The following is a 57,671-nucleotide window of genomic DNA, read 5'->3' as shown; positions in this document are numbered from 1 at the left end:
GATCGCGATCGGGTGTGGCGTCAGGGACATCGGCCGCAGCGCCGGAAGCCGCGTCGCGCATGCGTTGCTGACCGAATTGTCCAAGGTGCTGCCGCGGCTCGGGAGCGCGGGCGACTTGACGGCCGTTCTTGCCGCGCTGTGCCAACTCGCCGACGCAGGACCCGAATCTGTCGGTCTCGCCATCGGCCGGCTGGAGCAGCTGCTGGCACACGCCGGTGCCGAGGATTTTTCAGCCTGGATTTCCGCCGGCCTGCGCGCGACCGGCGGCCGTGCGGTGCGGCGGCGGGCTTATTTCGCGCTCGATGACGCGCTCTCGGCACGGTTGTTTACGCTCGGTCGGACAGGCGATGATTTCGCGCGGTTGGAAAAGCGGCTCGCCGCGACCATGCTAGCCTTGTGGAACAAGAAGGTGCGCTTTCGCAAGCTCGCGATTGCCCCGACGCCGGTGCCGCGACGGACCTCGCTCGCAGCCGGCCTCATTGGCTTGCCGGCGACGTTTCCCGGCTTCGAGGGCGAGCAGGCGGATGCGATCTATCTCGCGGCTGCTGCGCATGCCGGGGCGCATCTCGCTCATTCCGTCGTCCGCTTTCCCGTCGGCCGGCTGAAGGCGCTGCAGCTCGCGCTGGTCTCGCTGGTCGAGGATGCCAGGGTCGAGGCGCTGGCGCTCCGCGACATGCCCGGCTTGCGCCGACTTTGGTTGCCTTTTCACACCGTGACGCCGTCCGTGCAAGCAACCGCAGCGGGACTGATGATGCGGCTGGCACGCGCGCTGATCGATCCGGACTATCGGGATTCCGACGCGTGGGTCGGTAAGGGACGAACGCTGTTTGCCGCCGCCTCGGACCGCTGGGCCGATCCCGCGATCAGCCGCGAGATCGGCGGACTGCTCGGCAACGACATCGGACAGATGCGGCTGCAGTTCAACGCCAAGAACTACGTCGTCGAACCCGCCTATCGCGACGACAATCTGGCGCTGTGGGATTTCGGCGACCAACCCGACGCTCCGGCCGAGACGATCGAACTCGCGGTCGATTCTGTGCGGATCGAACGGCGCGACGATGCGGACGGACATTCCTCCGATGACAACGCGAGGCCGGACGAGACGCTGCGCGCGCGAGCGAGCGCGATGACGCTGCTGGATGGCCTTCCGGTCGCAACCTATCCGGAATGGGACTATGCTGCGGGCATCGAGCGGATCGACTGGACGACCATCCTGGAAGCGGACGCCGCCGCTTTCGCAACGCCTTTCGATCCGCCGGTGGATACCGACGCGATGCGCAGGGTCACGAAACTGACTCGCGATGCCTCGATCGGCCGACGCCTTCGCCACAAGGGCCAACCCGACGGTGAAGTGATCGACATCGATGCTGCGATCGCACTGACGATCGAGCGGCGTGCCGGATATGTCAGCGAGCCAAGGGTCTACCAGCGCGATGCGCCGGGGCCGCGCGATCTCGCCATTCTGCTGCTGATGGACCTGTCGCAATCGACCGCCGATCGCGATCGCGCTGGCCGAACCATTCTCGATGTCGAGTGCAAGGCGGCTGCGATCATGGCGGCGGCGGTGGAGGCCGCCCATGACGCGATCGCGGTGCACGGCTTCAATTCGGACGGCCGCGAACGCGTGCGCTATCTGCGCATCAAGAGTTTTGACGAGCCGATGGACGCGGTGGTGCGTGCGCGCCTCGCCGGACTTGGCAGCAGCCATTCGACGCGGCTCGGCGCGGCATTGCGCCACGCGGGCAGCTACCTCGCGCAGCGCCGTGCGTTCCGGAAGGTATTGGTGGTACTGACCGACGGCGAGCCTTCGGATATCGATGTACCGGACCCGCGGTATCTGACCGAAGACGCCCGTCGGGCCGCCCAGCAGCTGCGGCGGCGCGGGATCGATATTTTCGCGTTCGGCATGGGCGGCGGCGACTTTCAGCAGCTCGACCGTATTTTCGGCGAGCGCTATTCGCTTCGCGTGCGACGTATCGAGGTGCTGCCGCAGCGGGTGATGCAGCTCTACACGGAACTGAAGAAATAGATGGCGCCGCGCGATCAGTCTGCGCCTGCGGGCTCCGCAAAGGCGAGCAGCTGTCGCGCCAGCGCAGCGCCGACCGTCGCGACGACCGCCATCGCAAGCGCCCAGCTGACGAACAACTGGTGGCCGATCAACGCGCCGCTCAGGAGCGGAGCGCTGATACTGGCGCCCGACATCAGCGATTGATTGAGGCCCATGATCATGCCCTGACGGTTGATCGCGGTGCTGCGGGAAAGTTCAGCCGTCAGCGTGCTGCGGGCGAACATGGTGCCGACGATGATCAGCGTCAGGAACCCGACGAGCAGGCTGATCCGGTTTCCGATCGCAAGCCCCATGAATCCAAGGCCCATGCTGGCGAACGCCACAGTCACGATATTGCGGTCGGAGACCAACAGATTGGCGCGCGCGATCAGGAAGCCCTGGACGACCATGTTGATGAAGCCGGCATAGGCGAACATCCAACCGAGCTCGCGGGCGCCGAACGGATGCCCGTCCCAACTGAACCGCGCCGACAGGAACAGGCCGATCTGCGACAGGAACATCGAGTTGACGAAAAAGAACACAATGAGCAGACAGAGCAGGCGCCACGCATAGCGCATCTCGAGCATCGTACGCGCCAGTGTCGGCTCAGGCACCCGCTGCTGGTAGAGCGGCTCGGAGGCCGGGTGATCCGGCGACAGGAGGCCGATCGTGGCGAGGATGCTGACCAGCGACAGTGCGGCTGCCGCCCACACCGGCGCGGTGTCGCCGTAATGGACGAGAAGGCCCGAGAGCGCGGGGCCAACCAGCAATCCGGTTCCAATCGCTCCGCTGGTCATGCCGAGCGCCTGCTTGCGGGTCGACGGCGCACTGTGCTCGGCCGCATAGGCGTGGGCCACCGAGATGTTGCCGGACGTCAGCCCGTCGATGATGCGGGCGAGAAACACCAGCGTCAGGCTATCAGCCAGGGCGAGCAGCACGAAGCCGACGAAGGTTCCGATCTGGCTGACGACCAGCACTTTCCGGCGGCCGTAGCGGTCGGAGAGGATGCCGACCACGGGACCGGCGATGAGCTGGCAAACCGCATAGACCGAGATCAGCGCGCCGATCAGGAATGGCGTTGCACCGAGCCGCTGCGAATAGAACGGCAGCAGGGGCAGGATGATCCCCATTCCGGTCGCATCCACGGCCACGACGATAAAGGTCGGGACCAGCGCCAGAGTGCCCTCGCCGGGGAATTCCTCGCGTGCCTCGGTCGTGGAGCCCGCGTCCATACTGCATTGTCCCCGTTCGCTTTTTCGTGATCGTCTGTGCCGATTATATAGTTGGAGCCTAATAGTTCGTGTCCTATCTAATTTGCATGCCTCCCACCCAATCCCATATCCACGCCGAGATCGGCCGCCTGGTCACACGGCTCGGCCGAATCTGGCGCCGCGAAACGGATCAGGCGCTGTCCGATCACGGCCTGTCCGACGCGACCGCGATTCCGCTTCTGGTGCTGTCGCGGCAGGGGGACAACGTTCGCCAAGGCGTGCTGGCCGACGAATTGGGGATCGAGGGGCCTTCGCTGGTACGACTGATTGATCTGCTGCAGGCCGAGGGGTTGGTGGAGCGCCGCGAGGATCCGACCGACCGGCGTGCCAAGACCTTGCATCTCACCGCGACCGGCGAGGCCAAGGTCGAGGAGATCAACCGGGTGCTGCGCCGTGTGCGGGCCAATCTGCTGAAGGATATCGGCAGCGACGAACTTGCGATAACCTTCGCGACACTTCAGCGCATCGAGCAGCGGGTCAGCCGCCTGCATGAAGCCAAGATTGTTGCAGAGGCGAAATAGCTATGCGCCCGGAAGAGCCGTTCCTGGTCCGCCATGCGGACCTCATTTTCGCTTTGAAGACGTTCGCCGCGTCGATGCTGGCGCTCGTCATCGCGCTGGCGATCGATTTGCCGCGGCCCTATTGGGCGATGGCGACCGTCTACATCGCCTCGCAGCCGTTGGCCGGCGCGACCAGTTCGAAGGCCTTCTTCCGCGTCATCGGCACGTGGGTCGGCGCCACCATGACGGTCGCAATGGTACCGAACCTGATCAACGCGCCGGAACTGCTATGCCTCGCGATCGCGCTCTGGGTCGGGCTCTGCCTTTATCTGTCGCTGCTCGACGGCACGCCGCGCAGCTATGTCTTCATGCTGGCTGGATATACCGTGGCGTTGATCGGCTTTCCTTCGGTGGCCGAGCCGGGGAGCATCTTCGACATCGCACTGGCGCGGGTGGAGGAGATCTCGCTCGGGCTCATCTGTGCGAGCCTGGTGTCGACGGTGGTGTTTCCGCGCAGTGTCGGCCCGGCCGTCGGCGGGCGTGTCAGGAAATGGCTTGCAGATGCGCGCGGTCTGTCCGGCGATGTGCTGCTTGATCGCGGGACCAGCGAGACGCGCCGGACCCAGCGCCTTCGCCTTGCGACCGATGTCGTCGAGATCGATACGCTGGCGACCCATCTCGCCTATGATCGTCTGGCCGATGCCGGCGCCGTACGTGGCCTCAGCGAGATCCGGTTGCGCATGCTGATGCTGTTGCCGGTGATGACGTCGATCGAAGACCGGCTTGCCGCACTCGGCGAGGCCACGCTGCAAAAGCGGCCGGAGCTGCGACGCCTGCTTGGCGATGTCGCTGAATGGATCGTGGACGAGGATCGCATCCGGCAATCCGGAGAGCGGATCCGCGCCGCGATCGTGGAGCGACAATCTGCGCTCGATGGCCTGGCACCGCGGGAACGCATCATCACGATCAGCCTGTTGCTGCGCTTACGCGACCTCGTCGATATCTCGGCCGATTGCCGCGCGATCGGCGATGCGATCGTGGCGAGCAAGGATATCTCCTCTGTCGCGCTGGCGTTCCGCCCCGAGGCTGGCGCCGCGCCGGTTCGCCATCGCGATCACGGCATGGCGCTGTGGTCGGCCGCGGGCGCCGCGGTCGCAATCCTGATCTGCTGCGGCCTGTGGATCGCGACCGGCTGGGCGGATGGCGCCTCGGCGCCGATGATGGCGGCGGTCGCCTGCTGCTTCTTTGCCGCGCAGGACGAGCCGGCCCGTAGTATCCGGGCCTTCGGTCTTTTGTCGCTGGTCGCGATCGTCATCGTTGCGATCTATCAGTTCGCGATAGTACCTGGCATATCCCATATCGAGGTCCTGATAGCAGCGCTGGCACCGACCTTCCTGCTCTACGGCTTTTTGATCTCGCGGCCTGCGACCCAGCCGATCGGCTCGGCGCTCGCCGTCAACACCGCGACGTTGCTCGCACTGCAATCGACCTACAGCGCGGATTTTGGCAGCTTTGCCAATACCTCCGTCGCTTTCTTCCTCGGCATCGTCATCGCTGAGATCGTGACGCGGGTCGCGCGCGGCGTCGGCGCCGAATGGATCGCCAGGCGCCTGATGCAATCGAGCTGGCAGGAACTCGCCGTCGCCGCCGAGCGCCGTGGGCACGGCGATCGCGCGCAGTTTGCCGGCCTGATGCTGCACCGGCTCGGTCTGCTGGTGCAGCGCATCGCCTTCATCTCCGAAAGCGACCGCCGCGATGCCGACAGCCTGACCCAGCTTCGCGTCGGGCTCAACATCATCGATCTCAGGCGCGCCCGCTACGGCCTCGCAGCCTCGACCGTGCGCGCCATCGACGACATGCTCGACGATCTCGCGGCGGTCTTTCGCTATCATCCGGGGGGTGCAATGCCGTCCGAACTGCTGTCACGCGTCGATGCCGCGGTGGCCGAGGCCGTCAAGGATCCCAATGACAGCGCGCGGGACGATGCGTTGCTCGGCCTCGTCGGCATCCGCCGCGGCCTGTTTCCGGATGCGCCCGCGTACCAGTCGCGGCCCGAGGAGAGTTTTGCGGCATGAGGTATGAGATCGATATCTATGGTGTCCTGGTCCCGGCGCTGCTGCTGTGGTTGATCGTGGCCTATGCGCTGAGCACCCTCGTGAGCCGAATCATGCGGCGCTTCGGGCTCTATCGGCTGGTCTGGCACCGCGCGCTGTTCAATTTCGCCCTTTATGTCTGCCTGTTGGGTGCCGTCGTCTATCTTTCGGAGTTACTGCCATGAAGGGGAATTTCGCCTGGCTTGGTCGCGTTGCGCTGACACTCGTTGCTGTCGTCGCGGCGCTTGCCGTCGGTCGTGGGCTATGGATCTATTACATGGAGTCGCCGTGGACGCGCGACGGCAGGGTCCGTGCCGACGTGGTTCAGGTTGCGCCCGACGTGTCCGGCTTCGTCACCGACGTGCTGGTCAAGGACAATCAGAAGGTCCATCGCGGGGATGTCCTGTTTCGGATCGATCGTGCACGCTTTGGGCTGGCGCTGCGGCAGGCCGACGCGGCGGTCGCCGGCCATCAGGCGACGCTGGACCAGGCCAATTCCGATTTGAAGCGCTACAGCGCACTCACGACGGATGCGGTATCGCAGCAGAAACAGGAGCAGATTCTCGCGACGCAGCTCCAGGCCAAGGCGGCCTATGATCAGGCCATCGCCGATCGCGCGGTGGCCCAGCTCAACCTCGATCGCAGCGAGGTGCATGCGTCCGTGAACGGCACGATCACCAACATGGATCTGCGGCCCGGTGTCTACGTCGCTGCTGGCAAGGGCGTGATGGCCTTGGTCGACGCCGATACGCTGCATGTGGAAGGCTATTTCGAGGAGACCAAGCTGGCCCGCATCCATGTCGGCGACAAGGTGCAGGTGCGCCTGATGGGCGATCCTGTCAGGCTCACCGGGCATGTCGAGAGCATCGCGGCCGGTATTGAAGATCGCGACCGGGCCGAAGGCGCGAACCTATTGGCCAACGTCAACCCGACCTTCAGTTGGGTTCGCCTCGCGCAACGCGTCCCGGTACGCATTGTACTGGACCAGCTTCCCGACGGCGTAGCGCTCGTGGCGGGCCGTTCCGCGACCGTCGAGGTCATGAAATAGCCGAGTACGTCCTCGGCTCAGGCTGTGCGGCCTGACGCGCCGTGCGGGCGCACCAGATTGTCCGCCCAAACGTCGGCGATATGCGGCAGGGTGAGGTCCTGCCTGCGGTCGAGCAGAAGCTCGAGCACGCGCGGCGGTGTCAACGGCAGTTCCTGAACGCGCTTTCCCGTCGCGTCAGCCACAGCGCAGGCGATGGCCGCACCGACATTGAGGATCGGGACCTCGCCCGCACCCTTGGTGCCGAGAGGTCCGATCGATGGGGCTCCCTCGTAGAGATTTATCTCGACCGGAACCACATCGAGCGCCAGCGGCACGCGGTAGGTCTCGAAGCCGTTCTGGTTGACGCGGCCGTTGCTGCCGATTGTCACCTCTTCGTGCAGGGCGTAGCCCAGTCCCTGCACGACGCCGCCCTGGATCTGGCCATGGACGGCGCGCGGGTTCAACGCACGGCCGACATCCTGGACGACGCGATAATTCAGCACCTCGACATGTCCGGTTTCCTTGTCGACGGCGACCTCGCAGTCATGCACGGCAAAGACCGGGATATCGATCGCGTCGATGAAGTGGCCCGCGACGCATCCCGGCATCGCCGGCACGCCGGCGCCGGTGAAGGCGCCGGTGCCCGAGATCGGACCGATCTTGGCCTGGGCGCGGGTGGCGACCTCGGCGATCGCGCGGCCGGAGCCGGGTGCGCCGGCGATCTCGATTCGTCCATCGCGCATCACAAGGTCTTCGGGTGCCGCCTCGATCATGTCCGAGGCGACCTTGAGGAGTTTGGTGCGGACCTCCTGCGCGGCTGACAGGCTCGCGGCGCCGAGCGCGACCGTGGTGCGGCCACCGCCGACACCGACATCGTAGCCTGCGGCATCGGTGTCGGCGGCGCGCACGATCACGTCTCCAGGATTCATGCCGAGCGTGCCGGCGACGATCTGCGGCAGGCTTTGCATCATCGAGCCGGAGCCGATCTCGACGCCTGACGTCACGAGCGTGGCCGTGCCGTCGGCGTTCATGTTCACGGTCGCGGCCGACGGACCGACAAAGACGAACCATGTCCCGACCGTGGTGGCGCGGCCGTAGAGCCGGCCATCGTCAAGCACGCGCGGCGGCGCGGCCGCATCCCGCAGCGTGTCCATCCGCTCCAGCATCGGGCCGAGCACGTTGCCCTCGAACACTTGTCCCGTGGCGCCGAGATCGCCGTCGCCGAGCACGTTGCGGCGGCGGAAAGTGAGGGGATCCATGCCGATCCGCGCGGCGATCTCGTCGGTGTGTCGTTCCAGCGCGAAAGTGTTGTAGACGCCGTTGCAGCAGCGGAAGGCGCCGTTCGGGGCGGTGTTGGTATAGACCGCGCGCGATACCAGCCGCACCGCGCCGAGCCGGTAGTTGCCGCCGAGCGTATGCGCGGTCATCGTGGTCAGGAAGATCTGTTCCCCGCCATAGGCGCCGCAATCCATCAGCACGACGGCCTCGCGACCGACGATCTCGCCGTTGGGTGTCACCGCCGAGCGAATCCTGATCTCGGCATTCTCGCGGAACAGGCAGGTCAGCATCTCCTCCTCGCGCGAGTTGACCAGCCGCACCGGTCGTCCGCTGGCACGCGCCAAAAGCGCGGCGAACGGCTCGACCGCAAGGTCGAATTTGAGACCGAAGCCGCCGCCGACCGCCGGCACCGTCACTCGGACTTGGGAGGCGGCAACACCGAGCAGGCGCGCGGTCGCGTTGCGGACGGTCCAGGGCACCTGGGTCGACGTCTCGATGTGGAAACGTCCATCCTCATAGCTTGCGACCACCGCGCGCGGCTCGAAGGCGACATGGTTTTGGCGCCCGACGCGGAAGGAGCTCTCGACGATCTCGACGTCCGCTCTGGCGAAGGCGGCATCGACATCGCCGCGGACGACAGTTGCTTCCCAGGCGACATTGCCTTTGCGCGCACCGCCTTCGAACAGGATTTCGTGCTCGCGCCAGTCGGGGTGAATGAGCGCGACGCCGGGCTGAAGCGCCTCGGCCATGGTGAGCACCGCCGACAAGGGCGCAATTTCAAGTTCGATCGCGGCGAGCGCAGCCTGAGCATGGGCCAGCGTGTCGGCGGCAACCGCAGCCAGCGGCTCGCCGTCATAGCGGATCACGTCGCGCGCGAACAGCGGGTGGTCGGCAATACCGATCCCGATCTTGCCGGGTGCATCGGCCGCCGTGATGATGGCGCGCACGCCCGGCATGCGCGCGGCTTTGGTGGTGTCGAGACGGACGATACGCCCCGAAGGTACGCTGGCGCGCAGCACCGCTGCATGCAGCATCCCCGGCAAATAGCGATCGATGGTGTAGCGCGTGTGGCCGCGCAGCTTGTCGCTGGCATCGCGTCGCCGGAAATCCATGGTTGCTGATGTGTCGGACATTGCTGCGCCTCCTGCTATCTCGCGGCGAGCGCCAGCAATGTGGCCTCGACGATGCGCTCATATCCGGTACAACGGCAGATGTTGCCGGTCAGCGCCGCACGGATATCGTCGCGAGTCGCGCCGGGCGTGGTCGTCAAAAGATGCGTCAAGGTGACCACCATGCCAGGAAAACACATGCCGCATTGCACCGCATCGGAGGCCTCGAGGGCCTGCTGGATCGGATTCAACGTGCCGTTGATGGCAAGGCCTTCGACCGTGCGGATATCGCAACCCTGTGCGAGCGCTACGGGCATCAGGCATGACGGCGCAGGCCTGCCGTCGACCAGCACCATGCAGGCGCCGCAAAAGCCCTCGCGGCACACCGGCTTGGCGCCGGTCAGGTGAAACTCCTCGCGCAGGACGTCGACGAGCGGCATCGCCGGATCGGCGATGGAGGTGAGGCGATCGCCGTTGATGCTCAGGCTCAAGACCATGTTCGCTTTCTCACTGGCCCTTTAACCGTCAAGCGCGGCGGCGACCGCGCGGCGCACCAGGCTCGGCAACACACTCACACGATACCAGGCCGGCACCTCGATGCTGTCGCGGCCGATGAACTCCTCGGCCAGCCCTGCGGCGATATCAGCCACCCGCGGGGGATCGAGCGCGCCGCCAAGCAGGGCGGCTTCGAGCCGCCCCCAGCGTCGCGCAGCCGGTTCGACCGAGCCGACCGCGATCCGGATCGCCTGGACGCGGCTGGCTGCATCGACGTTCACCGAGAGGCTGACGATGGCGACGGGATAGTCACCCGACTTGCGCAGCGGCAGGCGGGCATGCGCGGTCTTGCGCTCGGTCCGAGGCACGATGATCCTGGTGACCAACCGGCCGGGCGAGAGTGTCGATCGCACCTTGAGAAAGTCGACCAGGCTCATGCGCTCGCTGTTATTCCGGCTTGCAACTTCGACCGCAGCATCGAGGCAGAGTAATGCCGGCACGCAATCCGCCGCGGCGAAGTCCGACGCCGCTAGATTGCCGCCGATCGTTGCCATGTTGCGGATCGCCGGGTTGGCGGAGCGGCCGGCTGCGGTGACGAGGACGCTGAACTCCGGGAGGTCGGTCAACGCCGCCGCCAACGCCGCGTGCGTCACCGCTGCACCAATCTCAACCGCCGCAGCATCGATCCGGATCGCGCTCAGTTCGGGGATCTTTCCGATCGCGACGTAGTGCGGCTTGAGCGGCTCGTGCCGGATCGGGGATCGCATGATCCACGTGCCGCCGGCGAGGGGGGCGCCAGCGGACCCGAAGTCGTGCAGCGCGTCGAGCGCGGCCGGCAGCGTAGGGGCGACATAAATCGACCCCGCGTCGCTATGTTCGGCACGCACGACAAGACCTGACGTCATTGGCTTCGTTCCTGTCGCAGGCGATCGAGCAGCACGCCGATGATGACGATCGCGCCGAGCACGATCATCTGGACGTAGCCGTCGATACGGGTGAGATTCATGCCGTTGGACAGGATGGTGACGAACATGGCGCCGAGCACCGCGGTGCCGACCCCGCCGCGACCGCCGGCCAGGCTCGTTCCACCGACGACGGCGCCGGCGATCGCCTGCAGCGACAGCGAACCGCCGAGATTGGGCTCGCCCGAGCCGGTGCGCGCCGTCATCATGATGGCACCAAGTGCTGCGAGGCTCGAGCAGAGCACATAGGTCAGGGCCACGATCCGCTTTACCGGCAGGCCGGCCACCGCGGCGGCGCGCGGGTTGGTGCCGATGATGTAGAGCGAACGGCCGAACACGGTGCGCGCCAGCATCAAATGCAAAACGATGCCGACCGCAACGGTGATGATGATGGCGGCCGGTACGCCGAAGATGCTGCCGCCGTAGAAGATTTGGGAGAACAGGTCCGGCACGCCCTGCACCGGCCGTCCGGCCGAAAGCGTCGTCGCGACTCCGATTGCGATGTTGTAGCTGCCGAGCGTCGCGACAAAGGGGTTTACGCCAAGCATCGCGATCACCACGCCGTTGAAAAGGCCGCAGGCGACGCCGAGGCCAAATCCGGCGCCAAGCCCGGCAAGCAGCACGGTCGTGGTGTCGTGGCCCGCTGCGGTCGCACTGGCCATCGCCAGGGCGGTGCCGACGCTGACCATCGACACCGCCGGGCCGAGGGCGAGGTCGAAGCCGCGGGTCAGGATCACCACGCTCTGGGCCATCGCAAACAGCGCCAGATAGCTGGTCTGCTGGGCGATGTTGAGCAGATTGGCCGGCGACAGCACGCGGCGGTCGACGGCGGCGAAACCGAGCAGAAGCACGACCAGCGCAATCGGCAGTATGCTGTGCCACAGCCATTTGATCGGAGCCAGCCTCGCAGACCCGGTGTCCTTTGCGTCGACCGACAATTCGAGGTCAGACACGGGACTTCCTCCGTCGGCTGAGTTCGTCCAGTGCCACCGCCGCCACCATGATGACGCCGAGAAACACCGGTTGCAGGCGGGAGTCGATGTGCAGCAGGTTGAGCGCATTGCCGAGGATGGTCAGGAACAGCGCGCTGACCGCGACGATCTCGGCTCGGCCGACACCGCCGCGCAGGCTGACGCCACCGATCACGGCGGCGGCGATCGACTGCAGCATCATGCGGTCGCCGCCAAAACTCGCCTGGCCGGAGCCGACCTGCGCAGTGAGCAGGATTCCGGTCAACGCCGCCAGCACGCTGGAGGCGACATAGGTGCCGACGATGTGGCGCTGGATCGATACACCCGACACCACGGCCGCATCGACATTGCCGCCGATCGCATAGACGTAGCGGCCGAACAGCGTGCGCCGTTGCGCGAACATCATCGCGACAATCACGGCGAGCGCGACATAGACGGCGGTCGGCAGGCCGAACACCTGGGCGCGGCCAAAGCCCTTCACGAAGACCTCCGGCATGCCGTAGACCGGGATGCCGCTCGTGATCATGAGGCCGACGCCTGCGGTCGCCGACATCGTGCCGAGGGTGACCACGAAGCCGGAGACCTTGAGCTTCGCCACGCATAAGCCGTTGACGAGCCCGACCACGAGTCCGCAGCCAAGCCCGGCGGCGACGCCGCTTGCAATGATGAGGGCATTATTGCCGGGAAACGTCGCCGCCGTGACGGCCATGGTCTTGGCTGTCACGACGCTGGCAAGTGCGACGACGGCGCCGACCGAAAGATCGAAACCGCCTGCGATGATCACCAGCGCCTGTCCGCAGGCGACGATTGCCAGGAACGAGCCGTTACGGAGGATGTTCAGGATATTGATCAAGCCGTAGAACTGCGGATCGATCGCCGACATGCCAGCAATCACCGCCACCAGCAGGGCCGGCAGGAATCCGATTCGTTCCGCGATCGATCGGCCAAGGCCGATCGACGCCCGGGGGTGGCCGGCCGTGAGCGCAGTGCTCATGCGACCTCCGCCGCGAGATGATCCCGGAAGAAGCTCGCGAGCACGTTCTGCTCGGTCTTCGCAGCGCCCTTCAGCTCAGCTGCGATCCGGCCGTTGTGCATCACGTAGAGCCGGTTCGACAGCGCCAACACCTCCGGCAGTTCGGACGACACCACGATAACGGCGGCGCCGGCCTCGACGAGGCGTTTCATGAATTCGTAGACCTCGAGCTTGGCGCCGACGTCGATGCCGACGCTTGGTTCGTCGAACAGGAACACGGTCAGCTCACGCGTGAGCGCGCGGCCGAGCATCACTTTCTGGCGATTGCCGCCCGACAGCGCGCCGGCTGGCCGCTCGATATCGGGCGGCCTGAGTTGCAACTGCGCCATGATGCGGCCGATCGCCGTGCGCTCCGCTGCTTGCCGCAGCACGCCGAAGCGGGCGAAGGCGGGTAGGTCGAGCCCGGTCATCGAGGCGTTCTCGCGGATCGGACGTGACAGCGCGAGGCCTTCGGCGATCCGGTTGGCTGGGAAATAGGCGATGCCGTGCTTCAGGCTGCGCCGCGGCGCCGGAAATTCGTATGGCAGGCCGTCGATCCTGATAACGCCCGAGGTCATCGGTGCGAGTCCATAGATCGCACGGACCAGCTCCGACTTGCCGCAGCCGACGAGACCCGCAATACCCGTGATCTCACCGGCCTGGGCGTAGAAGTTGACGTCGCGGACGCTGCCGTCGGCCAACGTGAGATTTTCGACGTCGACCATGATCTTGTCCGGTCTGTGCGCGATGGCCGGAAACAGCAGGTCGATCTTGCGACCGGTCATCAATTCGACCAGTTCGCCATCGGTCGATGCAGCGGCGTCGACGGTACGGATGTGGCGGCCGTCACGCAAAATTGTGACGCGGTCGGCCAGCGCGCGGATCTCGCGCATGCGGTGCGAAACGTAGATCAGCCCGACATTCTGGCTTTTCAGCCGCGCGATCAGTTCGAACAGCCGTCCGGTCTCGCGCTCGGTCAGGGAGGCGGTCGGCTCGTCGAGGATCAGCAGACGAACCCGGCCGAGCAGGGCCTTGGCGATCTCCGCCATCTGCTGGTGCGCGCGCGAGAGATCGTCAACCCGCTGTGATGGATCGAGGTCGAAGCCGAGCTCGTCGATGAGGTTCCGGGCACGCTTTCGCATCTCCCGCGTACGCAGGACGCCGCCGCGCGAGGCTTCGCGGCCGAGGAACAGATTCTCTTCCACGGTGAGGCTCGGCACCAGCGAGAATTCCTGGAAAACCGGGCTGATACCGATCGCGCGCGCCCGCTGCGGCGTGAAATGTCGGATCTCTTCGCCGCCGAAATGGAACGTGCCTTCGTCGGGTGGAAACGTGCCCGACACGACATTGATCAAGGTCGATTTGCCGGCGCCGTTCTCACCGAACAGCACGTGCAGCTCGCCGGCGCGGACATCGAGATCGACCCGATCGAGCGCCCGGACACCGGCAAAGCGTTTCGAGATGCCACGCAAACGGAGCAGGGGCTCGGCCTGCTTCAGATCGATTTCGGCATCCATCTCCTGCTCCGTGGGTGTCCGGCAAGCAGGCGGGAGCTGTGGCTCCCGCCTGACGTATGTGGCCTGGGCCTACTTGGCCTTGACCGAATAGACCGGGGTCCAGCTTCCGGGTGCCAGCACGAGGTCCATCTGCAGCTTCGGCACGGTGGTCTTGTCGACTGCTGATGCCAGCGGCTGGGCGAAGCTCATCACCGGCTTCTTTTCGATCAGGCGCACCGCCTGATCGACCGAGACGGCGCCTTCGCCAACCGGGTACTGGGTCGCAAAGGCGAGGATGTCGCCGCGGTTCAGTGCATCGAGCATGGCCTGGTTCTCATAGGACGACATGATCTTCATGTCGTTGCGTCCGGATTCTGCGACCGCGCCGATCGCGGCTTCGGCGGTGGGGGCGGTCCCCCAGATCACGTTCATGCCGGGATAGGCCTGCAACGCGTCCTGGATCAGCTGGAGCTGGACCGCGACGCCGGAGTCTCCGAATTTCTCGGCAAGAATCTTGGCGTTCGGGTTTTTCGCCACCGCCTTCTTGAAGCCTTCGTTGAACGATTCCGCCCAGCCCGAGCCGGCCGGGCCGGGGAAGGTCACGATGTTGAGCTTGTCGCCGGGCTTGGCCTGCGCCAGCAGGCCTTCGCCGGTCACTGCGCCCATGGCGACGAAGTCGACATAGATTGCCGCAGGCAGGGCGTTAGGCGGCAGCGGATTGGCGACGCCGACGACCGGCACGCCCTTGGCTTTGGCTTCCTCGAATTTCTTGCTGAGGCCAGCACCGGAGATGGCACCGACAATAATGGCATCGGCGCCGCTCGCCATGCAGTCGTCGAACTGCGAGAGCTGCTTGGGCAGGTTCTCATAGCCGCCGGCTTCATAGAGCGTCATGTTGACATTCATCGCCTCGGCCTGCTTCACGATGCCGTAGGCGACTGCCACCCAGAAGCTGTCCTTCATGTGCGGGAACAGCACGCAGAGCTTGTAGGGCTTCTCGGCCTTCGGCAGCGGCGTGTACTCCGCCGGCTTCGGCGTGCCTGATGAAGCGTCGTAGAGCTTCATCGGAAACCACGGCGTCTCGGCTGCCGCCGCCGGCGTGATCGCGGCGGCGATTGCCAGGCCGGCGACGATGCCGAGCGTGGATCGGATCGGTCGAAAACGATTGGCGGGAAGACGCGACACGCAACTTGTCATGGATCTGTCCTGATGGTTCGAATGAAAGGCGAGGGCCGACGACTTCGGATCTCCTCCTGCATGCACGCGCCGTGCCGCCCGTGGGCGACGCGGTTATCGATGGAATCAGCCAACGGCGGCCCAGTTCGCGACCGATCGTCGCTCGAAGCTTTCGCGGAACTGACGCGTGGATTCGGGAAGCAGAGCACCGGTGCCCCAATCGAGGATCACGGCGTGCTGACGGATGACGTCGAAGACGTCGAGCGCGCCGCTGCGAAAGCGCTGCGCCACGAGCTCCGGATCGAGCCGCACCTTGGCGACACGCTCGACCCTGATGCTGGCGCGGAGCGCGTCGGTCGCGGTTTTGTCGACCTCGTACTCGCAGAGTTCGGCGTCGATGGTCTGCACCACTACGCCATAGTCCTTGGCGGCGCGCGCGACCGAGACGTAGTCGTCCTTGATGTCTTCGATCACGAGGCGCGGATCGCGTTCGAGCGGGTCGCCGAACCCGCCGCCGCCGGCGGTCGGCCGCGAGAATACGTCGCCTTCGCCGATCGGTACGTCGGAGAAGATCGAGCCGAGCCGTTCCGGGCCTTTGCCGCCGGCCCGCGTCAAGGTCAAGCCGTGCGGCATCGACGGGAGGCCGCCCTCGATGCCCCATACGACGGCGCGTTCGCGGTCGCAGATGTAGGAGATCACGGTCTTCTCCGCCTGCAACATCCGCGAAATCTTCTCGACCCCTGCGCCGCCGCGCCATTTGCCGGGGCCGGGCGAGTCCGTGAGGATCTCGCATTTCGTGGTCAGGATCGGATTGGCGCGCTCCTGGCCCTCGACTGGCTGCGACATCAACCCGGTTCCGAAGCAGGCGGTGGTGACGTTGCTGCCGTCCTTGCCGTTGCGGCCGCCCCAGCCACCGGGCAGCCAGTCGTAGAACATGAAGATCGGCTTGTCGGAGCTGCGGGCGTCGAGACCGCCGGTCAGCAGATATTCGAGGTTGAAGGCGCAAGCCAGCGCGCGCTCCGGCATCAGCTTCGACCAGATCTCGTAGATCGAATTCATGATCTTCTCGAACGGCATCAGGAAGCCGGTGACCGCGATCGGCCATTTGGCATCGACGATCGATCCCTCCGGCGCGATGATGTCGAAGCATCGATAGAAGCCGGAGTTGAGCGGCAGGTCGGGGAAGAAGGTCTTCATGCCCGCGGCGACGGCGGAGAAGGTCGCGCCGAAGGCCGAGTTGTAGATCGAGCCGATGGTCGGATGACTGCCGGTGAAATCGTAGGTGACGCGGTCGCCCTTGATCGTCATTTTAATGCGGATCGGGATCATGCCCTCGCCGCCGGCCGGATCGCGGTCGATGTAGTCGACCGTCTCCCATTCGCCGTCCGGCAGCGCAGCAATCCGCTGGCGTGCCGAACGTTCGACATAATCCTGCACCGCGGACAGTCCGGTTTCGACGGTGTCGCGGCCGTATTTGCTGACGAGGCGCAGGATCTCGCGTTCGCAGACCGCCGTCGCCTCGGCCTGGGCCTGGATGTCACCGATGATCGAAGCCGGGTCGCGGGTGTTGGAGGCGATCAGATGCGCGACGTCCTTGCGTAAGCCGCGCTTGTCGAACAGACGCACCGGCGTGATGCGCAAGCCCTCGCGGAACATTTCGCGGGCGGCGACGTCGAACGACCCGGGCACGCTGCCGCCGACATCGGACCAATGTCCGTTCGACTGGCTGAAGGCGATGATCTTGCCGTCGGCAAAGATCGGCCGGATCAGGCGGACGTCGGAGAAATGCGTTCCGCCGGCATAGGGGTCGTTGATCGCAAAGACGTCGCCTTCATGCATGTCGCTTTCGAAGTGACGCATGACCTCCTGGCAGGTGAAGTGCAGCGTGCCGACATGGACGGCGATGTCCTGATTGCCCTGGGCTGCGCATTCACCCTTGGCATCGTGCAGGGCACTTGAGAAGTCGCGATTGTAGATCACGAAGGAGTAGCAGGTCCTTAAGACCTGCTCGCCCATCTGGTCGACACTGGTGATGAAGGAGTTCTTCAGCACCTCAAAGGTTACGGGATCGAGCGCAAGATCGCCGGCCATCGGATCACTCCTTCACGCGGATGATGATGTTGAGATATTTGTCGACCTCCGCACTGGAACCGGGCGGCACCACGGTGGTGGCGTCGACCTGCTCGATGATCGCGGGGCCCTGGAAGCTGAAGCCGCAGGGCAGGTCGTCGCGCTGGTAGACCGGAGTGTCGAGCCCGCTGCCTTCGAACCAGACCCGGCGCCGGTCGACCGGCTCCGGGATGATGCCGGTCGGCTGATGGACGGCAAACTCCGCCTTGGGAACGACGCCGGTTGCCTTCAGGTTGAGGCGGAAGAAGCTGACCGGCGCGTCGTCGCGGCGGAAATTGTATTCGCGCTTGTGTTCGGCGTGAAAACTCCGGACCAGATCGGCGATCGGGCCGATCGGGCGCGGCGCGGTGACGGCGAGCGAGCGCCACTGGCCGCGATACATCATGTCGATCGACCGCTGCAGCACGATGTCCTGTGGCGCGACGCCCTCGTGGGTCAGCCGCGCGAACGCTTCCTTCTCCAGGGCAACGAACTGCGTCTCGATATCGGCGGAGTCAGCTTCATCGGCGCCGACCATGCAGCTCTGCGAGAAGTCGTGCTGCATATCGACCAAGAGGCAGCCGAGCGCCGAGGTGACACCGGGATTCGGCGGTACGATGACGACGGGAATCGCGAGTTCGCGCGCGACGTCGACGCCGTGCAGGGCACCGGCGCCGCCGAAGGCGACCAGTGCGAAGTCGCGCGGATCGTAGCCACGGCTGATCGAGATCAATCGCACGGCATCCGACATATTGGCGTTCGCAACCTTGAGGATGGCATCCGCCGCCTCGTGCAGGCCGAGGCCGAACGGCTTTGCGACGCCGTCCTCGACGGCCTGGTGCGCGAGCTCGGGATCGAGCGTCACCTTGCCGCCGGCGAGACTGGTGCCGAGCCGACCCAGCGTGACGTTGGCGTCGGTATTGGTCGGCTGCGTGTTGCCGTTGCCGTAGCAGGCCGGACCGGGATGGGCGCCGGCCGATTGCGGGCCGTTGCGCAGCGAGCCCGCCGGATCGGTCCAGGCAAGCGATCCGCCACCGGCGCCGATGGTCAGTACCTCGATCGAGGCAAAGCGGATCGGGTAACCGAACTCGATGTACCAGTCCTTGGTGATGCGCGACTGGCCTTGATAGGCCAGCGACACGTCGGTCGAAGTGCCACCCATGTCGAGGCCGATGGAATTCGGGAAACCGCAGAGGCCGGCGATGTAACGGCTGGCGATGGCGCCGGCAGCGATCCCGGAGCCGGCCAGGCGCGCGGCGAAATCCTTGACGCTAGCCGGCGTCATCACGCCGCCGCCGGTGTGCAGCAGCAGCAGGTCCCGGGTGTAGCCCTCATTGGCGAGACGGTCGCCGAGCCGGGTGGTGTAGCTGACAACGACCGGGCTCACGACGGCATTGGCAACCGTGGTCGAGAACCGCTCGTGCTCGAAGATTTCGGGGAGCACCTGCGAGGAGATCGAGACCGGAATATCCGGCATTTCCGCCAGCAGGATATCGCGCATCGCGCGCTCATTCGCGCCGTTGAGATAGGCATTCATGAAACATACCGCGACCGCGGCGACGCCGCGGCGCTTGAGGATGCGCGCGATTTCGCGCGCGGCCTCAATGTCGAGCGGCTGGATCACCTTGCCGGCGGCATCGATGCGTTCGGGGACTGTCAGCCGGTCGCGCCGCGGCACGTAGGGCTTGACGACGTCCTTGTAGGTGTCCCAGAGATCCTCCTTGTTGGCGCGCCGGATCTCGATGACGTCGCGGAATCCGTCGGTCGTCACCACCGCCGTGCGCGGCAGCCGGCGCGTGATCAGCGCGTTGGTCGCGACCGTGGTGCCATGCGAGAACAGCGCCACCTTGGACAGGTCAATCCCGGCCTTGGAGACACCGCCCATGATCCCGTCGATAGGATCGCGCGTCGATGCGGTTTTCTCGATCCGGATGAGGCCCGTGACCTCGTCCATGATGCAGATGTCGGTAAAGGTGCCGCCGACGTCAACGGCAACGCGAAGGTTCTGCACGATGCGACTTCCTTTCGAGCACGAGCCGGCGAGGTCGCGACGTAGCTGCGGGCTCGCCGGATCGAAGATCCAGTTGCCGCAGACGGTCGGTTCGACCGGTGGATTTCCGCAGATGTTGTGAAGATTATAGGCGGCCGCTGACAGAGCGCTTGACGCTGAGCGCAGGAAGATTTGTGCCAGAGAGCATGATCCGTTGGATCGGCGCCTGCCCGGAGCCTTCGGTTCTGATCAAGTCAGGTCAGGGCTGAACCATGCGCGAAGCGGCCCGCGCCTCGCTCGGCGTGCGGCCGAACCGGCCGCGGTAGTTGCGGCTGAATTGGGCCTGGTCGCCGAAGCCCCAATGATAGGCGATCTCGGAAATGCTCTTCCGGCATTGTGGATCGCGCAGCATGGCATCGCACATCAGGAGGCGCTCGGTGCGGATATAGGTGCTCACGGTGACGCCTTCGCCTTCGAATATCTGGTGCAGATATCTGAGCGATATTCCGCAGCCATCCGCGACCATCTGCGGCGTCAGCCGCATGTCGTCGAGCTTGCTGCGGATGAAGTGCTCGCAGCGATGGAGGTGGGCGTTGCGGATCGAGGACGAGTGTCCCGCCAGCACGCGCTCATCGGACTCGACCGCCATCGCCAGGAGATCGATAAGATGCTTGCCCATCATGGCGCGCGCGGGCTCGTCCATCTCCTCAATGCGTTCGCCGGCGAGGCGCAGCGTATCGACGAAAAGCGCGCCGACGCTGCGGCTGCAGTCGAATTGCAGCGTCGCGAGCCGTTCGGGGCGGGAAATCCGCGCCTTCAGCACCGCGCTCGGGACCTTCAGCACCCAGAGCGCGGACGGGTCGCGATGGCTGAACTCGTACGGCAAATGGCTACGCTCGATCAGGAAGGCGCCCGGCCGGCACAGCACCTCCTTGCCGTCCTGCGCGAAGCGGATTTCGGCAAGCTCCGGCACCGTGATCAGGAAACACTCTTCGCGTTCATTGAGCAGATGGCGCTCGTGCCGCTTGTAGAGCAGCCCGTCCGACATGTTGCGGGAAACCGAAAGAGGCCCGAGCGACCAGGCGCCGAGGCTGCCGTTGAAGTCGTGCCCCCCGAGGAAACGAAGGTCGAGCGAGAAATAGGTGTCGGAGACGACTTGCTGCCAGTACTGCCGGCGTTGATGTGCGGGAATGTCGTTGGTCGCGTAAGTGGTCTGCATCTTGCGCTCCGTCACTGCCGTCGACTGCGGGGTCTTGCCTTCGCTCCTCGCGGACCGTGCAACTCTCGTGCCCGAAGGAGAGAGGCAGGAACTCGCACCGGGTTCTTGTCATGTTCCGCGCACTGCGCGATCAGATCTTGCTCCTGAGACACAGAATGACGACATCTGCCGCCGGAACAAGCGTGCCGAACGGGATCCGTCCGCCACGCTGCATCTTGTCAAAGCAATGCCTCGGCGCAATCACGCCAACGAACTGCGCAGCCGTGCCAGAAGCCCGGCACGGTCGTGGCGCGCCGCAAGTGCCTGCTCCATCCCGACCTTGACGAACTTGACCGGTGTGTTGGGTTGAAGCTGGCCGATCAGGTCCATGTCCGCCGCAATGACGGTCCCGACCATGAAATAGCCGCCACCCGACACGGCGTCGCGATGCAGCACGATCGGCTCGGTGCCGCCGGGCACCTGGATCGAACCGTAGGGATAGCAGGCATCGGTGATGTTGGACGGATCGGAGCCGGCCCCGAAGGGAGGTTCGCGCGGCACGAATTCGAGTGGCTTGCCGCCCTTGAAGCGGTAGCCGATCCGGTCCGCCTCCGGAGCGACCTTCCAGGTATCGGAGAAGAACCCGCTGCCGGCGGTCTCGGTGAGCCGGTGCCAATAGAGTCCCGGCATGGCGCGCAACTCTGTCGGCTTTCCGGCCGGCATGCCGCGCAATTCCTTCGCGATCGAGCGGCCTTCCTTGACCGGCGCCGCGGATGTGCCGATCGGCAATTCATCCCCGGCCTCGATCTTGCGCCCTTTGAAACCGCCGAGCGCGCCAAGCGCGTAGGTCGAACGCGAGCCGAGAACGACTGGAACGTCGATGCCGCCGGCGATCGCGATGTAGGCACGCGCGCCCTGTTTGAGGAAGTCGAACGACAATTTCTGGCCGCGCTTTACCTTGAAGCCGGTCCAGGTCTCGCGCGGCGCACCATCGAGCTTTGGCGGCAACTCGGCTCCGGTGACCGCGACCAGGGCGTCGTCGGTGAATTCGAGCTCCGGTCCCATGAACACGGCTTCGAGCACAGCCGCGCCTTCTTCATTGCCGACCAGCAGATTCGCCGCCGCGAGCGCGTGACGATCCATTCCGCCGGAGAGCGGGATGCCGATGTGATAATAACCGGGACGTCCGAGGTCCTGGACGGTGGTCGCAAGACCGGGTTTCAAGACCTTAATGGGCATGGAGAACCCCCTCGAGCTTGCGATTATAGGCATCGATGTCGTTGTTGAATTCGGTCAGCGAGAACGAGACGTCGCGGATCACGGGTACGAAGCGGCCGGCGTCGACATCCTCGACAGCGGCGTCGTAAGCTGCCCGGTCGATCGGCTTCCACTTCACGATGTCGCCCGGCCTGAACAGGCACATGAAGTCGCGGAGATAGCTGATCTTCTGGTTCGGATCGTAGATCGGCATCGGCGTGATGCCGAACATCTGGTAGCCACCGGCGCCGCGCACGGAATAGATGCAGCTGAAGCATCCGCCGTGCCCGACGGTGAGCCTTGGCGTGTCGGTGCGAGGGCGCAGATACTTCGGGGCCTGAAGCTGCCGCTTGCGCTCGACCATCTGGTAGAGGAAGGGCAGGCCGGCGACGAATCCGACCATCGAGACGAACCACGGCGCGCTCGAATGCGCCTTGACGAATGCATCGACGCTGTCGAGGTTGTTGATACGTGCCGCGTATTCGAGATCGGTGCCATCAGGGTCCTGATGGCGCTCGCGAAAACGCATCAGGGTCTCGTGCGTCCAGGGATCATTGTAGAGCACGGGGATCTCGATGATCCGCGTCTTGATGACTGGCTCGGATTTCTCAGTCGACGAATCCAGCCGCTTCAGCTCGGCGAGCATATCGTCGGGCTTGATCTGATCCGGATCGAACTTGATCTGGTAGGAGGCGTTGGCCGGGCATATTTCGGTCACGCCCTTGATCTTGGCGTCGCGCACGGCGTTGGTGACGAAGAGGCTCTTGAAAAAGGCCTCCAGCGACATCGATTCGTCGACTTCGGCAAAGATGTGCTCGTCACCGCCGAAGGAAAATCTGGTTTGCATGGGACTGCGGCCTCCTGTTGCTGACGGGGCGGGTTATGGTGCGGTCGTCGGGGTGAGTTTGACGGACGGTGACGGCGTTGCCGCCGCAAGCGCCTCGGCATGCGAGGCGAGCCATGGCTCGAGCCAGGCGGTGTGGAAACGACCGGCCTGCACGTCGGGGTCGCGTGCCAGTGCCTGATGCAGGGATTTGGTCGTCGCCAGTCCATCGACTTCAAGCTCGGCTAGCGCGCGGTCGAGCCGCGCGATGGCGCTCGGCCGGTCCTTGTCGTGAACGATCAGCTTTCCGAGCAGGCTGTCGTAGAACGGCGGCACAGTGTAGCCGGCATAGAGCATGCTGTCGAAACGAACCCCCTCGCCACCGGGGATGCTGAGCGCGCTCACCGTGCCCGGGTTCGGCAGAAAGCCCTTTGCCGGATCCTCGGCATTGATGCGGACCTCGATCGCATGGCCTTTGACCCGGACCTGATCCTGACGGATGCGCAACGGCTCGCCGCCGGCGATCCGGATCATCTCGATCATCAGGTCGATGCCGGTCACCATCTCTGTCACCGGATGTTCGACCTGGATGCGGGTGTTCATCTCGAGAAAGTAGAATTCGTGGCTGCGGTCATCGTAGAGATATTCGATCGTTCCCGCGCCGCGATAGTTTACCGCCTTGGCGAGCGCGACGGCTGACGCGCAAAGTTGTTCGCGAACCGCCGGCGTTAGCGACGGCGAGGGCGCTTCTTCCCAGACCTTCTGACGGCGGCGTTGCAACGAGCACTCGCGATCGAAGCAGTGGATGACGTCTTTCCCGTCGCCCAGCACCTGCACCTCGATATGACGGGCGCCTTCGACCAGTTTCTCGACATAGAGGCCGCCATCGCCGAACGCGGCGAGCGCCTCGGCTTGCGCCTGCGGCATCAAATGATGGAATTCCTCTGCGGTGCGCGCGATGCGGATGCCGCGTCCGCCGCCGCCGGCCGCGGCTTTGATCATCACCGGAAAGCCGGTGGTCTCGACGAGCGCGAAGGCGGCCTCGGCGGAGTCCAGGCGTCCGCGGCTGCCCGGGACGGTCGGAACGCCGGCTGCTGCGGCGGCCTCACGGGCTGCGACCTTGTCGCCCATCAGGCGGATCGATTGGGCCGTGGGACCAACGAAGATCAGGCCGGCAGCCTCGACGGCCTCGGCGAAATTGGCGTTCTCCGCAAGGAAGCCATAGCCCGGATGAATCGCGTCGGCGCCGGTGGCGCTGGCCGCGGCGAGGATCGCCGCCTGGTTGAGATAGGATTTCGACGCCTGCGGCGGACCGATATCGACGGCTTCGTCGGCGAGGCGGACGGCGAGCGAGTCCTTGTCGGCCTTGCTGTAGACCTGCACGGTCGCAATGCCCAATTCGCGCGCCGCGCGAATGATCCGAACGGCGATCTCGCCGCGGTTGGCGATGAGGAGCTTCTTGATCGTCATCTCAAACGTCGATCTCGGCGATGGGCTGGCCGGCCATTACGGCTTCCTCATTCTCCACCAGGAAACGCGCGATCTTGCCCGCTGCACCGGCCTTTACCTCGTTGAATGATTTCATCACCTCGATGAGACCGATCGTGTCGTCTTCCGTGATGATGTCGCCATCGGATTTGTAGTCCGGCTTGTCGGGGGCTGGCTTGCGATAGAAGATGCCGGGTAGCGGCGAGAATATCTGCTGGGTGGCCATGGACTGCTCCTCGTGTGTTCGTTTCGACCGTCGCTGCGCGATGCGTCAAGGTGCCGTCAGATAGGGACGGACCGCTTCGCGAACCGCCTGCGCAATGGCGACGGCATTGGGCGTGTCGGAATGGATACAGATGGAATCGGCCCCGACGACGATGTCATTGCCGGCCACCGTACGCGTCTTGCCCTCGTTCACCGCGCGGGTGCAGCGCGAGGCCGCATCGACAGGATCCTTGGCGTCATGTTCACGCGTGATGATAAGGCTGCCGTCGGCGTTATAGTCGAGATCGGCATAGTATTCGGCGACGAAGGTGTGGCCGCGGCGTTCGTAGACTTTTTGATGCAGCGTGCCCTTCATGCCGAGCAGCGGCACCTTGTAGACGTCGGCCGCATCGGCGACCGCCTCCGCGATGTCCTCGTTCCGCGACGCCATGCCGTACAGCGCGCCGTGTGGCTTGATATGGTTGAGCGTCATGCCTTCGGCGTCCAGGAACGCCTTCAGCGCGCCGATCTGGTACAGCAGGCAGTTGGCCAGCTCCTCGCGGTCGATCTTCATCTCCCTGCGCCCAAAGCCCTGGTGGTCCGGCAGCGATGGGTGGGCGCCGACCTTGACGCCATGCTGCCTCGCCAGTTGCACGGTCTTGCGCATGTGATTGAAGTCGGAGGCGTGGAATCCGCAGGCGACGTTGGCGACGTCGATGTGGGGCATCAGAGCCTTGTCATCGCCCATTTTGTAGAGGCCGTAGGCTTCGCCCATGTCGCAGTTGATAACCACCATCTCTCATTATCCTCCCGTTGTCGTTCTTGCGGGTTGTTGTGTGATCCGAGGGAGCCGGGCCGCCCGCGGATGCGACGAGGCATCCGCGAACGGCGCATGGCGAGTTTACTTTGAGCGCTTACTTTGAGAACTCACTTTGAGAGTTCACTTGGAGACCAGGTAGTCGACCGGGATCTTTTCCGAGATTGTCCACTGGTCGACCACCTTCGGCTTGCCGGCCTCGGTGTCGACGATCAGGTAGCGGCCCTGGTTCTGGTGGTGGAGGTCCTTGGTGAAGGTGCGCGGTCCGAACAGCGTGGGCTCGTTGTTCATCTTCTCGAGCTCGGCCACGACGCCTGCGGCGTCCGTCGTCTTGGCGCGTTCGACTGCCTTGGCCCAGACGTCGATCAGGACGTAGCCGGGATAGACGTATTGGCTGGACGGATCGCCGCCGGTCACGTCCTTGTACTTCTTGTTGAATTCGTTGACCTTCGGATTCGGATCGTCGCCGTAGACCGAGCCTTGCACCGGAACGTAGAAGTTCGACAGATCAGGCACGGCGTTCAGCCAGTAGCTGCCGTCGACGCCCGAGCCGTTGAGGATCATCGACTTGATGCCGGCGGCGCGGATCTGCTTGATGGCGGAGACTGCGCCCGGCATCATCGTGCAGAGCATGATGGCGTCGGGTTCCTTGGGCAGGCTCTTGATGCGCGTGATCTGGGACGCGATCGAGGCGTCGTCGTTCTTGAAGGTGTCGCTGCCGACGAGCTTGGCGTCCTTCAGATGCGGCATTTGCCAGTCGAAGCCGTCGCAGATGCCCTTGTTGTAGACGGTCCAGCTGTCGAGCAGCCGGTAGAAGGTGCGGGCGTTCTTCTTGTTGTAGGCCCATTCCGACATCGTCGCGCCCTGCACGGCCGCGAGCACCGAGGCTGAGAACGAGGAGGGGCCGACACCGGGGATGCCGGCCTTGATCGATTCGGCACACAGGAAGAACGAAACCTTGCCGGCCGCCTGCGCCTGTAGCGCCGCGGGCGCGCCAAAATCGTAGTCGCAGGAAACGATGACGAGTTCGGCGCCCTGGTCGAGCACCGCAAGCCCGGCCTTGGCGCCTTCGGCCTGATCGGTCTTGGTGTCCGCGAACACCGGCTTGATCTTCTTGCCCAGCAAGCCGCCAGCCTTGTTGATCTCGTCGATGCGGATCAACGCGGCATCCTGGGCAGGCTTGTCATAGGCCTGCATGAAGCCGGATGCGGCGGTGGCGAATCCGACGACGATCTCGTCGGCGGCGTGGGCTGGCGCGAACCAAAGCGTGGCGGCGCCGGCCAGTATCCCAAGTATTCTATCGAAACGTATTCTATCGAAACGCATTGTCCACTCCTCCAATGATGCACGGTAGTTCAGTTGGTTTCCTTTAGCGCCGTCTGCACGGGCGGTACGAGACGCCGCCGCTGAAGCGGCCAGTTCCGCCACGAGAATTCCCGGTTGCGGGTGAGGCCGCTCGGCAGGTAAATCAGGATGACGATCGTGATGATGCCGATCGCGATTTCCTGGGCGCCGTTCGGTAGTCCCACGGTCAAACCGCCGACGCTGACGCCTTTTTCGAGATCGCGAAACAGCTCGATCAGCACCGATATCGCGACCACGCCGGCAACCGCGCCGCTAAGGCTGTACATGCCGCCGACCACCAGCATCGACAGGGTAATGAAGGTGGTGCGCAGGTAGAATGAGCCTGGATTGACGATGCTCAGGAAGTGCGCGTAGAACGCGCCCGCCAGACCGATGATGAACGCGCTGACGACAAAGGCGACCAGCCGCTCCCTCACGATATCGACGCCGGAGGCTCTGGCGGCCACCTCCTCGTCGCGCGCGGCACGCAGTGCAAGTCCCGAGCGGGAGATCGAATAGAGATAGGCCGTCACGATGGCGACCGCGGCGCCCAGCCATCCGATCCAGACGTTCATGGTGGGGGGAATTCCGACGATCGAGCCTTGCCCACCGGTGACGGAATCCCAGTTCGAATAGACATTGTTGACGACGCCGAGCAGGCCGAACGTGGCGATCGAGGCGGCAATCCCTGATAACCGCATGATGATGCGCCCGACGATCAGCGCAAACAGCGCTGCGAACACGCCCGAGATCGGTGTGGCAACCCACATCGGCAATTGTGTGTGCAGCAGCCACGCCGGCAATCCCTTGAGCGTGATCGACTTCATCACTGGCGGAATGGTCAACCATGCCGTCATGTAGGCTCCAAGGCACATGAAGCTGATATGCCCGAACGACAGCAGCCCCGAATTGCCGACGAAGGCGTAGAGCCCGACCACCACCATGATGTTGATGAACATCTCGATGGCGGTGCGGTTGAAGGCCCGGCTGCCGAATTGATAGGACAACGCCGCCATCGCGAGCAGCACCACGATCAGTATGATCGGGGTGACGATCGTTTGCCGGATGACGGATGGCGGACGCGACATCAATCAGACTCTCTGCTTGGCGGATTTGGGGGCAAACAGGCCCTGCGGGCGCACCAGCAGGACCACGATCACCGCGCCATAAACGAAGGCATCGCGGAACACGCGGGCGTCATGCGGCAGGGTGGCCTGAAACACGACGCTTGCGGCGCCGATCAGGAAGCCCGCGGCAACTGCGCCGGGCACGCTGCCGAGCCCACCGATTACGGTTGCAATGAAGGCAATCAGCATGACATTGGCGCCCATGCCGATATCGGCGGTGCCGGAGTTGGTGGCGAGGATCAGGCCGATCGCCGCCGCCAGCATGCCGCTGATGGCAAACGCGAGCAGAATGACGCCATTGGCGCGGACCCCGAGCATGCGGGCCATGGTGAAATTCTCGGCGGCGGCGCGCATCTCCAGGCCATAGCGCGTGTGCTTCAGGAACAGCACCAGCACGGCCAGCACCACCAGCGTGATGATGATGGTGACAACCTGCAGCATCGGAATGTGGGCACCGAGAAACTCCACCGGCAGGCCAAGGCTGGGCCACAGCGTGATCGACTTCGGGCGGCTCGAATAGAGCAACAGCAGCAAGTGCCGGATCACGAAGCCGAGCGCGAAGGATGCGATCATCATGGTCGCCGGGTTGGCGTTGCGGAAGCGGCGGAAGACGATCACCTCCGACAACATCGACAGGCCGGCGCCCACGAGCAGCAGCAGCGGAATCAGCAGATAGAACGGCAGCTGGCCGGCGAACACGATTGCCGTGGCATCGACCGACGGTAACAGCATCGCGAACACGCAGAAGGCAATGAAGTCGCCATGCGCGAAATTCACCAGGCGCATGACGCCGAAGACTGCCGCGATACCGAGCGCGCCAAGTGCATAAAGACTACCCAGGCTCAACGCGTCGAAGACGATTTGCAGGACGGCGGTCATCGTCTAATGGTCCCCAAAGCCGAAATAGGCCTGTTTCAGCCGTTCGTCCTTGACCATGTCTGCGGCGTCTCCCTCCAGCACGATGCGGCCGCCGCGGATCAGGATCATCCGTCCGCCGGTCATCATGGCGCGCGCCGAGCTTTGCTCGACGATCAGGAGGGTGAGCTTGCGCTGCGATCGCAGCCGCATCAGGATCTCGTAGACCTGGTCGATGATCTTGGGCGCAAGGCCGAGCGAGGGCTCGTCGATCGCCATGAGGCGCGGAGCGGCCATCAGTGCGCGGCCGATCACCAGCATCTGCTGCTGCCCGCCGGACAGCATGCCGGCGGTGGTGTGGCGGCGCTCCGCCAGCATCGGGAAGTCCTGGTAGACCGACTCGAGATCGTCGGTGATCTTTTTCCGGTCGGCACGCATGCCGGTGCCGACCCTCAGATTCTCCTCGACGGTCAGGCCGCCGAACACGTTGCGCCCTTCGGGCACCAGCGAAAATCCGCGCCGCGCAATCTCCTCCGGTGCGGCGCCGGTCACTCTTGTGCCGTCCAGCGTGATGGTGCCCGTTGCAGTTGGAACGACGCCGGCGATGGCGTTGAGCAGGGTCGACTTCCCGGCACCGTTGGGGCCGGTCACGAACAGGATCTCGCCTTCGGCAATTGTTATCGTGACGCCGCGCAAGGCGGTGAGGCGCCCATAACGCACGGTGATGTCGTCGACATCAAGCAACGTCATGACGCCGCGGCCTGTTCCGCGAGCGCCGGGATGATCTCATCCCGTTGTGTGCCCATATAGGCATGGCGGACCGCGTCGCTGCGGCGGATCTGGTCGGGCGCGCCGACCTCGATGATCTCGCCGGAATCGAGCACGAAGATGCGTTCGCACAATTCGAGCACAAGCCCGATATTGTGCTCGATCAGGAGGACGCCGACGCCGAGTTCGCCGGCGATCCGCTTGATGATGACGGCCAGATCATGGCTTTCGTGCTCGGACATGCCGGCTGCGGGTTCGTCGAGCAGCAGATAGCGCGGCGTGCACATGATGGCGCGGCCGATGGCGACGCGGCGTTCGTCGGTATAGGGCAGGGCGCCTGCAATCGTGGCCGCGAGCGGCGAAATGCCGAGCCAGGCCAATACTTGCCTTGCTTCCGTGATCGCGTCGCGCCGGCTTTGGCCAAGGCCGACGCCCGTCACCTCAAGGTTGTCGATCACAGGAAGATCGCGGAACAGTCGTCCCGATTGAAACGTGCGCGCGACGCCCATCCGCCGCAGCTTGTGTGGGGCGATGCCGCCGATCGCGTTACCTTCCAGTTCGACCGTTCCCGTGCCGACCGGCTGGAATCCGGTCAGGACGTTGATAAGTGTGGTTTTTCCCGCGCCATTGGGCCCGATCAATCCGGTGATGCGGCCGCGCGGGACAGCAAGGGTCACGTCCGACAGCGCTTTCAGACCCTCGAATTGGACGCTGACGTCGCGCGCGACCAACTCCAAGCCCTGGGAAGTCATCGAGGTGCCGTCTCCCGCGTGAACCAACGATTGATTTTCGCGTCGCAGAGGGGGATTGTAAAACTCGAAAAACTAGTCGCTGATATCGGAAAAATTGATGGCTCTGACTTTCCGTCAGGTTCGGCATTTCATTGCTACCGCGGAATCCGGAAGGGTTTCGGCGGCTGCGGCTGGGCTCAATGTGACGCAGTCGGCCGTCACGGCATCGATCAAGGCGCTCGAAGCCGATCTCGGCCGCAAGCTGTTCGACCGGCATTCCAACGGTGTTACACTCACCGTCGACGGTCAGGAATTCCTGCAGCGCGCCCGCGCGATCGAGGCCAGCGTGTCGGATGCGACGCGGGGGCCGCATCGCTGGGGAACCCAGGTCGGCGGCACCGTCGACGTCGCGGTCAGCTACACGGTCGCCGGCTATTTCCTGCCGCCGCTGTTGTCGCGCTTCTGGCGATCGTTTCCCGGCATCACCGTGCGGCTGCACGAATTTCAGCGCGATGCGATCGAGCAAAGCCTCGTCAAGGGCAGCGTCGATGCCGCGATCATGCTGGTCTCTAACCTGCACGATCGGCGCAGCATTCATTCACGCTTGTTGTTGAAGTCTCCGCGGCGTCTGTGGACCTGCGCCAATCACCCGCTGTTGCACAAGGACAAGGTCACGCTGGCCGATGTTGCCGCCGAGCCATATCTGATGCTGACCGTCGACGAGGCTGAACGTTCCGCGATGCGCTACTGGCAGCGTACATCGTACGTGCCCAACGTCACCTTCCGTACCCTGTCCGTGGAAGCCGTTCGCAGCATGGTCGCGACCGGAATGGGTGTCACGATCCTGTCCGATGTAATCTATCGGCCTTGGTCGCTTGAAGGACACCGGATCGACGTCAAGGTGCTGGATGATGACGTTCACACCATGGACGTTGGCCTTGCCTGGAAAAGCAAGTCGCGGCTTTCTGCGGCGGCGCGTGCCTTCTGCGAGTTTGTCTCGCACGCCTATCCAGGATCGGAGCCGGTCCAGTTCGATTGAAGACGACGGCTCGGCAGGAAGGTGCCGGCGCTCTAAACAGCGCTGGCGATCAGTTCGAAGGATCGCAGCCGAGTTGGATGATCGTAGACGTCGGACACGATCATGAGTTCGTCGGCGCCCGTCTCTGCGACGAGTGCATCGATGCCGGAACGAACCGTCTCGGGCGAGCCGACGATGGAGCGCGCCAGCATCCGCATCGCCTGGGCCTTTTCCGCTGAAGACCAGTAGCTTTCGATGTCGTCGATCGGCGGCTGGCTGAGGCCGCGCGCGCCGCGGAAGATGTTTGCAAAGGACATCTGCTGCGTCGTCGCCAGCCTGCGCGCTTCGTCATCGCTGCCGGCGGCGACGATGTTGACCCCGACCATGGTGTAGGGGCGGTCAAGCTGCTCGGACGGTTTGAAGCGGTTGCGGTAGATTTGTAACGCCGGGATGAGCTCGTCGGGCGCGAAATGCGAGGCGAACGCGTAGGGGAGCCCGAGTTCGGCCGCCAGCATCGCACCAAAATGACTCGATCCGAGAATCCACAACGGGACTTCCGTTCCTGCAGCCGGCACGGCCTGGATGCGTTGATTTGGACCGGCCGGAGCCAGGAAGGCCTGCACCTCGAGAACGTCCTGCGGGAAGTTCTCGGCGGCTTCGGGCGTGCGGCGCAAGGCGCGCAAAGTGAGCTGGTCGGTCCCCGGTGCGCGGCCCAGTCCGAGGTCGATGCGACCTGGAAACAAACGCGCCAACGTCCCAAACTGCTCCGCGATGACGTAGGGGGCATGGTTGGGGAGCATGATACCGCCGGCGCCGACACGGATGGTTTTTGTTCCTGCTGCGATATGACCGATCACAACCGACGTCGCGGCGCTCGCGATACCGGCCATATTGTGATGCTCCGCCACCCAAATGCGGCGATAGCCCCAAGCCTCGGCGTGAACAGCAAGATCGCGGGCGTTGTCGAGCGCGCCGCGCGCATCGGTATCCTGGGTGACGCGGACGAGATCGAGGATAGACAGTGCCGTCATAGGAGCTCCCGAACCAAACCATGTGCTGGGATGACGCCGCGAGCGGTGCTCGGCCGCGTCCGAGCTGGTCCGAAACGGCAGGCTTCATCCGATTCCTACGTCCCATATGGATATGACCGCCATGTGGGTCAATCTGCTGAGCAAGGGAGTTGGGGCATCCTGCGGCGCAACAGATCGGACTGCTGAGAACGCAGCTCAATGAGAGGCGGCCCGCCTGCACTTTTTATACCCAGCCGCCGTCCACGATGTAATGCTGTGAGGTGCAGGCCGATGCTTCGTCGGATGCGAGGAACACGGTGAATTTCGCGATTTCGTCCGGGACGAGTTTCCGCTTCAGGCACTGACGGTGCATAAGCTCTTCCACGCCCGCAGGCGTCAGCCATTTCTCGATCTGGCGCTGGGTCATGATCCAGCCGGGCGCGATCGCATTGACGCGTATGTTGTAGGAGCCATAGTCGCGCGCCAGTGAGCGGGTGAGGCCGATCACGCCGGATTTGCTGGCGGTATAGGCGGCCATACCGCCTTGTCCCGCGATCCACGAGACCGAGCCGAAATTGATGATCGCGCCGGCGTTGGCCGCCTTCATGTCCGGCAGGACCGCCTGCGCGGCGAAAAATTGATGCTTCAAGTTCACCGCGATGCGGTCATCCCAGTACTCCGGCGTCACCTCCTCCGTCGGATGCCGTTCGTCATGGGCGGCATTGTTGACGAGGATATTGATCGGACCGTGAGCTTTGCGTGCATCGGCGATGCCGGCGCGGAGTGCTGCGATATCCGTGAGGTCGACGTTCAGGAAATGCGCGCTGAGACCGGCGCCTGACAGCTCGCGCGCGAGGCTGGTACCTTCCTCGGCTTTGATGTCGAAAAACACGACAATGGATTTCTGCAGCGCGAAGCGCCGTACGATCGATTCGCCGATGCCCGAAGCGCCGCCCGTGACGAGAACGACCTTGCCGGCGAGATCTGAATATGTGGCTGCCATGATTTCCTCTCAAACCGCGGTAGGTACGCCTACCTGCGCGCCGGTAGAACGGCTGCTGCGGACTTTAGCTAGTCCGCCTATGAGATGTATAGATCAGAATTCGCGTCGGAGTCTGGTTCCCGAGGCGAGGGGACACGAACACAATCTTGTGCCCAGGGATCATTAATGGAGCAAACGTCCGTGACGTCAGGCGTGTTTGTCGAGGCGGCGCTTGAGCAAGGTCAGGTGTTGCAGCAGATCGGACTGCGCGACGGGTGACAGTTCGCCGATCAGCGCAATCACCCACTCCTCGTGCCGGCGTGCCATCCGGCCGAATTCCTTGGCGCCGTCCTGCGACAGTCGTAAGCGGAAGGTGCGGCGATCTTCGGAATCGACCTCGCGATGGATCAATCCGTCGGCTTCCAACTTCTGCACCAGCGCGGTGATGGCGCCGTTCGAGACCATCAAGAGGTTGGAGACCTCGGACATGCTTGCGCCTTCGGGCTTGCGCGCAAGCTGCGCCAGCAGGTCGAAGCGGGCCAGCGTGGTGTTGAACTCCTTGCGCAGCCGTGCATTCAGCGACTTCTCAATTCGGGTCGCGCAGGAGAGTAGTCGCAGCCAGATGCGCAGCTCGAGATGCGCGCCATCGGACTCGTGCGCCGGCTCGAGCGGCTGCAACGGCGGCGGGCGTGCGCTCTTCGGGGATCGGAGCTTTCGTTTGACCGTGGCATCCATGGCTGCGTCTCGCCGAAGCTAGATGGAAATGGACCCGATGCTGGCGCCGCCGCAGACATAGAGCGTCTGCCCGGTGATGAAGTCCGCATCTGGTGAACTGAAGAAACTGACCGCGCGCGCAACGTCGGTGGATTTGCCGAGACGGCCAAGTGGGATCGCCCGCGCCAGCGCCTTCGCGCGCTCGGATTCCGCCGACATCACGCTCTCGAACATCTCGGTATCCGCGATCGGGCCGGGCGCGACGACATTGACGGTGATCCCGAAGGGAGCGAGCTCCAGCGCCCAGGTTCGTGCCATGCCGATGATGCCGGCCTTGGTGGCCGAATAGACCGTGCGGGTGACGGCTCCGAGCGCGGCACGGGACGACAGCAGCACGATGCGGCCAAAGCGCGCCTGTTTCATGCTCGGCAACGCCGCCTGTGCCAGCGCGATCGCGGCGCCAAAATGCAGCTGGGCCAGGGCGCCGACATCCTCGTCCTCGACCTCTTCCAGCAGCTTGGCGCGGATCGCGCCGGCATTGTGCACGACATGGGTGATCGCAACCTTGGCGGCGATTTCAGCTGTCACCTGGCGCGTCGCCGTGGCATCGAGCAGATCGACCTCATAGGCAGAGAGTTTTGGATGGCTCCAGTCCGGCTTGCGCCGCGACACCGAGATCACGTGATATCCCTCGGCAAGAAGGCCGCGCGCGATCGCAGCTCCAATGCCGGTATTGCCGCCGCTGACGATCGCTGTGTAATCAGTCACGCTCATCATTCCCTACATAAAGAGCTGGATGTTGCCGAAGGCCGCATCGCAATTGATCAGGTCGACCCGCTTCAGCTTGATCTTCAGCCTGCCGTTCTCGACGCTCAGATGATGCGTGACCCAGGCCGCATAGAGCGTCTGCTCGTCCAGCCGGGTCTCGACATAGTGTATCGGGGTCCAGGTAACGTAGCTGTTGGCCGCAGGGTCACGGGAATCCACCTGTGGCGTCTGCAGCACGTGATGGCAGCGGCTCTTCGGCTTCTGGCTGAAGGTCCGCGCACCCTTGAGCCGCTCGACCCGGATCGAAAGCAGCAGCTTGTCCTCGTACATCAGCGAGCAGGTCAGCCGCGGATCGGTTTGATTCCATTCCAGCGGCATCCAGTAGAAGGCGTCATCGGCGTACATGTCGAGCCATTCGTCGAAACGCTGCTGATCGATCAGCCGCGCCTCGCGGACGACGAAGTCGATCAGTTCCTGATCGGTAGGGACCGCAGTCCGCAGAGGAGCATCAGTCACCATGCTCATGTCACATCCCCATCGTCATGAACTTGGTCCAGGCCCGGAACTGGTGGCGCATCGGCCACTCGCTGGTGCCGTTGATGGCGACATTGGTCTGCCCGGCCTCGTCGGGACTGTAGAGGCGCTGCAGATTGACCCACTCGTTGCCGTTCGAATGCAGGCCTTCCTGCGCGCGTTCGTACATTTCGAGATCGTCATGGCCGACGATCGAAGTCGGCGCGTTGATCAGACGGTTGTACATCAGCGTGCGCTCGAGCAGCATGTCGGGTGCGTCGACGAGCTGGAACGTCCAGGACTCGACCAGCGTCTTGTTGGCCGCGATCGGCTTGAACTGCCGTAACAGCTGGATTGGCCCCTTGATCATGATGTTGGGGAAATAGACCGTGTTGTGCCGGTTCTCGTCCAGGATCGCCTTGGCGCGGGCCTCGCCATAGGCCGCCGTCATCTTGTCGAAATAGCCCGGCACCGCCGAATAGTCGGAATGGATCGAGTGATGCACGCCGGTGTGGCCGTGGCCGTTGTCCCAGATCCGGATGCCCATGTTCTCGAAGAACTCGTAGGGGCTCATGAAGGGGGCGATGATCTCGACCGCCATCGGCTTCTTGGTGCCGGGAGGTGCCTTCTTCCAGACATCGACCGCGGTTCCGGCGGAGGATTCGTGCGCCACCATCGGGTGGCAGGTGTCGGTCTGGTTCTCGACCAGCATCTTCCAATTGCAATTGTGCATGTACCGCAGCACGCCGCCGGCGACCTTGAGCTGGCCGACCGGCGACCGGTCGACCATGTTGTCGAGGCTTGAGAGGCTGTCACCGAAGAATTCCTCGAAATCGAGGCCGCCGTCGTTGATCTTGCCGAACACGAAACCGCGGTAGTTCCTGATATGGCGCACCGGCGCCATGCCGGGCGCGGCGTGGCTCTGTTCGAAGCCGGTGTTCTCGTAACCCTTTTTCAAGGGGATCGCGAGCAGGGAGCCGTCGGTCTTGAAGCTCCAGGCATGGTAGGGACAGCGGAAGAACTTTCCGGTGTTGCCGCAGGTCTCCGAGGTGATGCGCGTGCCCTTGTGGGGGCAGCGATTGTGCAGCACGCGCACGGTGCCGTCGGTGTGGCGGACCAGCAGGACCGGCTGCGTGCCGATGGTGGTGCCGAAATAATCGCCGGGATTGGGAACCTGGCTGTCGTGGCCGACATAGACCCAGCTGTTCGGGAACATGTGCTCCATCTCGAGCTGGAACACCTCCTCGCTGACATAGACGTCGCGGTGAACCTCCTGGTCGCGGACCAGGTCGCGGATCGCCGCGGAGTTGCCGGCATATCTGATCATGCGTTCCTCCATCACAGGTCGAGCACGAGGCGCTTGGTCTTCGCGCGCGAAATACAGATCTGCATCACCTTGTTCGACGCCCGCTCGCTTTCGCTCAGGATGTAGTCGCGATGGTCGGGAATGCCCTCGATGACGCCGGTCTGGCAGATCCCGCAATCGCCGCGCTTGCAGTCATGAATCGGGTCCTCGCCGGCGGCGAGCAGCACGTCGAGGATGGTCTTGCCGGCGGGAATCTCAAAAACGCGGCCGTTGCTCTTGAGCTCGACCTCGAACGGGGTATCGCCAGATTTCTCTTCGGGCGCGGTGAATATCTCGAAATGCAGCCGGCCCTGCGGCCAGTCCATCCGTTTCGCCAGCGCAATGGCCGCCTCGATCATCGGCAGCGGTCCGCAAAGGTAAAGCGGAACGTCGGGAGCCAGCCGCGTCATCAGGCCCTCGAGATCGAAGAACCGGCCGGCTTCGTCGTCTGCATGGATGGTTGCGTTGGCGGAGGCCAGCCGTTCGATCTCGCCGAGGAAGGCAAGCTCGCTGCGGCTACGGCCGGCGTAATGGAACGAGAACGGCCGTTTCGCAGTGCTCAACTCGCAGGCCATCGTGAGCAGCGGCGTTACGCCGATGCCACCAGCAACCAGTGCGACTTCGCCTGAGCCGGAACCGAGCGGAAAATTGTTGGCCGGCGGCGAGATCGTCAGGCGGTCGCCGGCCTTGAGGGCGTGCATATAAAGTGAGCCGCCCTGGCTTTTGGCTTCCTGCAGCACGGCGACGCGATAATGGATCGGATGTTCGACGGCCCGCGGTGAACCGGTCTCGATCAGCGAATAGGAGCGCCGGCCGACATCGGGCAGATGGATATCGATATGGGCGCCGGCCGCCCAGCCAGGCATCGGCGCACCATTGCTGCGCGCAAGCACGAATTCGCGGATGCGCGGCGTCAGCGCCTCGGTCTTTGACACCACGACTTCGAACTGGTCCATCCTCAGGCACCCTCGAACAGCGTCTCGACAGTGCGCAGCGCGCCGTCGAGTTCGGCGCCATCGGCGTCCTTCAGCGCGACCTTGATCAGCCGCTGCACCCATTCGGCGGCGTCGGGCCGGCCGGCCAGCCGTTCGGACGCGAGCATCACCTTGTCGAATTTCGATTCACCGCGGGAGTGGGTGTCGGAGTAACCGGCGACGAGACGGCGCGCTTCACAGACGGCGGTCGCGAGCGCGAGGTCGTGTGCGGCGAATTTGCGGATGCGTTGCGCCCAATCCTCGAGGTGGCGCATCTCGCGGGCATGCCGCAGCGAGCCGCGGCGGAACCGGCGCAGGCCTGCGATACAGTACAACGTCAGGAAGGCCGCCGGGGCGGTGGTGCGGAGTTTGCGTCCGCGATCGATCAGCCGCGCGAGCCGTTGGCTGCGTTCGAGCCTTTCGCCAAGCCGCCGCGGCAGCATCCCGGCCATTTCCTCGATCCGAGGATGGAAGAATTCGGTGATCGCGAGCACCTGGTCGTCGCCGGCCCGCGCCTCGCGGCGAACCCGGTCGAACCGCCCCGCGCGTGTCTTGAGATCGGCGACGCGGATGACATCGTCATAGGCCATCGCGACCGCGAGATATTTGGCGAACGCCTGCAACAGGCCGGTCGCATTATGCGGCATCGCTTCCAGCCGGTCGAGATACTCAGCCCCATAGGCGACGTCCTGATAGTCGACCACGCGCTGCAGGCCGGCCGCAACGATGCCGTGAGCCTCGGCCGGCAATTGCCGCGCCCGCGTGACAAGTGCGTCGTAGCCGGCGTGACCGATCGGCGCGAGCTTTGGAAAGCGCTTGGCAAGCGGCGGCTTCGCCGTGGGCTTGATCTTCGGGTCCTGCTTGAGCGTGGCGGTGGCACGCTCGCGGCCGACGGCGAAGGCGCGCAGGCTGGCATCGACGCCGACGCCGGCGGCCCGGATAGTGGTTTCGAAATCCTCTGTCGCGAACGGAAGGGCGCCGGAGCCCGCCAGCGCACCGAACAGCACCGAGGAGACCACGCTGCCGGTGGCATCGGCGATCTCGGCCATGTCGAATGCGATGAAGCGATTGGCCGCGACGTTTGCCGCCTCGTAGACCTGCGAGGCGTCGGCGGTGCCGTCGCCCGGCGTTGTCTTTTCGCTCATGGCGAGGGAGCGGTGCGATGAGCCGATGAGGAGCGTACGGTCCGGCGAAACCAGTCCGCGCAGGATGGCGCGACCCGCCTCCATCAATTCGGCGCCGATGACGATATCGACCTTGCCTGGCGCCGGCATCAGCGACAGCACGGGATTGCGGTCCGGCTTGCTCGCGTCCGGCGCGATCATCTCGATGTAGTAGATTGTGGCACCGGTGCGCTGGGCGACACCGGGCACCGACGTCGATTGCGCGAACCAGCCGCGGTGCTCGGCGAGCGCCACGATCCAGTCGACCAGCACGCCGCCGCCCTGGCCGCCCATCGCGAGCACCGCGATGCTGATGGGGCGGGCCTGGCTGAGGCCAACGGAAGTGGGAGCGACCGAGACGTTCATGCCGCCTCCTGCTCGAACGTGACGCGGCGTCCCGCCCGCCAGCGCTGCAACGCGCCGATCATCCGCTGCCAGATCCGGTCGAGCCGCGCCTCAAACGCAGTCGGATTGGAGACGACATCGGCGCGATAAAACGAGGGGCACAACACGGCCGCGTCAGCGACCTCGCCGCAATGGCCGCAGCCGACGCAAGTGTTGTCGACGGCCGCGACCGGATTGTCCTTCAGGGGATCGGTGGTCGGCTTCACCGACAGCGACGGGCAGCCCGACAGGCGAATACAGGCGTGATCGCCCGAGCAGGTGTCTTCATCGACGCCGAAACGTTCGCGCACGATTCGCTCACCGCGTTTGGCGGCGGCGGCCACCAGCGGTTTTACGCGGCGCTGCTTGTTCAGCATGCACTCCGACGAGGCGACGATGATCTTGGGTCCCTTTTCCTTCGTCGTCAGCGCCTCGCGCAGGGTGTCGCGCATGTGCGAGACGTCGTAGGTGTGGTCGATCTGGCGCACCCATTTGGCGCCGACGCCCTTCACCGCCTCGACGATCGGGTGCTTGGTCGAACGCGACCGGTTGTCGGCGCGCGAGGAGGGGATGTCCTGGCCGCCGGTCGCGGCGGAATAGAAGTTGTCGACCACGACGATCACGCCGTCGTGCTGGTTGAACACGGCGTTGCCGACGCCGCTGGTCAGCCCGTTGTGCCAGAAGCCGCCGTCGCCCATCATCGAGATCGAACGTTTCGCCGCAGGAACATTGAAGGCCGAGGCCGATGCCGGACCGAGCCCGTAGCCCATCGTGGTGGCGCCGATATTGAACGGCGGCAGGATCGAGAACAGATGGCAGCCGATATCGGCGGCGATATGGTGCGGGCCGAGCTCCTTCTCCACGAGCTTCATCGCGGAAAAGATCGGCCGTTCCGGACAGCCGGTGCAGAAGCCCGGCGGCCGCGGCGGCACCACGTCGGCCAGCGCGCGGATCTTGTCGTCGACTTCGACCCGGTCGATGTTCGGCGCGCGCGCGGCATCCGGCAGCACGTCGGAGCGCCAGCGGCGGATGAAGGCGCCGATCGCCGCTCCCATCACCTGCGACGTGTATTCGCCGGCCATCGGGAACAAGTCCTTGCCATGGAGCTTGGCCGGAATGTCCGCATTACGCAGGACCTTGTGCAGCGCCTGCTCGATGAATTCTGGCTGGCCTTCCTCGACCATCAGCACGGCCTTCTTGCCGCGGCAGAACTCGATCACCTCGCGGTCGACGATCGGGTAGGTCACGTTCATCACATAGAGCGGCACCCGCGTTTCGCCCCAGATGTCGGCAAGTCCGGCCTCGCGCAGCGCGGTGATGACGCCGTTATACATGCCGCCCTGCATGATGATGCCGATATCGTCGATATCACCGTCAAATGTTTCGTTCATGCCGCGCGCGTGGATGAATTCGACCGCCGCGGGCCAGCGCTGCTCGATCTTTTCCTTCTCGTGCATGAACGAGGCCGGCGGCAGCACGATCCGGTTGGTGTCGCGCGACGGCTGCTCGAGCGCGCGGGACAGCGGAAAGCTGGGGCGGACATTGTCGCGGGTGGCGAACCGCCCATGCACATGGCAGGCGCGAATCCGCACCTCCAGCATGACGGGCGTATTCGACGCCTCGGATAGCTCGAAGGAATCGTGCACGGCCTTGACGATCGAGGCCACGTTAGGCCGCGGATCGACCAGCCAGAGCTGCGACTTCATCGCAAACGCATGCGAACGCTCCTGCATGATGGAGGAGCCCTCGCCATAATCCTCGCCGATGATGATCAGCGCCCCGCCGGTCACGCCGCCCGAACTGAGATTGGCGAGTGCGTCGGACGCGACGTTGATGCCGACCGGCGCTTTGAACGTAACTGCGCCGCGGATCGGATACATCACGGAGGCGGCGAGGGTGGCCGCCGCGGTGGCTTCGCTGGCGCTGGTTTCGAAATGCACGCCAAGATCGGACAGGATGTCCTGGGCGTCCGACAGCACGTCCATCAGGTGCGAGATCGGCGCGCCCTGATAGCCGCCGACATAGCTGACGCCGCATTCGAGCAGGGCCTTGGTGATGGCGAGGATGCCTTCGCCGCGGAATTCCTGGCCGGCGCCGAGCTTGAGGTCTTCGACCTCGCGCGCGAAAGAGCGTTCTGCCATGCTCGTCTCCTCGGCCTCGCCGGAACTTAGGGCGACCGAATATAATTTTAGACCTCAAACAAAAATGAAGTCAATCGGACTCGCTGGTTTCGGCGAGACAAAACATCATTTGCGCATTCATCAGCGCTTCATGGCCTATTTCGTAGGCCTTTTGCACAGCACCCCGGCTTTTGGCCTTACGCGGCTCGCTTGACATGATATTTTAGGTATGAAACGTTATTGGAACGCCTTGCGCTTGGCGACGCGCGCACGAGCGACCTTTGCGGGAGACTGTCATGACCCCGGTTTCGCAACTGCGCGGACCTTCGCGCGAGCACCTCGCTTGGCCGTTCTTCGATTCCCGCCACAGTGAATACGCTGCCGCCCTCGACGCGTTTGCGGCCGATCTCGGCGACACGCATGGCCATGACGTCGACGGCACCTGCCGCTCGCTGGTGCGCAGGCTCGGCGCCGCGGGGTTACTCGAGGCATCGGTCGCCGGCGACCGACCGGATGCGGTGATCGATTCCCGAATGATCTGCATCGCCCGGGAGACGCTGGCCTGGCACAGCGGACTTGCCGATTTCGCCTTTGCAATGCAGGGACTTGGCACCGGCGCGGTGGCGATCGCCGGGTCGCCCGAACTGCGCGCGTTGGTGCTGCCGAAGGCGCGCCGTGGCGAATGGGTCGCCGCCTTTGCCCTGTCGGAGAAGGACGCCGGTTCCGACGTCGCCGCCATGGGCTGCAGCGCGCGGCGTGAGGGCGACCATTATATCCTGGATGGCGAGAAGACCTGGATTTCCAACGGCGGCATCGCCGACGTCTATACGCTGTTCGCGCGAACCGGCGAGGCGCCGGGTGCACGCGGCATTTCGGCCTTCGTGGTGCTTCCGGACGATCCCGGGTTTTCGATCGCCGAGCGCATCGACGTGATGGCGCCGCACCCGCTGGCGACGCTGCGTTTCGAGGGCTGCCGGATTCCGGCGGCGCGGCTGTTGGGCTCGCCGGGCGAGGGCTTCAAGATCGCGATGCGTACGCTCGATATCTTTCGCGCGTCAGTCGCGGCCGCCGCGCTGGGCTTTGCCCGCCGCGCGCTCGATGAAGCGACGGCGCATGCGAAGACGCGGCGAATGTTCGGCGGCGTGCTGGGCGACCAGCAACTGACCCAGGCCGCGCTTGGCGACATGGCGGCTGATGTCGATGCCAGCGCGCTCCTGACCTATCGGGCCGCGTGGCGGCGCGACGTGCAGAAGGCGCCGACGACGCGCCAGGCGGCGATGGCGAAGATGGTTGCAACCGAAACCGCGCAGGCGGTGATCGACCGCGCCGTGCAGATGTTCGGCGGCCGCGGCGTACGTTCGGGCGAGATCGTCGAGCAGCTCTATCGCGAGATCCGCGCTTTGCGCATCTACGAAGGTGCGACCGAGGTCCAGAAACTCATCATTGGACGCGACGTCCTGAAGGACGCCTGATCGACACGGCTGATATCACAGGAGGGCGGCATGGCAACGACAGCGCGTGAAAACCATCGGGAGGACGTGGCCGGACGGGCCAACGTCGAGGATACGCCCGAACTGCTCGCCTACTATGACGAGCTCGAAAAGCTGGAAACGGGCGCGCTCTGGACGGTCGCCAACAAGATCGAGCCCTGGCAGCCCAAATCGTCCTCGATTCCGGTGCTGTGGCGCTATCAGGATCTCCGGGCGCATGTGTTGCGTTCGGTCGAGCTGGTGTCGCCCGAGAAGGCCGGGCGCCGCGTCATCTATCTGAACAATCCCGGTCGCCGCGAGCACGCCGCCGCGGTCGGCTGGCTCTATTCCGGCTTGCAGGTGATGCATCCCGGTGAAGTCGCGACCGCCCACGCCCATTCGGCGTCCGCGCTGCGCTTCATCATGGAAGGCGAGGGCGCCTACACCATTGTCGACGGCCACAAGATGACGCTCGGCGCCAACGACTTCGTACTGACGCCGAACGGCACCTGGCACGAACATGGCGTCTCCAGCGACGGCACGCCCTGCATCTGGCAGGACGGCCTCGACATTCCCCTGGTCAACATGCTCGAAGCCAACTTCTATGTGGTTCACCCCGATCTGCAGCAGAGCGTCGGCTATCCCGTTGACGACATGACGCACGCCTGGGGCAATCCTGGCCTGCGCCCGGCCGGTTCCGAATGGTCCAAGGGCTATTCGCCGCTGCTGAAATACGAGTGGGCTCCGACCTATGAAGCGCTGCAACGCTTTGGCAAGTCGACGGACGGCTCGCCCTACGACGGCATTCTGATGAATTATGTGAATCCGGTGACCGGTGGTCCGGTGATGCAGACGATCGGTGCGTCGATGCAGATGCTGCGGCCGGGCGAGAGCACCAAAGCGCATCGCCACACCGGCAGCTTTATCTACCAGGTCGCCAAGGGACGCGGTCATTCGATCATCGACGGCAAGCGCTTCGATTGGCAAGAGCGTGACATCTTCTGCGTGCCGTCCTGGGCCTGGCATGAGCATGTCAACGCCTCTGCCAGCGACGACGCCTGTCTCTTTACTTTCAACGACCTGCCGGTCATGCGCGCGCTCGGGCTCTATCGCGAGGAAGCCTTCGGCGACAATGGCGGCCGCCAGCCCCACGTTACTTAGGAGCGAACTCGTGCGTCTCGTCACCTATCGCTGTAACATCGAGGCTGCCGCCCGTCTTGGCGCTGTCGTCGGCGATCTCGTCGTTGACGTCGAGAAGTCCGGCCTTCATGCCGGGATCTCGCTGCCGTCATCGATGCTCGATTTCATCGATCTCGGGCCGCCGGCGCTCATGGCGCTCAAGAAGATACTGAACGAGGGCGAGGGGCGCTGGGCAGTCGGGGCCGCATTGCCGTTGGCCAATGTCAGGCTGCTGGCGCCGATCCCGCGCCCGCGCAAGAACATCTTCGGCATCGGCCTGAATTATGTCGAGCATGTCGCGGAATCCTCGCGCGCCCTCGACACGGCAAAGGATCTGCCCAAGCAGCCCATCATCTTCTCGAAGCCCCCGACCAGCGTGATCGGGCCGGACGAGGCCATCCACCACAACAAGGCGATCACCCAGCAACTCGACTGGGAAGTCGAACTCGCGGTCGTGATGGGGCGGACCGCGCGGCGCGTCTCGGAAGCCGAGGCACTTGGCTTCGTGTTCGGCTACAGCGTGATGATCGACGTCAGCGCCCGCGACAATCGCCGCGCCGGCCAGTGGATCTACTCCAAGGGGCAGGACACCTATGCGCCATTCGGGCCGTGCATCGTCACCGCGGACGACATCACCGATCCGCACGCGCTCGATCTCTGGCTGACCGTGAACGGGGTCGAGAAGCAGCGCTCCAACACCCGCCACATGCTGTTCAAGGTGCCGGCTCTGATCGCCGACATTTCGGCCGCGATGACGCTGGAGCCCGGCGACATCATCGCAACCGGCACGCCCGAGGGTGTCGGCGCCGGGCGCAATCCGCAGGAATGGCTGTGGCCGGGCGACGTGGTGGAAGCCGAGGTCACCGGCATCGGCCGGCTGCGCCATCCGGTGGTGGCGATCTGAGAGGGCGGCATGATCTTCGACATGGAGACGCTGGAGGCGCAGAACCGCTACAAGATCCTGACCGCCACGGTGACGCCGCGGCCGATCGCCTGGGTCACCACGCTCTCCGCGAGCGGTGTGGTCAATGCCGCGCCGTTCAGCTTCTTCAATGTGATGGGGCATGAGCCGCCGACGGTCGCGATCGGACTTCTGGCAGGCACCGGGCGGTTCAAGGACACGGCGGCAAACATTCTCGATACCGGGGAATTCGTCGTCAACCTCGTCGCGGAGCGCAACGCCGAGGCCATGAACATCACCTGCATCGACGCGCCGCCCGAGATTGACGAGCTCAAGCTGGCCGGACTGACGCCTGCGCCCTCGCAGGCGGTCCGCCCGCCGCGTATCGCGGAATCGCCGGTATCGTTCGAATGCCGGGTCCTGACCTCGCTGGTGACCGGACCACGACAGACCGCGGTGATCGGCCGCGTCGTCCGCGCCCATGTCGACGACGCCGTCATCCTGGACAAGGAGCGTTGTCACATCGACACCCAGGCGCTGCGTCTGATCGCCCGTATGCATGGCAGCGGCTGGTATGCGCGCTCGACCGACCTGTTCCAGATCGACCGGCCGACCTGGGCGGACTGGCAGCAAAAAAACATCGAAACGAATCCTGCGTAGCGGAGGACATCTTGAAGATCGCGGTATTGGGTGGCGGAAACGGCTCGTTCGCAGCAGCGGGTGATCTGGCATTGGCCGGTCACGAAGTTCGATTGTGGCGGCGAAATCCTGCAGATGTCGAGGCGCATCGGGCCCAGGGCGGAACGATCACCGTGATCGATCGCGCCGGCCGCCGTGAGGTCAAGCTCGCGATCGTCACATCGTCGATCGCGGAGGCCATCGAAGCGGCCGACCTCATCCTGTGTCCGGCACCGGCATTCGCACAGGCTGCCATCGCCGATCTGGCCGCGCCGCATTTGCGCGACGGTCAGGTCATATTCCTGCCGCCCGGCACGTTCGGCTCCTACATCTTTGCCCGTGCCGCGCGAGACGCGGGCAACCGCGCCGAGATCGCCACGGCGGAGACCGGGACTTTGCCGTGGCTGGCGCGCAAGCAGGGTCCCTATGCCGTCCGCATCTCGGGCAGGGGCGCGCGGTTACCGACCGGCGTGTTTCCATCACGCTTGGCGCGGCACGCGCTTGACGTGATTGGACGCGCGTTTCCGAATGCCATCGAACCGTGTGGCGATGCGCTATCGGGCGCCCTGATGAATGCCGGCCCGATCATCCATCCGCCGCTGATCACCATGAACGCCGGCCCGATCGAGCATTTCGAGAAGTGGGACATCCACAAGGAAGGAACGCAGCCCGCGATCCGCCGCGTTACGGATGCGCTCGACGCCGAGCGTATCGCCGTCCGCGAAGCGCTTGGCTATGGAGGACCGCATTTTCCACTTGCCGATCACTATTCGCGCGACGGCGAACCCTGGATGTATGCGCGCGATGCGCATGATCAGCTGACGGATTCCGGCGACTGGTCCGAACGCCTCATTCTTGCCGAGCACCGCTACATGCTGGAGGATTTGCGTCTCGGCCTGTCTTTCCTTACCTCGGTGGCCGGCGTTGCGGGCGTGCCGACGCCGCTTGCGAAGGCGTTCCTTGCGATCGGCTCCGCCATTACCAAGCAGGATTTCGCGGTGACCGGGCGGACCCTGTCTTCGCTCGGGCTCGGCCATCTCGACCAGGCAGGACTGCAGGATCTTCTCGCCGAGGGTTTTCGATGAAACCGGTCATCGGGTGCCTCGGCGCCGGACGAATGGGGCGCGGAATCGCGGTCGTGTTCGCGTTCGCCGGCCATCAGGTCGTCGTCGTCGACTTCAAGGAACGGGAAGGCTCCGCATTCGATGCTCTTGCCGCCGAGGTGGATGCTGAAATTCGGTCAACCCTTGGGATACTGTCGCGTATCGGTCTGATGTCGCCCGACCTTTTGGACGTGATTGCCGACCGGATCACGGTTGTGCCTTTGCGGGAAGCTGCCGCGACCCTGCCGCGCTGTGATGTCATCTTCGAGGGGGTGCCGGAGATCCTTGCACTGAAGCAGGCGGCGCTGGCCGAGGCCTCGCGGCTCGCAGGCGAGCGCCCGATCATCGCCTCGACCACGTCAACGATCCTGGTCGACGATCTCGCAGGTTCGATCGAGCATCCCGGCCGTTTCCTCAACGCACACTGGCTCAATCCCGCCTATCTGGTGCCGCTGATCGAATTGTCGCCCGGCAAGCTCACCGCGCCGGAGATCACGGCGCGGATGAAGGCGCTGCTCGAAGGCATCGGCAAGGTGCCGGTCGTCTGCGCGGCGCGGCCCGGCTTCATCGTTCCGCGAATCCAGACGCTGGCGATGAACGAGGCGGCCCGGATGGTGGAAGAGGGCGTTGCGTCGGCGGAGGATATCGACAAGGCTGTCATCTATGGCTTCGGATTCCGCTTCGCGGTGCTGGGCCTGCTCGAATTCATCGACTGGGGCGGCGGCGATATCCTGCATCATGCCAGCCGCTATCTGGTCGAGGCGCTTGGCGACAGCCGTTACGCCGCCCCTGACATCATCGCATCGAACATGCGCGACGGGCGCATCGGCATGAAGACCGGGCAGGGTTTCATGAATTATGACGGTGTCGACCAGGCCGCGTACCGCGAGCAGCGCCTCGCCGCTTTCGCCTCGGCGCTGCGGGCGATGGGGCTTGCCCGCGATCCTGTCGCGTAACGCGCGCGCTGTGTTGGCTGGCTAGGGCGTGGACTCATCCGATGATAACCCGGAAGAAAGATGCTCAGACCGATTTTCTTCAAGTTTGATCGGACATCCAACAGTAAGAGCCAAAGCTCGCTTGGTCTTTGAGACAGTGCCAGTTCAGTGCGTAGTCGGTAGCGTCCCGGTTGCAACTTCGCGGAATTCTTGCTCAGACTAGCTTGATCGTTGCCTCAATGTTGCCGCGCGTTGCTCTTGAGAACGGACAGGTATTTTCTGCTTCATCGACAAGTCCTTTTGCCACGCTGCGCTCCAAGCCCAGGATCGTCACGTTGAGCCGAGCGCTGAGTGAGTAGCCGCCATCACCGAGGTTCAGGTCTACCTCGGCATCGATGCTAACTCTGGCCGGCAGCGTAATTTTCCATTTGCGGGCCACAAGCGCGATCGCATTCGCGAAAGAAGCTGACCAGCCAGCTGCCAGCAGCTGCTCCGGGGTGGTACCGATCCGCGCCGAGCCGGGCATCGAAAGCCTGATGTCGAGCAGGCCGTCGGAGCTGCGCGAAGCGCCCTGTTCGCGGCCTCCCGTGGTTCTGGTCTTGGCGGTGTGGAGCACCTTTACGATTTGGTCCATGTTGCATTCATTTTTAATAGTGGCCAGTAGAACGGTGTTGAGGCTCGCGGGCACGATGCGCGCGAGCCTTCGGTCGTTGCTGGTCTGGCGCGGCTGATAGATCCAGTCGGTCCGTGCAATGCGCCCGCCGTGGTCTTCAAGCCGATTTGCGGAGGGATCTGAAACCCGCGCGTAGCTCTTCGGTAAAAAGCTTCGGCTGCTCCCAGGCTGCGAAATGACCGCCCTTGTCCACCTTGTTGTAGTGGATGAGATTGGGATAGGCCCGCTCCGTCCAACTCCGCGGGGCTGGATACAGCTCATCGGGAAACACGCTCACGGCAACCGGGATGGAGACGCCTTTGACACCGAAGAACGAAACCTTGTTCTCCAAACACTCCCAATAGAGGCGCGCCCCGGAAATAAAAGTGTTCGTCAACCAGGTCAACGTGACGTTGTCGAGGATATCATCCCGCGTCAGCCCCTCGGGCTGCCCGTCAAATGCGCGTGAGATCATTGCCAAGCTACGCGCGTCGTGATCGAGAAAGTAACCGGCTATCCCAACGGGAGAATCGGCAATCCCGTAAAGCGACTGCGGCCGCAATCCCATCTGGTAGCCGTAGCCGATGCCCTTCGCGTATACGAAGGCCAGGCGCTCGTACGCGAGTTCCTCGTCGTCGGAAAGACCGGACGGCGCCGGAGCGCCCCCAAGGGCAGCCTTGTCAATGTCGGCCGAAAACACGCCTGGCATGTTGGAGTGAATGCCGAGCAGTTCCGGATGCCCCTGCGTAGCCATCACGTCGACGATAATCGCGCCCCAATCGCCGCCTTGTGCGACGAACTTGTCGTATCCAAGGCGTCGCATAAGCACGACCCACGCACGCGCGATGTGGGCAGGGTCCCAGCCTGTCGTGGTCGGCTTGCCGGAGAACCCGTAACCGGGCATCGACGGGATCACCAGATGGAAGGCGTCCGAAGCGCTGCCGCCATGAGCGGTGGGATCGGTGAGCGGTCCGATGATTTTCAGTTGTTCGATCACCGAACCGGGCCAGCCGTGCGTCACGATCAGAGGCAGAGCATTTTCGTGTTTGGAGCGAACATGAATGAAATGAATGTCCAGCCCGTCGATTTCGGTGATGAAGTTCGGCACGGCATTGAGCCGCGCCTCGACCTTGCGCCAGTCGTAGTCGGTCTGCCAGTAGCGCAGGAGCTGCTGAATGGTTTTGAGCGGCACGCCCTGGGAGAAATCGGTAACGGTCTCATTCTCTGGCAAGCGCGTCTCCGCGAGGCGCCGGCGCAGGTCGACGAGGGCAGCCTCCGGGAAGTGGATGTGGAAAGGACGGATCTCATTTTTGCCGACGGCTCTATCGGCACCGGCGGGCCGCGGGCCGGATGTATCGGCCACCGCGGCGGTTCCGAGCGGGAGACTGCGAGCACGGGAGACAGGGCTATTCGTTTCGGTCGTCAACATGTTGTTCTCCTGATATGCTAATGGGTTGGATGGGCCGCGGTTCGCTTGAAACGCCCGCGAGGAGCCGGTCACCCCGTAATCCTCGCTGCCAGGAAAGATTGCCCCGAAGTCCGCGCATTAGCCCGCTATGGGTTGTTAGCGGTTGTTAGCGATCGCGACCGGTCCGGCTCCACCGCCCGCCGGACTTTGGCACTATGCCGGGAGCCGACATTTCGCCTAGACTATCGGTGGGGCTACGACGGGACCGGTTGGCTTCGAGTGAGGCGACGCCATGATTGCTACGGCTGCGCGGGCCACGGAGGTCAGATCCTTTGGTCCTTTCAGTCTCATCGCGAGCGAGAGGCGTCTGACCAAAGACGGTGCCCCGATCGAGTTGAGCGCGCGGGCATTCGATATCCTCGTCGTTTTGCTGTCCCATCCCAACGAGGTCGTCAGCAAGAAGGACTTATTGGCACAGGTCTGGCCCGACGTTATCGTCGAGGAAGGAAGCCTGCGGTTTCACATGACTTACCTGCGCAAGGCGCTGGGTGACGGGAAGGCTGGTGCCCGATACATCGCAACCCTCCCCGGTAGGGGCTACTGCTTCGTCGCGCCAGTCTCGCGGCCGGACATTCAGCGCGATGATACGCCGGCTGTTGCCGGTAATTTTCCACACGCCAATCTTCCCACCCGCCAAAGCCGCGTCGTTGGCCGGGACGAGGATGTTCTGAAGCTGTCGGCTCAACTGAACGCATCGCGCTTTGTCACCATCGTTGGCGCCGGTGGTGTCGGCAAAACGACCGTTGCGATAGCGGTCGGTCATCAGCTGATCGATGCTTTCTCGGGCGCTTTGCTGTTCGTCGACCTTGGGGCGCTCAGCGATCCCAACCTGGTGACGGCGGGCATGGCCTCCATGCTCGGGTTATCGGTTCAATCAAATGACGCGACACCAAGTCTGATTGCTTACCTCCGCAACAAGCGCATTCTCCTGATCTTCGATACCTGTGAGCATCTTGTCGAAGCGATAGCGCCACTGACGGCGAGCATCATCAATGCAGCACCGCAGGTACATATTCTCGCAACAAGTCGCGAAGCGCTTCGTGTGGAGGGCGAGCATATCTACCGACTGGATGCGCTGGCCTGTCCGCCCGATGACCCCAGGCTCACAGCCGCGGCGGTCCGCGCGTTCCCGGCCACCCAGCTGTTCATGGAACGTGCATTGGCGAGCGGTGCGCGTTTGGATGTTAGCGATGCGGAAGCGCCGATCGTCGCAAGCATCTGTCGAAAGCTTGATGGTGTGGCGCTCGCAATCGAACTCGTAGCCAGACGCGTCGAATCCTACGGTTTGCAACAGACCGCGGCGCTGCTCGACCAGCGTCTGACGCTGTTGTGGCTGGGGTCGCGAACCGCGCCACCGCGTCAGAAGACACTGCGGGCCACGTTGGATTGGAGCTTCGGGCTGCTGGCAGAACCGGAGCGTGCGGTACTTCGAAGGCTTGCCGTATTCGTTGGCCACTTCACCTTGGATGCGGCGCTGGAAGTCGTCACCAGTGCCACCCTCGACAATTCGATCGTTCTTGGAGCCATCGATAGTCTCGTTGCCAAGTCCATTGTGGCAACGAGTCCCCTGGGGGCCATGATGCGCTATCGGCTCCTCGACACAACGCGCGCTTATGCTCTTGAGATCAGCATTGACGACATCGACTTGTCGGTACGGCATGCGACCTACTTTCGCCGGTGGCTGGAGCAGAGCGGGAAGGAATGGTCGACCTCGTCAAGCGGAATTGAACGCGCATCACATTTTGCCGCCATGAACAATGTTCGGGCAGCACTCGAATGGTGCTTTGGTCCCGCGGGAAACACCGAGGTCGGGGTTAGTCTTGCAGCCGCTGCGGTCCAAGTGTTTCTGGCGATGTCTTTGCTCCCGGAATGTCACCGGTGGTCGCAAAGTGCTCTCCTGGCTCTCGACGAGACTGCAGCCGGAGGTCTCGACGAGATGCATCTTCAGGCGGCGTTCGGGTTCTCATCCTCGCAAATGTTTGGAGAAAGCAATGCCGTAAGCGAGGCCCTGAGCAGGAGTTTAGCAATTGCCGAGCGGCACGGCGACACGGTCCATCAAGCCGGATTGCTTAACATGGAGCACTATTTCCATGCTCGCAAAGGTGATCTCAGGTCTTCGCTTGAATGCGCCAGACGTTGCGGGGCCATCGCCGAGGCGTCCGATGACCTGACGGTCAAAGCGTTGGCTCACGCCATGCTGGGAAGAGCACTGCAGGTTACCGGTGACCTTGCGGGTTCGCGTGCAGAGCTTGACTCGCTGATGCGAGTATTTTCTCACTCCCATCGTGGGCCGCTGATCCTTGGCTACGATCCCCATTATCATTCGTATATCGCACTGGCACGGACGCTTTGGCTGCAAGGTTATCCGACCCAGGCGCTCGAACTCGCACGCCAGGGCGTTGAAGCCTCCGAAGCCATGGGGCATCCGGCGGCATTGGCATTGGTTTTGGCCGGCGCGGCGTCGATTTTTCTCTGTGCCGGTGATCTCGATAATGCCCAATACCACACCGATTTGTCCTTCTCCCATGCCGAAGCCAATTCCTTGGGGCCTCTTGTGGCGATCGGGCAGGGTCGCAAAGCGGAGCTGGCAATTCTGCGAGGCAACAATAAAACGGGTGTCAAGGATCTGCAGGCCACATTGAAGCGCCTGCACGCGGTGCGACATGAGGTGCTTACGACGGAGTTCAACATTGCACTCGCTCAAGGACTAGCGGCACTCGGACGATCGGATGAAGGCAAGGTCCTGATCGACGAAAGTATTCGGCAGGTCGAAGTCAGTGGCGAGATGTTCTATCTGCCGGAACTGCTGCGCGTAAAGGGAGGGCTCTTGCTATCTATGCCTGAACCCGAGGTCCGCGAGGCGGAGACCTGCTTCAACGAGTCGCTTGAACTGAGCCGCAGTCAAGGTGCGCGTGCCTGGGAATTGCGGACCGTGAGCGACATCGCGAAGCATTTGGCCGACCAGGGACAGTCCGAAAACGGACGGACGTTGCTGCAGTCGGTTTACGAAAAGTTCAAGGAAGGATTTGAGACAGCGGACCTCAAAGCCGCCGAAGCGCTGCTCTCCACGTTGAAGTGATTTCACTCTCAATGTGCCTCCAGCAAGCAGAGATCGCTTCGTAATCCCTCACCCGACTGTTTGCGCTCGTTCTTTTGCGCCTGGGGAAGCGTTTCGCCCGTCATTTTCTCGGACCGCTTGCAGCAGCTAACGCCTGCTAACGACCCATAACGGGTAATTTCCTCAGAGCGGCGCGAAGATCAGGCCACATCAAGCCATCAAGGAGGGAATCATGAAACTCACAGGCAAGAAGGCTCTCATCACTGGCGGAAACAGCGGCATTGGCCTGGCCACCGCCCGCCTTTTCGTTGCAGAAGGCGCTGAAATCGCGATTACCGGCAGGGACCAGAAGACGCTGGATGAAGCAGTCGCCGAACTGGGACCCAACGCGCGGGGCTACCGCGCCGACGTTACCGTGGCGGACGACCGCAAGCGGCTGTTCGCGGATATTGCCAAGGATTTCGGCAAGCTGGACATCGTCTTCGCCAATGCCGGAATTAGCGGCAGGACGCCGACCGGCGCTACGGACGAAGCAGCGTTTGAGAATATCGTCCACACCAACCTGAATGGCGCATTCTTCACCATCAACTCCGCCGCTTCTCTGTTGAACGACAACGCCAGCATCATCTTCAACGGATCGGTGCACAACTATCTAGGCCAGGCCGGCCTGGCCGCCTATGCGGCCACGAAGGGAGGGGTGGTCTCCATGGCGCGTGCGATCGCTGCCGACTTTGCGCCGCGCAACATTCGCGTCAATGTCGTCGCGCCCGGAGCGACCAAAACTCCCATTTGGAAGCGCGGGCCTCGCGCCTCAGTCTCGGCTGAACAGTCCGCCAAGCTGGCTGATTTGTACTCCTCGACGGTTCCTCTGGGCCGATGGGGCGAACCGGAAGAACTCGCGAAAGCTGTGCTTTTCCTGGCTTCTGAGGATTCGTCGTACATCAATGCGGTCGAGCTGATCGTGGACGGCGGATTAACGGGTGCTCCCTTCGGGGCGCCCAGTCTTCGCGGCTAGGTCTCGCCGACATCGGAGTTTGCCGCAAACCGGAAAGATGATCTGCGGCCTAATTCCTTCGTGGATAGAACCGCGACTGCGATCCTCCACAGAACACAGGAGGTACCCATGAGCAGCAATGAAGTCCGTAGTAACGACGCACCGAGAAATATGGAGATGAAGATGGCTCAAGCAGAACATTTTGATACCCTGGTTCTCGGAAGCGGACCGGGCGGAAATCTACTCGCGTGGCACTTGGCGCCAACCGGGCAACGGGTGGCCGTTGTCGAGCGGCGGTATATCGGAGGTTCCTGCCCCAACATCGCCTGCATGCCCAGCAAGAATGAAGTCTGGGGCGCGCGCATCGCCCATCTGGTCCGGCACGCGGCGCAGTTCGGCACGATCACCGGTCCGGTCACGACCGACATGGTGAAGGTGCGCCAGCGCAAGCGCGACATGGTCGAACGAGAGGTCGCGGACCACGTTACGCCCTTCAAGTCGAGCGGCGCCGAACTGGTCATGGGCAGCGGAACCTTCGTGGCGCCGAAGACGCTAGAGGTCCGGCTGAACGACGGCGGCATGCGGCGGCTGACCGGCGACAAGGTCATCATCGATGTCGGTTCGCATGCGGCGATACCGAGCATTCCCGGCCTCGCGGAAGCCCGCCCGCTCACGCATATCGAGGCACTTGAGCTGGATGCCGTGCCCTCGCATCTGATTGTGCTCGGTGGCGGCTATGTCGGTCTGGAACTGGCGCAGGCCTACCGCCGCTTCGGCAGCCAGGTCACGGTCATCGAGGCCGGCTCTCAGCTCATGAGCCGCGAGGATTCAGACGTCGCGGACACCATGCAGCGGATCCTGCGCGAGGAAGGCGTTCGGCTTCTGCTGTCTGCCACCACACTGAACGTGAGCGGCCGCTCCGGCGGTGAAGTGACCCTCGCCGTCCGCACGCCGACCGGCGAGGAGAAGCTCCAAGGAAGCCATATCCTCGTCGCGGCAGGGCGCGTCCCCAATACGGCCGGAATCGGACTTGAGGAAGCCTGCATCGAGCTGGACGCGCGCGGCTACATCCGCGTCAACGACCGGCTTGAAACAACCGTGCCAAATGTCTGGGCTGTCGGTGATTGTGCCGGGAGCCCGCAGTTCACGCACGTCTCGGTCGACGATTTCCGCATCATCGCGGACAACCTGACCGGCGGCGCGCGCAGCACGGGTGACCGGCTGGTGCCGTACTGCGTGTTCACCGATCCGCCGCTCGCTCATGTCGGACTGAGCGAACGCGACGCGCAACACATCGGCGTTGCGGTGCGCGTCGCCACGCTGCCGATGGAGGCTGTGCTGCGAACCCACACAACAGGCGAGACCTCCGGCTTCATGAAGGTTCTCGTCGGCGCAAGCGACGATCGCGTTCTCGGCTTCACGATGATCGGGTCTGAGGCGGGCGAGGTCATGGCCGTGATGCAAACGGCGATGCTCGCGCGACTGCCCTACACGACCCTGCGCGACGCCGTCATCGCGCATTTGACGGTGGCCGAAGGACTGGGGCAGCTGTTGGCGAACGTGCCGCCTCGTTGAGGGATGATGCATCCAGATGGAGGGTTCGATAGGCAAGCTTGCGGACAGAGTCGCCGTTTGGCGGTGGTGACGATGGTGGTGGCACCGTCTTGCGAGACGCAACGCTTCCGGGCAGGCCCCGGTTGGACGCTTACGGGGCAAAAGCGCACATCAGCCAGCCGACAATTTCCGCTGACCGTCGAAAATGACCTTGAACGGACCTCGCACTATTGTCGTCTAGCCGAGGCAGAAGCGGGCACTCTCCGTCTCATGCCTGATCCGTCCCGGACTTACGCCGTCACGGCGTTCTGTGCGGCCGCGAAGACGTCGCGTGCGGACGTCGTACCGGCTACGTGCTCCGTACCCGCGACTCCAAGGTCCATCCATCCTGCATTAACGGCCTCAAACATTTCTTCGGCAGGTCCGGTGTGGCCCTGCGGGATGCCGAATTGCTCGAACGCTTTCGCCCACCCTGCACGCGGGACTGCAAAGGCTTTGACGTCGAGATTCAGGACTTCACCCAATTGCTCCGCGACTTCATCCGCGGTGACCATCGAACCAAGCTCGACGGCGCGCTGCCCTGACCACGCTGGCCCGGTCAAAAGGGTTGCGACCTCCGCGCCGATGTCGTTCGTCGCGACCATGGTCGATTTCCGGTTTGTCGGATTGTAGTAGACCGGTAGCGTTCCGCCCTGGGCGACCTGCAAGCCGTAGAGGAAGTTCTCGAAGAATCCACCTGCGCGCACAAATGCGATTGGCGATATCAGGTCGCGAAAACCTTGCTCCAGAAGCGACAACGCCGTGATCATCCCAAGCCCGCTGGTCCTGTTCGCGCCCATCGACGAAAGCGCGACCACCCGCGGCGGCGCTGCCTTGGTGAGCGCCTCGACATAGTTCGCAATCACGCCCTTGGCTTCTTTGTAATCGGGCGAGGGGGCCCAGACCGCCGGCAACATGACAAACGCGCCTTCGACGCCTTTGAGCGCCCGCTCGATGGCTGCCGAATCATTCCAATCACCGTCAACCAGTTCCACGCCCTTGTTCGCCCAGCCTGACGCCTTCTCGCGATTGCGGACCAGCGCGCGTACGTCCTTGCCGTTCGCCAGCAGATGTTCTGCCGTTGCGCCGCCCACTTTTCCCGTGATTCCCATGACTAGAAACATGTGTTTTTCTCCTGATCTTGAGGGACAGAGCACCGCTCCTGTTGGTTCAACGGATGAGCGGCAGAAGGGCCCGGATACGGGGATCGCGCGCGTAGAGGCCGCCCCATGTCATCGTGCCCAGAAGCAGGGAAATGATTTCCGGCGGCGACCCCAACTCACCAATGCGGACATGGGCGCAGATGGCACCTCCCAAAAAGCCCGTCACCAGGATCGCGCCGAGGACGGCGGTGGCCGGGATGGCGTAAAGGATGGCGCAGGCGAGCATGATCGGACCCACGACACGGGTCAGGTCCATCGCGAACCCGGTTTCCTGCAACATGTTCGCGATCTGTGCCGGCGCGAAAAGCTGAATATTGCCGTCTGCCACCAGAGCGATAACGACAAACGCGCTCATTATCCGGCCGGCCCACAGGGCGCGATGCAAGGTCACCGTTTCAGGCACCTGATGCAGGTTGATGGTTTCGGACACTTGTCATTCTCCGATGGGGGATCCCATTATTCGGAGGTTATTGTGTCGCCTAGGTATGATAAACACCGATGAAATGAACTCACTGTTCTCTCTGTGGTGAACAATGCCGAGGCCGGAAAATGCAGAATCTCGAACCCATCCTCATTTTCATAACGGTAGCGGAAATGGGGAGCTTCACCCGCGCAGCCGATAGCCTGGGCATTCAGAAGGGAAGGGCCTCAACGGCGGTCCGGAAGCTGGAAGAAGATATCGGTGTCAGGCTTCTGCACCGGACGACGCGTAGCGTGCAGTTGACGGAAGACGGACGGGTATTTCATGCGCGTGCCCGCGATCTGCTTGCTGACGTTGATGATCTGCACTCAATGTTCGCAGGCGATCGCGTGGCACTTCGTGGGCGTCTACGCGTCGATCTTCCGACCGAGGTGGCACGGACAACGATCGTGCCGGCCTTACCGGATTTCATGGCGGCTCATCCAGAGTTGGAGCTGGAGGTGTCGAGTACGGATCGGCAGGTCGATCTGGTTCAAGAGGGGTTCGACTGTGTATTGCGGCTTGGATCCATAAGGGACGAGACGCTGATCGCCCGCCCGCTGGGCCGGTTGCGTATGGTCAACGCTGCCAGTCCCGCCTATCTAGCGCGCTATGGCGTCCCCCGATCGCTAGAAGATCTCCAGCGTCAGGAGCATCGGGCAATTCATTTTTCGACGATGCTGGCCGCAAGACCCTATGGATGGGAATATCCGGACGGCGACGGCTACGCGACGCTTCAGTTGCCAGGTGCGCTACACGTTAACAGTGCGCAGACCTACGAAGCCGCTGCCCTCGCCGGCCTTGGCCTGATTCAGGCGCCACTCTTGGGGATTGGCCGATACCTGGAGAGTGGAGCGCTTGTGGAGATCATACCCGATT

Annotated in this window: 50 protein-coding genes (1 of these 50 running past the window's edge); 16 read left to right on the top strand and 34 right to left on the bottom strand. The window is 63.8% G+C overall.

The features are described from left to right. Positions 1 to 2,029, top strand: the 3' portion of a protein-coding gene (locus UP09_RS18925; protein ID WP_052833135.1) for a nitric oxide reductase activation protein NorD. The gene continues 263 nt to the left of window position 1, outside the view; 2,029 of the gene's 2,292 nt are visible here — the last part of the coding sequence; its start codon lies off the left edge, out of view; it ends in the stop codon at positions 2,027 to 2,029. Between the two features lie 14 nt (positions 2,030 to 2,043). Here UP09_RS18925 and UP09_RS18920 read toward each other — a convergent pair whose 3' ends face one another. Then, entirely contained in the window at positions 2,044 to 3,279 is a 1,236-nt protein-coding gene (locus tag UP09_RS18920) for an MFS transporter (RefSeq protein WP_044539776.1), read from the bottom strand. An 86-nt stretch (positions 3,280 to 3,365) separates the two neighbouring features. Here UP09_RS18920 and UP09_RS18915 point away from each other — a divergent pair, with 86 nt between their 5' ends. The 4 genes from UP09_RS18915 to UP09_RS18900 are packed head-to-tail and all read left to right on the top strand — an operon-like array spanning position 3,366 to position 6,959. Beyond that, a complete protein-coding gene (locus tag UP09_RS18915; protein WP_044539775.1) occupies positions 3,366 to 3,839 on the top strand; it encodes a MarR family winged helix-turn-helix transcriptional regulator in 474 nt (157 codons plus the stop codon). Positions 3,840 to 3,841: 2 nt separating this feature from the next. Continuing rightward, the gene (locus UP09_RS18910) at positions 3,842 to 5,893 is read left to right on the top strand and encodes an FUSC family protein (RefSeq protein ID WP_044539774.1); all 2,052 of its coding nucleotides are present in this window, start codon (positions 3,842 to 3,844) and stop codon (positions 5,891 to 5,893) included. Continuing rightward, positions 5,890 to 6,096: a DUF1656 domain-containing protein gene (locus tag UP09_RS18905; protein ID WP_044539773.1), complete on the top strand. Its 207-nt coding sequence runs from the start codon at positions 5,890 to 5,892 to the stop codon at positions 6,094 to 6,096. The genes UP09_RS18910 and UP09_RS18905 overlap by 4 nt, the downstream gene beginning before the upstream one ends. After that, positions 6,093 to 6,959 (top strand): efflux RND transporter periplasmic adaptor subunit, encoded by an 867-nt coding sequence (locus UP09_RS18900; RefSeq protein WP_044539772.1) that lies wholly within the window; start codon positions 6,093 to 6,095, stop codon positions 6,957 to 6,959. Before UP09_RS18905 ends, UP09_RS18900 begins: the two co-directional genes overlap by 4 nt. A gap of 17 nt (positions 6,960 to 6,976) precedes the next feature. On the opposite strand, the gene UP09_RS18895 is transcribed toward UP09_RS18900, so the two are convergent. From UP09_RS18895 to UP09_RS18800, 20 genes are all read right to left on the bottom strand, one after another. Next, positions 6,977 to 9,349, bottom strand: a complete 2,373-nt coding sequence (locus UP09_RS18895) for a xanthine dehydrogenase family protein molybdopterin-binding subunit (protein ID WP_044539771.1) — start codon at positions 9,347 to 9,349, stop codon at positions 6,977 to 6,979. Positions 9,350 to 9,363: 14 nt separating this feature from the next. Beyond that, positions 9,364 to 9,822, bottom strand: a complete 459-nt coding sequence (locus UP09_RS18890; RefSeq protein ID WP_044539770.1) for a (2Fe-2S)-binding protein — start codon at positions 9,820 to 9,822, stop codon at positions 9,364 to 9,366. A gap of 21 nt (positions 9,823 to 9,843) precedes the next feature. Beyond that, on the bottom strand, positions 9,844 to 10,725 hold the full coding sequence (locus tag UP09_RS18885; protein WP_044539769.1) for an FAD binding domain-containing protein: 882 nt from the start codon (positions 10,723 to 10,725) through the stop codon (positions 9,844 to 9,846). Beyond that, on the bottom strand, positions 10,722 to 11,735 hold the full coding sequence (locus UP09_RS18880; protein ID WP_044539768.1) for an ABC transporter permease: 1,014 nt from the start codon (positions 11,733 to 11,735) through the stop codon (positions 10,722 to 10,724). Before UP09_RS18880 ends, UP09_RS18885 begins: the two co-directional genes overlap by 4 nt. After that, positions 11,728 to 12,747 carry an ABC transporter permease gene (locus tag UP09_RS18875; RefSeq protein ID WP_044539767.1) on the bottom strand — a complete coding sequence of 340 codons (1,020 nt, stop codon included), beginning with the start codon at positions 12,745 to 12,747 and terminating at the stop codon, positions 11,728 to 11,730. Before UP09_RS18875 ends, UP09_RS18880 begins: the two co-directional genes overlap by 8 nt. After that, entirely contained in the window at positions 12,744 to 14,282 is a 1,539-nt protein-coding gene (locus UP09_RS18870) for a sugar ABC transporter ATP-binding protein (protein WP_044539765.1), read from the bottom strand. The genes UP09_RS18875 and UP09_RS18870 overlap by 4 nt, the downstream gene beginning before the upstream one ends. Before the next feature lie 69 nt (positions 14,283 to 14,351). After that, positions 14,352 to 15,446: a TMAO reductase system periplasmic protein TorT gene (gene torT, locus UP09_RS18865; RefSeq protein ID WP_245302054.1), complete on the bottom strand. Its 1,095-nt coding sequence runs from the start codon at positions 15,444 to 15,446 to the stop codon at positions 14,352 to 14,354. Between the two features lie 117 nt (positions 15,447 to 15,563). Beyond that, on the bottom strand, positions 15,564 to 17,528 hold the full coding sequence (locus tag UP09_RS18860; RefSeq protein WP_044539763.1) for a hydantoinase B/oxoprolinase family protein: 1,965 nt from the start codon (positions 17,526 to 17,528) through the stop codon (positions 15,564 to 15,566). A 4-nt stretch (positions 17,529 to 17,532) separates the two neighbouring features. Then, positions 17,533 to 19,557: a hydantoinase/oxoprolinase family protein gene (locus UP09_RS18855; RefSeq protein ID WP_044539762.1), complete on the bottom strand. Its 2,025-nt coding sequence runs from the start codon at positions 19,555 to 19,557 to the stop codon at positions 17,533 to 17,535. A 238-nt stretch (positions 19,558 to 19,795) separates the two neighbouring features. Then, on the bottom strand, positions 19,796 to 20,755 hold the full coding sequence (locus UP09_RS18850; protein ID WP_044539948.1) for an AraC-like ligand-binding domain-containing protein: 960 nt from the start codon (positions 20,753 to 20,755) through the stop codon (positions 19,796 to 19,798). Positions 20,756 to 20,995: 240 nt separating this feature from the next. Further along, positions 20,996 to 21,973, bottom strand: a complete 978-nt coding sequence (locus UP09_RS18845) for a 5-oxoprolinase subunit C family protein (protein ID WP_044539761.1) — start codon at positions 21,971 to 21,973, stop codon at positions 20,996 to 20,998. Then, complete coding sequence (locus UP09_RS18840) at positions 21,963 to 22,838, bottom strand: 5-oxoprolinase subunit B family protein (RefSeq protein WP_044539760.1); 876 nt, start codon at positions 22,836 to 22,838, stop codon at positions 21,963 to 21,965. The genes UP09_RS18845 and UP09_RS18840 overlap by 11 nt, the downstream gene beginning before the upstream one ends. Before the next feature lie 33 nt (positions 22,839 to 22,871). Then, positions 22,872 to 24,284: an acetyl-CoA carboxylase biotin carboxylase subunit gene (locus UP09_RS18835; RefSeq protein WP_044539759.1), complete on the bottom strand. Its 1,413-nt coding sequence runs from the start codon at positions 24,282 to 24,284 to the stop codon at positions 22,872 to 22,874. A 1-nt stretch (position 24,285) separates the two neighbouring features. Continuing rightward, entirely contained in the window at positions 24,286 to 24,528 is a 243-nt protein-coding gene (locus UP09_RS18830) for an acetyl-CoA carboxylase (RefSeq protein WP_044539758.1), read from the bottom strand. Positions 24,529 to 24,573: 45 nt separating this feature from the next. Continuing rightward, positions 24,574 to 25,302, bottom strand: a complete 729-nt coding sequence (locus UP09_RS18825) for a LamB/YcsF family protein (protein ID WP_044539757.1) — start codon at positions 25,300 to 25,302, stop codon at positions 24,574 to 24,576. 144 nt (positions 25,303 to 25,446) lie between these two features. Continuing rightward, a complete protein-coding gene (locus UP09_RS18820) occupies positions 25,447 to 26,649 on the bottom strand; it encodes an ABC transporter substrate-binding protein (protein ID WP_082070195.1) in 1,203 nt (400 codons plus the stop codon). Positions 26,650 to 26,678: 29 nt separating this feature from the next. Then, positions 26,679 to 27,755: a branched-chain amino acid ABC transporter permease gene (locus UP09_RS18815; protein ID WP_044539946.1), complete on the bottom strand. Its 1,077-nt coding sequence runs from the start codon at positions 27,753 to 27,755 to the stop codon at positions 26,679 to 26,681. A gap of 3 nt (positions 27,756 to 27,758) precedes the next feature. Beyond that, positions 27,759 to 28,673, bottom strand: a complete 915-nt coding sequence (locus UP09_RS18810) for a branched-chain amino acid ABC transporter permease (RefSeq protein WP_044539756.1) — start codon at positions 28,671 to 28,673, stop codon at positions 27,759 to 27,761. A gap of 3 nt (positions 28,674 to 28,676) precedes the next feature. Next, on the bottom strand, positions 28,677 to 29,399 hold the full coding sequence (locus UP09_RS18805; protein WP_044539755.1) for an ABC transporter ATP-binding protein: 723 nt from the start codon (positions 29,397 to 29,399) through the stop codon (positions 28,677 to 28,679). Continuing rightward, a complete protein-coding gene (locus UP09_RS18800; RefSeq protein ID WP_044539754.1) occupies positions 29,396 to 30,169 on the bottom strand; it encodes an ABC transporter ATP-binding protein in 774 nt (257 codons plus the stop codon). Before UP09_RS18800 ends, UP09_RS18805 begins: the two co-directional genes overlap by 4 nt. A 97-nt stretch (positions 30,170 to 30,266) precedes the next feature. Between UP09_RS18800 and UP09_RS18795 the strand changes: the two genes are divergently transcribed. Then, the gene (locus UP09_RS18795) at positions 30,267 to 31,187 is read left to right on the top strand and encodes a LysR substrate-binding domain-containing protein (protein ID WP_044539753.1); all 921 of its coding nucleotides are present in this window, start codon (positions 30,267 to 30,269) and stop codon (positions 31,185 to 31,187) included. Between the two features lie 32 nt (positions 31,188 to 31,219). Here the strand turns inward: UP09_RS18795 and UP09_RS18790 are convergent, their stop codons facing one another. The 9 genes from UP09_RS18790 to UP09_RS18750 all read right to left on the bottom strand — a co-directional run bounded on the left by UP09_RS18790 (position 31,220) and on the right by UP09_RS18750 (position 41,160). After that, positions 31,220 to 32,197: an LLM class flavin-dependent oxidoreductase gene (locus UP09_RS18790; RefSeq protein ID WP_044539752.1), complete on the bottom strand. Its 978-nt coding sequence runs from the start codon at positions 32,195 to 32,197 to the stop codon at positions 31,220 to 31,222. A gap of 223 nt (positions 32,198 to 32,420) precedes the next feature. Next, entirely contained in the window at positions 32,421 to 33,179 is a 759-nt protein-coding gene (locus tag UP09_RS18785) for an SDR family NAD(P)-dependent oxidoreductase (RefSeq protein ID WP_044539751.1), read from the bottom strand. Between the two features lie 186 nt (positions 33,180 to 33,365). Continuing rightward, entirely contained in the window at positions 33,366 to 33,893 is a 528-nt protein-coding gene (locus UP09_RS18780; protein ID WP_050043856.1) for a MarR family winged helix-turn-helix transcriptional regulator, read from the bottom strand. Positions 33,894 to 33,911: 18 nt separating this feature from the next. After that, entirely contained in the window at positions 33,912 to 34,646 is a 735-nt protein-coding gene (locus UP09_RS18775; protein ID WP_044539944.1) for an SDR family NAD(P)-dependent oxidoreductase, read from the bottom strand. A 6-nt stretch (positions 34,647 to 34,652) separates the two neighbouring features. Beyond that, entirely contained in the window at positions 34,653 to 35,165 is a 513-nt protein-coding gene (locus UP09_RS18770; RefSeq protein ID WP_082070194.1) for an aromatic-ring-hydroxylating dioxygenase subunit beta, read from the bottom strand. 1 nt (position 35,166) lies between these two features. After that, positions 35,167 to 36,480 (bottom strand): aromatic ring-hydroxylating dioxygenase subunit alpha, encoded by a 1,314-nt coding sequence (locus UP09_RS18765; RefSeq protein WP_044539942.1) that lies wholly within the window; start codon positions 36,478 to 36,480, stop codon positions 35,167 to 35,169. 11 nt (positions 36,481 to 36,491) lie between these two features. Then, positions 36,492 to 37,454, bottom strand: a complete 963-nt coding sequence (locus UP09_RS18760) for a PDR/VanB family oxidoreductase (protein WP_044539749.1) — start codon at positions 37,452 to 37,454, stop codon at positions 36,492 to 36,494. Positions 37,455 to 37,456: 2 nt separating this feature from the next. Next, positions 37,457 to 39,001, bottom strand: coding sequence for an indolepyruvate oxidoreductase subunit beta family protein (locus UP09_RS18755; protein ID WP_044539748.1), 1,545 nt, complete (start codon positions 38,999 to 39,001; stop codon positions 37,457 to 37,459). Next, on the bottom strand, positions 38,998 to 41,160 hold the full coding sequence (locus tag UP09_RS18750) for a thiamine pyrophosphate-dependent enzyme (protein WP_044539747.1): 2,163 nt from the start codon (positions 41,158 to 41,160) through the stop codon (positions 38,998 to 39,000). Before UP09_RS18750 ends, UP09_RS18755 begins: the two co-directional genes overlap by 4 nt. Positions 41,161 to 41,435: 275 nt before the next feature. Here UP09_RS18750 and UP09_RS18745 point away from each other — a divergent pair, with 275 nt between their 5' ends. The 6 genes from UP09_RS18745 to UP09_RS18720 are packed head-to-tail and all read left to right on the top strand — an operon-like array spanning position 41,436 to position 47,425. After that, positions 41,436 to 42,611 (top strand): acyl-CoA dehydrogenase family protein, encoded by a 1,176-nt coding sequence (locus UP09_RS18745; RefSeq protein WP_044539746.1) that lies wholly within the window; start codon positions 41,436 to 41,438, stop codon positions 42,609 to 42,611. Positions 42,612 to 42,641: 30 nt separating this feature from the next. Beyond that, positions 42,642 to 43,769, top strand: coding sequence for a cupin domain-containing protein (locus tag UP09_RS18740; protein ID WP_044539745.1), 1,128 nt, complete (start codon positions 42,642 to 42,644; stop codon positions 43,767 to 43,769). A 10-nt stretch (positions 43,770 to 43,779) separates the two neighbouring features. After that, positions 43,780 to 44,691, top strand: a complete 912-nt coding sequence (locus tag UP09_RS18735) for a fumarylacetoacetate hydrolase family protein (RefSeq protein WP_044539744.1) — start codon at positions 43,780 to 43,782, stop codon at positions 44,689 to 44,691. 9 nt (positions 44,692 to 44,700) lie between these two features. Beyond that, positions 44,701 to 45,348, top strand: a complete 648-nt coding sequence (locus UP09_RS18730; protein ID WP_044539743.1) for a flavin reductase family protein — start codon at positions 44,701 to 44,703, stop codon at positions 45,346 to 45,348. Between the two features lie 11 nt (positions 45,349 to 45,359). Next, the gene (locus UP09_RS18725; protein ID WP_044539742.1) at positions 45,360 to 46,451 is read left to right on the top strand and encodes an NAD/NADP octopine/nopaline dehydrogenase family protein; all 1,092 of its coding nucleotides are present in this window, start codon (positions 45,360 to 45,362) and stop codon (positions 46,449 to 46,451) included. Continuing rightward, entirely contained in the window at positions 46,448 to 47,425 is a 978-nt protein-coding gene (locus UP09_RS18720; protein ID WP_082070193.1) for a 3-hydroxybutyryl-CoA dehydrogenase, read from the top strand. Before UP09_RS18725 ends, UP09_RS18720 begins: the two co-directional genes overlap by 4 nt. 193 nt (positions 47,426 to 47,618) lie before the next feature. Here the strand turns inward: UP09_RS18720 and UP09_RS18715 are convergent, their stop codons facing one another. Together UP09_RS18715 and UP09_RS18710 are read right to left on the bottom strand one after the other, a co-directional pair. Continuing rightward, a complete protein-coding gene (locus tag UP09_RS18715; protein WP_044539741.1) occupies positions 47,619 to 48,038 on the bottom strand; it encodes an Ohr family peroxiredoxin in 420 nt (139 codons plus the stop codon). Between the two features lie 136 nt (positions 48,039 to 48,174). Then, positions 48,175 to 49,485: an epoxide hydrolase family protein gene (locus tag UP09_RS18710; RefSeq protein WP_082070192.1), complete on the bottom strand. Its 1,311-nt coding sequence runs from the start codon at positions 49,483 to 49,485 to the stop codon at positions 48,175 to 48,177. A 271-nt stretch (positions 49,486 to 49,756) separates the two neighbouring features. On the opposite strand from UP09_RS18710, the gene UP09_RS18705 reads away from it, so the two are divergent. The 3 genes from UP09_RS18705 to UP09_RS18695 all read left to right on the top strand — a co-directional run bounded on the left by UP09_RS18705 (position 49,757) and on the right by UP09_RS18695 (position 55,151). Next, the gene (locus UP09_RS18705) at positions 49,757 to 52,603 is read left to right on the top strand and encodes an ATP-binding protein (RefSeq protein ID WP_044539740.1); all 2,847 of its coding nucleotides are present in this window, start codon (positions 49,757 to 49,759) and stop codon (positions 52,601 to 52,603) included. Between the two features lie 211 nt (positions 52,604 to 52,814). Beyond that, positions 52,815 to 53,597, top strand: coding sequence for an SDR family NAD(P)-dependent oxidoreductase (locus UP09_RS18700; RefSeq protein WP_044539739.1), 783 nt, complete (start codon positions 52,815 to 52,817; stop codon positions 53,595 to 53,597). A gap of 108 nt (positions 53,598 to 53,705) precedes the next feature. After that, a complete protein-coding gene (locus tag UP09_RS18695; RefSeq protein WP_349643916.1) occupies positions 53,706 to 55,151 on the top strand; it encodes a mercuric reductase in 1,446 nt (481 codons plus the stop codon). A gap of 269 nt (positions 55,152 to 55,420) precedes the next feature. Here the strand turns inward: UP09_RS18695 and UP09_RS18690 are convergent, their stop codons facing one another. Continuing rightward, positions 55,421 to 56,293, bottom strand: a complete 873-nt coding sequence (locus UP09_RS18690; protein ID WP_044539738.1) for an NmrA family NAD(P)-binding protein — start codon at positions 56,291 to 56,293, stop codon at positions 55,421 to 55,423. Between the two features lie 46 nt (positions 56,294 to 56,339). After that, positions 56,340 to 56,762, bottom strand: coding sequence for a DoxX family protein (locus UP09_RS18685; RefSeq protein ID WP_044539737.1), 423 nt, complete (start codon positions 56,760 to 56,762; stop codon positions 56,340 to 56,342). 119 nt (positions 56,763 to 56,881) lie between these two features. Between UP09_RS18685 and UP09_RS18680 the strand changes: the two genes are divergently transcribed. Continuing rightward, positions 56,882 to 57,671 (top strand): LysR substrate-binding domain-containing protein (locus tag UP09_RS18680; protein WP_044539736.1); only part of this gene is annotated, 790 nt, incomplete at its 3' end.

It is taken from the genome of Bradyrhizobium sp. LTSP885 (genome assembly GCF_000938305.1).
In the GTDB taxonomy this organism is placed as follows: domain Bacteria; phylum Pseudomonadota; class Alphaproteobacteria; order Rhizobiales; family Xanthobacteraceae; genus Bradyrhizobium.
The sequence above is the reverse complement of the archived record's forward strand: the minus strand, read 5'-3'. Positions and strand labels throughout refer to the sequence as shown.

Excerpts from the sequence above, each read along its gene's own strand:
- UP09_RS18920 (WP_044539776.1), bottom strand. The coding sequence starts at position 3,279 with ATGGACGCGGGCTCCACGACCGAGGCACGCGAGGAATTCCCCGGCGAG.
- UP09_RS18790 (WP_044539752.1), bottom strand. The coding sequence starts at position 32,197 with ATGACGGCACTGTCTATCCTCGATCTCGTCCGCGTCACCCAGGATACC.
- UP09_RS18800 (WP_044539754.1), bottom strand. The coding sequence starts at position 30,169 with ATGACTTCCCAGGGCTTGGAGTTGGTCGCGCGCGACGTCAGCGTCCAA.
- UP09_RS18705 (WP_044539740.1), top strand. The coding sequence starts at position 49,757 with ATGATTGCTACGGCTGCGCGGGCCACGGAGGTCAGATCCTTTGGTCCT.
- UP09_RS18795 (WP_044539753.1), top strand. The coding sequence starts at position 30,267 with ATGGCTCTGACTTTCCGTCAGGTTCGGCATTTCATTGCTACCGCGGAA.
- UP09_RS18755 (WP_044539748.1), bottom strand. The coding sequence starts at position 39,001 with ATGAACGTCTCGGTCGCTCCCACTTCCGTTGGCCTCAGCCAGGCCCGC.
- UP09_RS18835 (WP_044539759.1), bottom strand. The coding sequence starts at position 24,284 with ATGACGATCAAGAAGCTCCTCATCGCCAACCGCGGCGAGATCGCCGTT.
- UP09_RS18745 (WP_044539746.1), top strand. The coding sequence starts at position 41,436 with ATGACCCCGGTTTCGCAACTGCGCGGACCTTCGCGCGAGCACCTCGCT.
- UP09_RS18710 (WP_082070192.1), bottom strand. The coding sequence starts at position 49,485 with ATGTTGACGACCGAAACGAATAGCCCTGTCTCCCGTGCTCGCAGTCTC.
- UP09_RS18875 (WP_044539767.1), bottom strand. The coding sequence starts at position 12,747 with ATGAGCACTGCGCTCACGGCCGGCCACCCCCGGGCGTCGATCGGCCTT.
- UP09_RS18740 (WP_044539745.1), top strand. The coding sequence starts at position 42,642 with ATGGCAACGACAGCGCGTGAAAACCATCGGGAGGACGTGGCCGGACGG.
- UP09_RS18885 (WP_044539769.1), bottom strand. The coding sequence starts at position 10,725 with ATGACGTCAGGTCTTGTCGTGCGTGCCGAACATAGCGACGCGGGGTCG.
- UP09_RS18760 (WP_044539749.1), bottom strand. The coding sequence starts at position 37,454 with ATGGACCAGTTCGAAGTCGTGGTGTCAAAGACCGAGGCGCTGACGCCG.
- UP09_RS18890 (WP_044539770.1), bottom strand. The coding sequence starts at position 9,822 with ATGGTCTTGAGCCTGAGCATCAACGGCGATCGCCTCACCTCCATCGCC.
- UP09_RS18870 (WP_044539765.1), bottom strand. The coding sequence starts at position 14,282 with ATGGATGCCGAAATCGATCTGAAGCAGGCCGAGCCCCTGCTCCGTTTG.
- UP09_RS18905 (WP_044539773.1), top strand. The coding sequence starts at position 5,890 with ATGAGGTATGAGATCGATATCTATGGTGTCCTGGTCCCGGCGCTGCTG.
- UP09_RS18910 (WP_044539774.1), top strand. The coding sequence starts at position 3,842 with ATGCGCCCGGAAGAGCCGTTCCTGGTCCGCCATGCGGACCTCATTTTC.
- UP09_RS18770 (WP_082070194.1), bottom strand. The coding sequence starts at position 35,165 with ATGAGCATGGTGACTGATGCTCCTCTGCGGACTGCGGTCCCTACCGAT.
- UP09_RS18700 (WP_044539739.1), top strand. The coding sequence starts at position 52,815 with ATGAAACTCACAGGCAAGAAGGCTCTCATCACTGGCGGAAACAGCGGC.
- UP09_RS18720 (WP_082070193.1), top strand. The coding sequence starts at position 46,448 with ATGAAACCGGTCATCGGGTGCCTCGGCGCCGGACGAATGGGGCGCGGA.
- UP09_RS18775 (WP_044539944.1), bottom strand. The coding sequence starts at position 34,646 with ATGAGCGTGACTGATTACACAGCGATCGTCAGCGGCGGCAATACCGGC.
- UP09_RS18900 (WP_044539772.1), top strand. The coding sequence starts at position 6,093 with ATGAAGGGGAATTTCGCCTGGCTTGGTCGCGTTGCGCTGACACTCGTT.
- UP09_RS18895 (WP_044539771.1), bottom strand. The coding sequence starts at position 9,349 with ATGTCCGACACATCAGCAACCATGGATTTCCGGCGACGCGATGCCAGC.
- UP09_RS18850 (WP_044539948.1), bottom strand. The coding sequence starts at position 20,755 with ATGCAGACCACTTACGCGACCAACGACATTCCCGCACATCAACGCCGG.
- UP09_RS18810 (WP_044539756.1), bottom strand. The coding sequence starts at position 28,673 with ATGACCGCCGTCCTGCAAATCGTCTTCGACGCGTTGAGCCTGGGTAGT.
- UP09_RS18845 (WP_044539761.1), bottom strand. The coding sequence starts at position 21,973 with ATGCCCATTAAGGTCTTGAAACCCGGTCTTGCGACCACCGTCCAGGAC.
- UP09_RS18715 (WP_044539741.1), bottom strand. The coding sequence starts at position 48,038 with ATGGACCAAATCGTAAAGGTGCTCCACACCGCCAAGACCAGAACCACG.
- UP09_RS18695 (WP_349643916.1), top strand. The coding sequence starts at position 53,706 with ATGAGCAGCAATGAAGTCCGTAGTAACGACGCACCGAGAAATATGGAG.
- UP09_RS18690 (WP_044539738.1), bottom strand. The coding sequence starts at position 56,293 with ATGTTTCTAGTCATGGGAATCACGGGAAAAGTGGGCGGCGCAACGGCA.
- UP09_RS18815 (WP_044539946.1), bottom strand. The coding sequence starts at position 27,755 with ATGTCGCGTCCGCCATCCGTCATCCGGCAAACGATCGTCACCCCGATC.
- UP09_RS18750 (WP_044539747.1), bottom strand. The coding sequence starts at position 41,160 with ATGGCAGAACGCTCTTTCGCGCGCGAGGTCGAAGACCTCAAGCTCGGC.
- UP09_RS18860 (WP_044539763.1), bottom strand. The coding sequence starts at position 17,528 with ATGGCCGGCGATCTTGCGCTCGATCCCGTAACCTTTGAGGTGCTGAAG.
- UP09_RS18730 (WP_044539743.1), top strand. The coding sequence starts at position 44,701 with ATGATCTTCGACATGGAGACGCTGGAGGCGCAGAACCGCTACAAGATC.
- UP09_RS18830 (WP_044539758.1), bottom strand. The coding sequence starts at position 24,528 with ATGGCCACCCAGCAGATATTCTCGCCGCTACCCGGCATCTTCTATCGC.
- UP09_RS18785 (WP_044539751.1), bottom strand. The coding sequence starts at position 33,179 with ATGGCAGCCACATATTCAGATCTCGCCGGCAAGGTCGTTCTCGTCACG.
- UP09_RS18765 (WP_044539942.1), bottom strand. The coding sequence starts at position 36,480 with ATGATCAGATATGCCGGCAACTCCGCGGCGATCCGCGACCTGGTCCGC.
- UP09_RS18840 (WP_044539760.1), bottom strand. The coding sequence starts at position 22,838 with ATGCAAACCAGATTTTCCTTCGGCGGTGACGAGCACATCTTTGCCGAA.
- UP09_RS18820 (WP_082070195.1), bottom strand. The coding sequence starts at position 26,649 with ATGCGTTTCGATAGAATACGTTTCGATAGAATACTTGGGATACTGGCC.
- UP09_RS18780 (WP_050043856.1), bottom strand. The coding sequence starts at position 33,893 with ATGGATGCCACGGTCAAACGAAAGCTCCGATCCCCGAAGAGCGCACGC.
- UP09_RS18805 (WP_044539755.1), bottom strand. The coding sequence starts at position 29,399 with ATGACGTTGCTTGATGTCGACGACATCACCGTGCGTTATGGGCGCCTC.
- UP09_RS18915 (WP_044539775.1), top strand. The coding sequence starts at position 3,366 with ATGCCTCCCACCCAATCCCATATCCACGCCGAGATCGGCCGCCTGGTC.
- UP09_RS18825 (WP_044539757.1), bottom strand. The coding sequence starts at position 25,302 with ATGGTGGTTATCAACTGCGACATGGGCGAAGCCTACGGCCTCTACAAA.